This window comes from Candidatus Electrothrix sp. (genome assembly GCF_052785085.1).
Map to the genome: position 1 here is coordinate 1 of NZ_JALAAI010000015.1, position 46993 is coordinate 46993.

Consider the following 46993-nt stretch of genomic DNA (forward strand, 5'->3'; position numbering starts at 1 on the left):
TGTAGGAAGCGCAACGCCTGTCCGTGGAAATATCTCGCTGAGGTTATCACGGCTCGGCGCCAGGGGCTGGATGTGCCTCCTCTGCCTCTTGCTGCGTAAAAAAAATGAGAGGGGTCTGAACGGTTACACTTGATCAGGTTTGCCATAATCTCCTCTTTGCATTTTTTTTGCAGAGAGTATTGACCCAAAACGTTTGATATGTCAAACACGAATAAAAAATGTTTACGAAAATATTTTTGTTCAACTATGCTATTTCAGCATTTGAGAGGGGTTCGGGAATTGCTGAAACATTTTTTCTGACATTTTTTTGCAGGATAGCGATCATCACACTTGCACATGTGCATGCATTGCCCCGTACCGTCGCAGCGTTCACTAAAGAGGAACTTTTTTTCACCACTCAGGTAGAAACCACCACATCCCCCACTGCATTGGCACTTTGTGTTTTCCTGTATAAAATCAACAGTCATAGTGCCGCAGGATGTGAGTAGATCACGGTTTACAACAAAACGTAAATCCATGAAATCGACGATATGATCATCCTCTTGTACCTGATCCATGCAGATTTTCAGGTGTGAGCCTGCGCAACAACCGTCTTGCACAAATATTCGGATAACAGTGTCAATGTTGCGGTTTGGTACCTGTTCTCTAAGGGCTTCAAGAGCTTGCTCTGTTACACTCAACATATATTTCACTTTTTTTCAAATAGAAGAATAACACATTCCATTTTGTTACATCCTAAAGAGATTGTGCATGTACCACAATTCTTCAAGATTACAAATTTGTGGAATGTTTTGTTAAGAATATCTCTTTTTATAATATAGAATAAACTTTTAGTAAAGCACCTCAATGCCATTCGTGATATTTTTTGTAGAGTAATAAGATAATTTATGATGTAGCAGAGAAAATATTTCAAAGAAATAAAAAAAAGTCTTGTATTTAATAGTATTATTTTTAATAAATATCGTATTATTGCAAGGGTTGTTAGTCTGTTATTGTAGTTTTCTTCTCTTCTGAATGAGTTCGTGCTGTATCCGGCCTTAACTCTACCCTGTTTGGCCCGAATCCGATGAGCCGGGAAAATTTTTCATTGCTTTTCAAGAGACCAGAGTTAGAATGCAGCCTATGCTGGATTGATATAACTACTATATTTCAGGAAGGTTGTCTGCCCTCTGGGGCGGACTTCATATAACGCAACATCTATCTAAATGGAGGATATAATGAGTTCATGTGGTTCATGTGAGAGTGAAGATCATTCAAGTTGTCACTCGGCAGATGCGCAGGTTGCCCAACAGGATATTGCCATCACCCGATCACTGGGGAAGATCAGGCAGAAGATTCTCGTGATGAGCGGGAAAGGGGGAGTAGGGAAATCCACTGTTGCTGTGAATCTTGCGTTAGGGCTGGCTAAAAAGGGATACAAGGTTGGGCTGATGGACGTGGATCTGCATGGGCCGGATATCTGTCGAATGCTTGATCTCACAGATTCTTTGGAACCGCACCAGACTGAAAATTCCTTGGTTCCTCCCTTAATTTATAATGAAAATGTAAAAGTTGTTTCCCTGGAATATATGATGAAAGACAGGGATGAAGCCATTATTTGGCGTGGCCCCTTGAAAATTCAGGCTATTCGTCAGTTTATTGCTGATATGGACTGGGGAGAGCTGGATTATCTTGTTGTTGATGCTCCTCCGGGAACAGGTGATGAACCGTTATCTGTGGCGCAAATTATTGCCAATGTGCAGGCTGTGGTTGTGACAACCCCACAGGCCGTGTCTTTGGCAGATGTTCGTAAGTCCATCAATTTTTGCAAAACAGTTGAAATGCCCATTACCGGTATTGTTGAAAATATGTCTGGTTTTATCTGTCCTCATTGTGAAGAAACCGTTGATATTTTCAGTTCAGGAGGTGGAGAAAAGACAGCGCGTGATTTTGAGCTGCCCTTTCTTGGCAGAGTGCCTATGGATCCACGGGTTGTTGTTGGCGGTGACAGTGGACAGCCTTATCTTTCCTCGGATGAGAATAGTCCGGCAGTCAAAGCATTTACTGCTGTGGTGGAAGCGGTTGAACAACGTTTACCGATTACAGTAAAGCCTACAGCTCAACCGGCACAGGGCCTGAAAATGGCAACAGGTTTGCAAATGGCCTCTGGAACAGCTGGTGGTTGCGGCTGCGGAGATGATGGATGTAATCCTGATAAATGCGATTGCTGATACACGACATTTTTTTTATGTTGAAGTCCTCTTTGCAGGTTGAAGGACGGCTTTTTTGATAGAACAGAACAAAGAGAGTACCCGGTTATCATGAAAATACAACAGCTGACAGTCGGTATGATGAGCGTGTGTTGCTATATTATTTCCTGTAAAAAAACAGGCAAAGCAGCCATTATTGATCCAGGAGGAGATGAAGAGAAAATACTCGCCGCCTGCAAAGACAATAAGCTTGATGTGGTGTATATCCTCAATACTCACGGCCATCCTGATCATGTTTGCGGTAACGGGCCTGTTCAGAAGGCCACTGGTGCGCAGATTATTATGCATCGGTCAGATGCTGAGTTTTTTAGCACGGCAGATGCAAAAAGCTATTTTTCCATGCTTGGATTACCCGATTCACCACCTGCGGATATTGTGGTTGAAGATGGAGAAAAAATAATTATTGGTGAAGAGGTCTTGACCGTGATTCATACCCCCGGACATACGCCAGGCGGGGTCTGCTTTTATAATGCCCCTGATTGTTTTACCGGGGACACCCTTTTTGTCGGTGGTCTTGGACGCACGGATTTCCCAGGTGGATCTATGCCCGAGCTTTCAAAGTCTATTCAGGAGCGTTTGATGACTTTACCACCTGAGACAATTGTTTGGCCTGGACACGGCTATGGTGGTTTTCAATCGACCATTGGTGATGAGGCGGAAGGAAACCCGTATTTTTGAAAATTTGAAAAGGGCCTTGTTATTATGAATTGGCTGGAAGTATGTGAACATCCCAGGCTGCAAGATTTACCTTTTAAAATTGAGCTTGATGAAGACGGGAAAATACTCATGACTCCGGTGAAAGTTTCTCATTCGGCCTTTCAGGGGGAACTGGAATTTCTTCTGCGATCTTTGTTGCAAACAGGAAAAACGTTGCCAGAATGCGCCATTGCCACTCAGAAAGGAACAAAGGTTGTTGATGTTGCCTGGGCCTCAGATGCGGTTTTTGCAATAATAAAAAATGAAATAGAGTGTTCTGTGTGCCCTGAGATTTGCGTTGAGGTCTTTTCAGCAAGCAATACCTCTCAGGAGATGGAAGACAAGAAAAAGCTCTATTTTGAACAGGGAGCGTTGGAATTTTGGCTATGTACAGAGCAGGGAGATATGAGTTTTTTTAACCGCAAAGGAGAGCTGCAACGATCCGGGTTGGTGCCTGATTTTCCCTTATCTATTCAGTTGTAAATTGGATATTGCATTGCTCTTTTCACCTTTTTTTCATACAAGACAGGGGTATTGAAGCCAAGCTCAGAAAAAAGAATCGTATGAATCCGATAATAACCTCGCTTTCCGGCTTGATCGCCACGCTGACCGGGGCCATTGCTCTGCTCCTGATGTTGGAACTGCGGGGTAACCCTGGAAAAGACAGTACGACGAATCAGCGTCTGGTCATGGCGCATAAGGTAACAGGGTACATCTTTATTGTCTTTTTTCTGGTTATCCTGGCAATCATGCTTTCCAAAGTTGAAGCCTCTCAGGATGAGTTTTCTCCCAGAACCATTTTGCATATTTCCCTGGCACTCCTGATTGTTCCGCTTTTAGCTTTTAAAATCCTTATTATCCGACGTTTTAGACGTTTTGAGCACTATGTTCCAGGGATTGGTATAGCTGTTTTTTTAGCGTTTTTTCTACTCAACACCATGACAGCTGGATATTATTTTATTCATGGATCACCTACGTTGTATCCGTTAGGTTTAACAGAAGGAGATGCAATCGTGTTGGATGAGCAAAAGGGGCAAAAATTAGTAGCGCAGAAATGCGGGAAATGCCATACTCTGGAGCGGATTTTTAAGTCGTTAAAAACTGATCAGGGGTGGACAGAGACTGTCAACCGTATGGTTGCCTTTGATGCACCCAATATCACGGAAGGGCAGGGGAAACATATCCTTCACTATCTTATCAATCAGCAGAAACGACGGGAGCAATTAGTTGCTACGGCTTCTGGAGCCAAGGAAAAGGCCGGGCAGAAATTGATTGAGCAGAAATGTTCGTATTGCCACGGCCTGGATCGGATCTTTCTGGCCCGGAAAACACCCAATGAGTGGGCAGAGCTTGTTGACAATATGGCGGGATATTCTGAGCAGGAAGACTTTCTGCGTCCTTTGGAAAAAGAGGCTGTGCTTGAATTTCTATCTAACCGAACTGTTCCCCAGGCTGAGGGTGAAAAATAAGTCGGTTAACGGAACATGTGGAGGATGTTATGAAGCAACAAAAAACGTTTTCTTGTTGGTCTGGTTGCATTGTATTCGGGTTTGCTTTGATAGTGGCGGTCTCTTCATTTGCTGAAAATAAGAAAGAGGCAGCAAAAGCCCTGATTGAGAAAAAATGCACTGTCTGTCACAGCATTGATCGGGTGTACGAAGCAAATAAGAATCATGTTGAATGGGAACAGACTGTGAAAAAGATGGTTGGCTATTCTGATCAGATGAACTTTCTCAATCAGAAAGAAAAAGAGACCATAATTGAATTTTTGGCCCAGCGGAAGGCTCCGCAGGTTGACACAGAATAATTCATTATCCCATCCCTTGGGGTGGGATAATGAATGTGATATAAGCAGAAATATTTATGCGTGAAATAATCCTCGGCACTGCCGGTCATGTTGACCACGGCAAGACAAGTCTGATCCGTGCCTTGACCGGTATTGAAACCGACCGGTTACAGGAAGAAAAAAAACGGGGCATCACCATTGAGTTGGGTTTTGCCTATATAGATCTTGCCTGCGGTCATCGTCTGGGCATTGTTGATGTACCGGGTCATGAAAAGTTTGTTCGTAATATGGTGGCCGGAGCCGCTGGTATGGACATGGTGGCCTTTATCGTGGCAGCGGACGAGGGAATTATGCCACAAACCAAGGAGCATTTTGACATCTGCAAGCTGCTCGGGGTCAAAGACGGCCTGATCATCCTGACCAAAAAAGATATGGTGGAGGAAGAATGGCTGGAAATGGTGGAAGAAGAGGTCTCGGATTTCTTTGCAGACAGCTTTCTGGAAGAGGCCCCGATTCTTGCTGTTTCATCCACCACTGGCGAAGGGATTGAAGAGGTCAAAAAAGTCCTGGATGAAAAGGTTCATAAGATCAACTTTCAGGAGGAATTCGGCCCCTTTCGTTTGGCTGTTGACCGGGTGTTCTCCATGAAGGGTTTTGGCACCGTGATCACTGGCTCTTCCCTGTCCGGGCGGATCGCTGTGGGTGATGACCTGATGTTTTATCCTGAAGGGATCACAGCCAGGATACGGGGCATCCAGGTGCATGGCAAAGAGCAGGAGATTGTTGAGGCTGGACATCGCACAGCTATTAATTTGCAAGGCATTGAAAAAGAGCAGATTCATCGGGGTGATCTTGCAGCCACCCCAGGCACCATGCAGCCTTCAACCCTGCTGGATGCAGATTTTCATTATTTGGCTCATAATACAAGAAAATTAAAGAACAGAACCCAGGTACGTCTCCATGTAGGAACCCGTGAAATCCTTGCCTATGTGGTGTTGATGGACAGGGACCGGGTGGAGCCTGGACAAGACGCTGATATTCAGCTCATTACCCAGGAACCTGTGGCTGTCTGGCCCGGAGATCGTTTTGTTCTGCGCAGTTATTCTCCTATTGCCACGCTGGGTGGTGGGGTTATTCTGAATAATGCTCCACCCAAGCGAAAGCGGGCTACTGATCAGGACAGGGAACGTAATCAGGCGGTTTTTTCTGTGTATAAGGCTGATACTGAGGGAGACGGCCTGGTCGAAAAGATGCTGCTCTTTCTTGAGGAGAGTGGGGTACAGGGCATCACAGCGGATCAGCTTTCCACCCGTTTGGGGCTGTTTGGTAAAAAACTCAAGAAACAGCTCCAGGCCCCTATTTCAGCAAAAAAAGTTTTGGTGGTGGAGTCTGACAGCCAACGTTTGGTTGCAACCCAAGTGATTGAGCGACTCAGCCAGTTCGTGCTCAACATGCTCGAACAATATCACCAGGAGAATCCCTTAAAAAGCGGCCTGGCACGGGAAGAGATACGGTCCCGGCTCCGGCCCCCAGTGGATCAGAAGCTGTTTCAGTATCTGATGAACAGCCTTGCAAAAAATGGTGCCCTTGTTCAGGAAGAAGCAGAGGTTCGCTTGAGTAGTCATGAGGTGAAACTGCAGGTTGATGAGCAGGAGATGCAGGAGAAAATTGGTAACCTGTACAAAGAAGCTGGCCTGCGTCCGCCGAATTTAAAAGACGTGCTGGCTCAGTTTGGGCAGTTTCCTGAAAAACAGCTCCGCCAGGTGATTGCCTTGCTCCTGCAAAAGGGCACCCTGGTCAAAATAAATGAGGCTCTGTTCTTTCATAGCGAGCAGCTGGACCAATTGGCGGCTGACTTGCAGGAGTATCTGAGCAGGAAAGAGGAGATTGATGCCCCTGGCTTTAAAGACCTGACCGGCCTGACCCGTAAATTTTCCATTCCTTTATTAGAATACTTTGATAAGATCAAACTGACGCTTCGGGTCGGTGATAAGCGAATTCTGCGAAAGCAATAGTATGAGTACATTGACAGGGCAAGCAGGTTTATGGTGCTTTGTGTTGTTGTGCACTGCTCTGTTGGTGAGTTTTTTTGTACTGACCAGGCATTGGGATACGTTTAAGAAGAAATGGCAAAAAAGCGAGAAGTCTGAAAAGGAACAATGTGCAGCTCAGAGAGAATTAGAATACCAACTGCAATTAGATCAGATTATACTGGAAAATACCAAAGAAGCAGTTGTTATCACTGATGCTGATGCCAGTATTTTATATATCAATCAAGCCTATACCCAGATTACAGGCTATGAACCCAGAGAGATAATAGGGGAAAACCCAAGGGTTTGTAAGTCCGGACATCATGATCAGGCCTTTTATGAATCCATGTGGAACAGTTTGTTGCAGAAAGGCAAGTGGTCAGGAGAGATTTTGGATCGCCGCAAGAACGGGGAGGTGTATCCTAAATCGCTCACCATCCATGCCGTTTATAGTAAAAGCGGTGAGATCAGAAATTATATCGGTATATTTACTGATATTACGGAAAAGAGAAAGGTTGAAAAACAGCTCAAGGACCTGCTTTTTTATGACCCTCTGACAAACCTGCCCAACAGGACGTTATTTGAAAAGCTTCTTGACCAATCATTGCTGAACAGCCAGTTTCATGATAAACCTTTAGGTCTCCTTTGTGTTGATTTAGCGAGCTTTACAGACATCAATAATACTCTTGGCTATAAGGCAGGTGATGATCTGCTGATACAGGTTTCCAAAAGAATACGCAGTGGTGTGCGTGAAACTGATACTGTTTCAAGGTCGTATAGTGACCAGTTCATGGTGTTGCTTTCTGAGGTGAAACTCAAGGATTGCCCTGTTCTTTTGTCCCGCCGTTTGCTGCGTGCTCTCCAACAGCCCTTTCACATTGCTGGCGAAAAAATCTTCGTTGATGCCTGTATAGGTATTTCTCTGTATCCCGAGGATGGTATAGATACCCAGAGCCTGGTGAAACATGCGCATACGGCTTTGAATGTTGCCCGGAAACGGGGGCCAGGAAATTATCAGTATTTTCATACGCAAATGCGTGAAGACCTGGTTCATCGGGTGACAATAGAGCGGGAAATGCACCACGCCTTGGAACATAAGGAGTTTATTCTCTATTATCAGCCCAAATATGCCCTTGCCACAGGGCAAATGGCTGGAGTAGAGGCATTAATGCGTTGGCAGCATCCCCAAAAAGGAATTATTTCTCCGGCTGAGTTCATCCCCATTGCAGAAGAAAGCAGTCTTATTCGTGCCATTGGGGAATGGGGGCTGAAGCAGGCCTGTTACCAGGTCAAGGTCTGGCAGGACCAGGGAATGGATGTCTTACCCATGGCGGTCAATCTTTCTGCAAAACAATTTCAGGATAAAGGCTTATTACCTCTTGTGCTTGAAAGCCTTGAGGCCAACAAGCTCAAACCAGAGTGGTTAGAAATTGAGATAACAGAAAGTATTCTTATGGAAAACCCTGAAGATGCAGTCCGGTCTCTCAGAGAGCTCAGAAAGGTTGGTGTGCAGATAGCTGTTGATGATTTTGGTACAGGGTATTCTTCCCTTGCCTATCTGAAAAAGTTTCCTGTCAATACCTTAAAGATTGATCAGGCATTTATTACAGATATTGTTTGTGATGCTCATGACAAGGCCATTGTCAGTTCTATTCTTACAATGGGGCAAAGCCTGAATCTGAAAGTCGTTGCTGAAGGGGTTGAAACCAAGGAACAGATGGACTTGCTCAAGGCCATGGGCTGTGAAGAGGTGCAAGGGTATTATTTGAGTAAGCCCTTACCGCCAGAGGGGATTGCTGAGCTGCTCAAGAAGAGCAATTGAGAAATAGCTCCGTTCTGGCTTATACTACTGATGCCTGTGCAGCAGTTTGATGTTCTCATATAACTTTTTGGAATTATTCTGCGCATAGAGCTGTAGAATAGTCAACTTTTAGAAACTTGATAGTCGAGTATCAGCAGAGGATTTTGCAAATCAAATAGAGGAGAACTTATATGGCAATTATTACTATTAGTCGAGGTACCTATGCAGGGGGTAAAGATGTTGCCTCTCAACTTGCCAAGGACCTTGACTACCCAGTTCTCAGCCGGGAAAAAGTGCTCCACGAAATAGACAGGGACTACGGCATTCCGGCTAGAACTATTAATAAAACAATGAATGGTGCTCCACCATTCTGGCAGCAGGTTCCCGGCAAGCGCCTGGCATACGTAAAGTGTATAACAGCTGCAATCCTGGCACATGCGAAGGAAGGAAACCTTGTCTACCATGGGGTCAACGGTCATCTGCTTCTCTCACATCTCCCCCAGATACTTCGGGTCAGGGTAATTGCAAACATGGAGTACCGCGTAGAAGCTCTTATGAAAAGAGAAACGCTCAGCAAAGAAAAAGCCATTGCTCATATCCAACGGGTAAGCAAGGATCGAAGCCGGTGGACCAAACTGCTCTACAATGTTGACTGGAAGGACCCCGGTCTCTATGATGTGATTTTAAATTTGGATAAAGTCAGTACAGAGACTGCCTGTACAGCTATTGCCAGCATGGTGGAACAAAAGGAGTTTATGCCTTCCCCTGAAAACCAGAAAGTTTTTGAAGACTTCAATCTGAGTTGCAGAGTTTGGGCGGCATTGGCCAGTAATCCTGCAACCAACTCTGCTGTTATTGAGGTAAAAGCCAATGATGGAGAGGTGATAATTGGTGGTACTGTTGATTCCGTAAAAGCATTGGAGTTGATTCCTCAAATAGCAAGAAGCGTAGAAGGGGTAAGCAGTGTCCTGTGTGACATTGGAGTTGGAACGGGTTGGTACTGGTAAAGAATGTGCATGGATAGAACACATCACTGACTTCAGGTACAGGCTGAATTACCTGTTGGCACAAACAAGGATCAAGCTCTGCCTATGAGCAGCATGATACTTCTGCGAGGGAAAGAACTAAATGTCTGAAAAAATATCCAAGGTATCCTTATCGTCAAGTACTGTAAAAAACAGAGGATGGGTAGTTGTCTTTGCCGGTCTTGGCATCAATCTCGCTCTCGGTGTATTGTACACCTGGAGTGTGGTGAGTAAAGGAATTCCAGACGTATGGGGATGGTCAGAGGCAGCTAAATCTCTCCCTTACTCAGTCGCCTGTTTGGTTTTCTCACTGGTTATGGTGCCCGCCGGAAGGATGCAGGATCGAATTGGCCCTCGAACAGTAGCGAGTATTGGTGGATTACTGGTGGGCATTGGTTTGCTTACAGCCAGCCAGACAACAACGACACTTGGTTTTATCTTCGGCTTTGGACTCTTGGCCGGAGCCGGTATTGGCTTTGGTTATGCTTCGGCTACACCGCCTGCTGTCAAGTGGTTTTCTTCGGCTCGAACCGGCCTGATTGCCGGTATTGTTGTCTCAGGATTTGGACTGGCAAGTGTTTATGTAGCCCCACTGGTTAAAGCATTAATTCGAGCCTACGGCCTCTCTGCAACTATGATGATTTTGGGTGTTGGCTTTCTTATTATTGTTATTGGGTTTGCCCAGTTTCTTCAGCCTCCTCCAAGGGGGTATATACCTGCTGGAACCCCACCTGTGCCAACGCACAAGAATGCTGCCAAGATGGAGTATACCCCAAAGGAAATGCTTAAAACCTGGCAATTTTATGCTCTCTGGTTCATGTATGCCTGCGGAGCAGGGGCTGGTTTGATGATTATTTCCAAGCTTGCAAAAATAGCAGAGATTCAATCGGGCGTAAGCCTGGGCTTTGTTCTTGTTGCCATTCTGGCTGTTGGCAATGGTGCTGGAAGGATAGTCGCTGGCATACTCTCTGACAGGATTGGTCGGAAAACGACGCTCTTCATCTGTTTCGTCCTGCAAGCGCTGATAATTTTCCTCCTGTCACAGGCGGAAGCTGGTAATATTCTCGGGTCAAGCCTTGTTCTTGGAATCTTTTCAGCCTTGATCGGGGCAAACTACGGCGCTAACCTTGCTCTGTTTCCGTCGATCACCAAGGATTACTATGGCATGAGGAACTTTGGTGTAAATTATGGACTGGTCTTCACTTCCTGGGGCTTGGGAGGCTTTACCCTGTCACTGTTTGCCGGGCAAGTTTATGATAAGACGCAGACGTTTACCTTTGCGTATTACTGTTCAGTTGTTCTTCTTATAGCAGCTGCACTGATGGCTCTGTATATCAAGCCGGTACAGCAGAAGCTGTAAGGAAGTGGGGGGGCTCAAAAGGAAGTGCTAAAAGGGGTTCCCAAGCTGGAGCTTTGGGAACCAGATAAAATAAGGGATTGGAGAGAATTGGGAAAAGTCAGGATAAAAACAGATAAATAAAGCCCGACGTGATAAACGCCGGGCTTTTTTCATGTGCGTTATCCCGCACCAGAGAGGAACGGGATAGAGAAATTTACTACTCAGCTATTTGATGCAACTCCACTCGCCGATTCATGGCCCGTCCTTCTGGTGTTGCATTATCAGCAACAGGATTCTCCTGACCATAGCCCTTGCTCACTAAATGATCTGCGGCAATTCCTTGTTCAATGAGAAAATTCCGTACAGATCTTGCCCGTTGTTCAGAGAGCTGCTGATTTCTTCCAGGGCTGCCCATGCTATCAGTATAACCAGCCACTTCAAAGCGTTGATCAGCAGCATGTTTTTGCAGGAGACCTGTAATTGTTCGCAGGCTGGTTTTTGCCTCTTGGGTGAGGTCGGCTGTGCCCACTGTAAAGTTAACTCCTGAAAGAATAATAGTTGCGTCAACATTACCATCATTGTCATGATCCAGGCTGGCGAGTTCCTGAATTTCCTGCTGCACAGGAGAATCAGTTTCTACTGAAGCGTTTTCTTCAGGCTCTTCCTGTACCGGGCTGTCTGTAGATGCTGCTGCCTCAGCAGGTACTTCTTCCTGCTGTACCGGGGCCTGCTGTGATGCTTCTTGCTGCTCTTGTTGCTTGAGTTGCTCTTTCAGACGCGCTATTTCCTGCTCCAATTCTGTAATATTTGCCTGTAAAGCAGTTAATTTTTCGTTTGAGGTTGTCAACGCAGCGGTCAGCTGTTCAGCTTTTTTTGCTGCTTCTTCTGCCTCAGCTGTTGTTGCGGCCTGTTGTTCCAAGGTAGCCTTGACCTGAGTAAGAACTTCATTTTTTGCAACCAATGCCTGCTCTTTTTCCTCCAGATTTGCTTTTAAGGTCTTAATCTCCTCTTCAAGGGCTGTGGTTGTGTTGCCAGTAGCCTCCTGCGCTGCTGTCAACTCAGTGAGTTTTTCCTGCGTTGCGGCAAGCTCAGCTGCTAATTTTTCTTTTTCTTCTTTGGCAGCAGTGAGTTCTGCTATCTGCGCCTTGGCTTTTTCCAACTCTTGTGTCAAGGCGGTTATTTGTTCTTCTGTAGCTGCTGATTGCTGTTCAATCGCCTGAAGCTCAGTGATTTTGGCTTCCAGAGCATCGGTTTTTTGCTGTTCCGAGGCCAGCTGTTCAGCCTGTGCAGCCGCCTGGGCAAGTTCCTGCTCCATCTTTGCGATCTTCTCTTGAGCCACAGTAAATTTTTCAGTTTCTTGCTGGAGTTCAGTAATCTGTGCTTCCAGTGCTGTTACTTTTTCCTGTTCAGCAGTCAACAGCTTTGCCTGGGTTTGTGCCTCAGCCAGTTGTGTTTCCAGGTCGGCCACCTTTTCCTGGGTAGCATTGAATTCCTCAGCCGTTGTGGGTAATGCAGCAAGTTGGTTTTCCAAAGCAGTAATCTTTTCCTGGCTGGCTGTGAGTTGCGTTTGCAACCCCTGAGCATTTGCCAGTTCAGCCTCTAAGGTAGCAATCTGCTCCTGGGTAGTACGCAGTTGCTCTTGTAAGGGGAGAAGATCAGCAACCTGCGCTTCCAGTGCTGCTGCCTTTTCCTGAAGAAGATCATGAGCAGCTTCTTTTTCGTCCACCTGTGCTTCTAAGGCAGTGACCTTTTCCTGAGCCGTGGCAATATCAGTCTTTGCCTGATCAACAGCTGCTGTTGCTGCAGTTAATGCCTCGATCTTTGCAGCCAGTTGTTTGCTAAGTTCTGCCTCTTTGGCCTGTGCTGCTTCAAGTTCAGCTGCCAGACTTTCCTGCTGTTGCTTCAGCTCATCATTTGTCTTTTTCTGGTCAGCAAGTTCAGCTGTTAAGCGTGCCACCTCAGCTTTAATGACAGTCAGCTCTTCATGCTTTCCAGCAATACGTTGTTGCAGTGCCTGTTCTTTTTCCTGAGCCGCAGCAAGATTTTCTTGAGCTGTTTGTAAAGATGCCTTGGTTTGCGTCAGTTCATTGGTCAGCTTTTCAATGGATGCCTGTGCATCGTTAAGCTCCTGGGTCAATCGCTCCGTTTCCTGGTTCCGAACCAGTGCTGACTCTGTCAGGCTGGCAACCTGATTAACCAGCTCTGTTCCCTGGGCTGCACGTTCTTCTATGTCTTTTTGGAGGGCTTCCACCTCCTGTTGTTTTGCCTGGAGTTGTTTTTCCAGAGCAGCAATCCGCTCCTGAGAAGGAGCCAGCTGTATCTCTTTTTCTTTGCCGTATTGCAGTAAGGCCTCATTTTTAAGCTGGAGTTTTTTCTCAGCTTGTTGCAATTCAGTGATCCGGGCTACTGCTTCGCTTAACAGTTTTTGCTGTTTTTTCTGTTGCTGCTCTTTTTCTGCAACTAACTGGTTAAGTTTAGAAATCTTTTCGGCGAGATCCTGTTTTTCTTTTTCATGATCTGCCAGTTTTGCTTCAAGAGCCTTTGATGCTTCAAGGGCCTTATTCATTTCTTCAATCTTGCCAGCAAGATTGTCTCGTTCTTCAGTTATTTTTTTAAGCTCAGCCTGGGTGTTGGTCAGGGCATCATTTTGGGACTTAAAGGAGATTTGTTTTTCCCGCAGTTCACGACCGATTTTTTGTAGCTGTTCTTTCAAAGTAGCAACTACTTTCTGTTGGTCCTTTTCAGAATTTTTTAATGCAGTGGCTTGCTTTGTTAATTGCTGATTCTCTTTCGTGGCTGTTGCAATTTTTTTGCGGGCAGCTTCAAGTTCAGCAGAAAGTAGCTTTATTTGAGCCTGCTGCTCAAGAAGCTGTTGTTCTAAAATGGCTGCTTTCTGCTCAGACGGGGCCAGCATCCGGTCTTTTTCTTTCCCATAATGGAGCATGGCCTCTGCTTTGAGTTCAGCTTTTTGTACTGCATTATTGGCAACAGAAAGTTTGGTCGTGGCATCAGCAAGCCGGGCCTTGGATTGAGCAAGCTGGCTTTGCATTTCAGCAACCAGTTGCTCTTTTTCCTTGAGCTTTCTCTGAAGCTGGTCAGCCTGTTGTTGTTGCTTTTTTTCCAGTTGAACAACTTCAGCAAGCCGAGTCTTGGATTGGACAAGCCGCTCTTGTATTTCAGCAACCAGTTGTTCTTTTTCCCTGAGTTTTTTCTGAAGTTGCTCAGCCTGTTGCTGTTGCTTTTTTTCCAGTTGAGCAATTTTTTGCAGGTCAGATCGACGCCGTTCCTGCATCTCAGCAAGAAGGTTCTTTCGATGTTGCAGCTCCTGTTCGCTTGTGGTGAGTTTTTGGAGAAGTCTCTTGCTCGCATTGTTTTCTTTTTGCGTTACAGCATGGAGTTTTTTCCGGGTGCTGTCCAGCTGTTCCTGTAATTGGTTGATGTGGGACTCAGCCTTTGCCAGCTGCTCAGCAGTCTCAGTATTTATAGGAGCAGCCTGTTCCATAGGAGTATTTACTGCTTCAGCTGCCTTGGCTTCAGCTTCATGAGCTTTTTGCTGTACTCGTTTTAACTCTGAACGTAACCGCTCGCTTTTGGCCTGTGCATCGACCAAATTATCTTTGTATTCCTGTGCTTGGCTTTTTAGGTGGAGAATTTTTTCCTGACGCTGGCCTTCAGCGATTTGCTCTTGATGGTGTTTTTTGCTCTGAGCATGGTACACTGCAAGACCAATATACAGCAGGATACCGAGTGAGATGAAAAGCGCTAAACGCGGTGTTATTTTTTGCATGAGTTTCATAGCAGAGCCTATACGTTCATTGGTTGAAGATAAGAAAAAAAGTCTGGTTACGCGTTATACCGGTTTTACAATTAGAGTTGCCAGAGGAGGTAAAGTAAGCATAAGGGAGTGTTCCATACCATAGGATCGCTCGGAAACTGTGTGCAGCTCGCTGTTGCACACACCGCTCCCTTGATAAACTGTCAGATCGCTGTTGATAATTTTTCGGTATCGACCGCTCTGGGGCACGCCGATACAGTATTTTTCACGTACTACCGGCGTAAAATTACAGATTATAACAAGAAAGTCATCAGTTTTTTTTGCCTTGCGAATAAATGAAAAGACAGAATTATCTGAGTCATTGGCATTTATCCATGAAAAACCAGACCATTCATAGTCGTTTTCATAAAGAGCAGGTTCGTTCTTGTAAACCTTGTTTAGATCAGCAACATACCGTTGTGCTCCCTTATGAAATTTTGTTGTCAGTGCCTCCCATTCCAGTCCTTTATCGTGATTCCATTCCTGCCATTGTCCGAATTCGCAGCCCATAAAGAGCAATTTTTTGCCGGAATATCCCCACATAAAGCCAAGGTAGGCACGAAGATTGGCGAATTTCTGCCATTCATCGCCAGACATTTTATTGATCAAGGAACCTTTCCCATGCACTACTTCATCATGGGAGATGGGCAGAGTAAAGTTTTCCTGAAAGGCGTAGATCATACCAAAGGTCATCTCATTATGATGAAAGCGACGATGGATGGGATCATGTGTCATGTAATTCAGAGTGTCGTGCATCCAACCCATGTTCCATTTCAGGCTAAACCCTAAACCACCCAGCCATGTTGGTCGGGAAACCATGGGCCAGGAGGTAGATTCTTCAGCTATAGTCAGAACACCTGGATAAACGCCGTGGAGCACCTCGTTGGTCTTCTGGAGAAAGCTGATAGCATCCAGGTTTTCCCGCCCCCCGTATTTATTGGGCAGCCATTGTCCTTCTTCCCGGGAATAGTCCAGGTACAGCATAGAGGCGACTGCATCGACTCTGAGTCCGTCAATATGATACTTATCAATCCAGAACAGGGCATTGGAGATAAGAAAAGAGCGGACCTCGTTACGACCATAGTTGAAGATCATGGTGCCCCAGTCCTGATGCTCGCCTTGGCGGGGGTCTTCATGGGCATAAAGGTGGGTGCCGTCAAAATAATTCAGGCCAGATCCGTCCTTGGGAAAATGGGCTGGTACCCAGTCCAGGATGACGCCGATATTATGCTGATGGCATTGATCAATAAAATACATAAAATCTTGGGGCGTGCCATAACGACTGGTTGGTGCAAAAAAGCCCAGAACCTGGTACCCCCAGGAGGCATCAAAGGGATATTCCGCAATGGGGAGCAACTCAATATGGGTGTAGCCCATCTCCAGTACATAAGGGATCAACTTATCAGCCAGCTCACGATAAGTCAGGTAACGACTCCCCCATTTTTCATCCGGCTCCCGCTGCCAGGAACCAATGTGGACCTCGTAGATAGAAATGGGGCCATCCAGGGATTGGCGTTGAGAACGATTATTGACCCAATCCTTATCCTGCCACTGGTAGTTGTTCAGGTTGGCCACAACCGATCCCGTGTTGGGGCGAAGTTCCATAGCAAAACCATAGGGGTCTGACTTGTCAAATTGTTCGTTGTTTTGGGTGGTGATCCTGTACTTATAAACAGTATGCTCTCCCAGTCCTGGGATAAAGATTGTCCAGATTCCAGAGTTACTGGGATGCATGGGGCAAGCTTCATTGTTCCATTCATTAAAATCTCCGACTATGGAAACCTGCTGTGCATTGGGTGCCCAGACCGAGAATACCACGCCCTCCTGCCCCTCAAAGGTGACAAGATGGGCACCGAGTTTTTCATAGGAACGCTCATGGGTGCCTTCACCGAACAAGTATTTGTCCAGATCTCCGAGCCAGCTTTCAGGGGCAATGATTCCGTTATAATGATTTGCTTTCATAGAGTTCTGTGTAGTGGTTACCATATAGAGGACGAAGAGTAAGCAGGGTATGTCCAGGAAAAAAATTATGAGACGACTTTACCTATAATAAATACTACACTATATGTATCTTTTCTTTTTTTTCAAAGTTTTTTTTTATGGAGCGGGTTTTCAGACCTTTTTTGTAAGATTTTTTTGGGAGATTAATGCTTGAATTTCTGGTAAAGTAAGAAGTATTCAGGGTGTTACTCAGAGTTGATGAGATATAGCCCCCCCCATTCCTGCCGAAGTCGATTGACATGAAGGGTGGTTATGTTAGAATTTTCTAGTTCAGACTTGATGTTTTGCAAGATCGCTGAACTTGTAAATTCTGGGTGCCTTGACGCATGTTCCCATAGAATATATTGCTGTTCCTTGCTTATTTTCCGACTATTTTACTGTATAGGAAATTATAAAATTTCCCTTTCAACATGCTGTAATTGTGAATAGAGTATTAGTATTGTCGGGAACAAATCTCACTGCACTTACGAGAGCCACTTTTTTATCAGATTGGTACAAGAAAAATTTCAAATGCCTATTTTCATGCTGTAAAATTAAACTATTAATTCTTTGGCCGGGAAATTATGTCAAGGGGCTGTGTTATCAGAAAATTTTCGTTTTTCAATTTTCTATACAATTGAGCCGAATGAGTTCGTGGTGCATTCTACCTAGACACTTACGCACCTCCTTAGTTGATTACCTGGGAATCATATACGATGAGGTACTGGTAACAGCAGTGCTTGACTGTCGGAGGAATCCAAGCTGGATAAGAAAAAAGCTTACGGAGAACTAATTTTTTCACCAAAAGAATTCAGAATATTCATGACTACCCTGAAACAAGTGACAATTTATACTGACGGTGGTTGCCAGGGCAATCCCGGTCCCGGAGGATATGGTGCTGTTCTTTTATGCGGTAACCATCGTAAGGAACTGTCTGGCGGTTACAAACTGACGACAAATAACAGAATGGAACTGTTAGCCTGTATTGCGGCTTTGGAGGCGTTGAAATACAAATGCGATGTAACTGTTTACAGCGATTCAAAATACGTTGTGGACAGCTTTGAAAAGGGTTGGGCGAAGAGATGGAGAACAAACGGTTGGAAAAGAAATAAAAAAGATAAAGCCGAGAATCCGGATTTATGGGAAAGACTTCTTGATCTCTCCGAACAACATGAGGTGAAATTTAGATGGGTAAAAGGACATGCAGGAAACATTGAAAACGAAAGATGTGACAGGATGGCTGCTGAAGCGGCAAAACAAGACAATCTGCAGGAAGATAAAAAATATGAAGAAACGGCAAGATTAACTGTTCAAAATTCCACCAATTCCTTATTCTGAACATTATGTCATACAGTGACTTTAAAACGCTTGGTCAAGTCCACAAAGAATTAGGCATCAGCGTAAAGGATGCAAACAAGCTGTATACACTATTGATCTTGTAGAAACTGCCAACAAGAGGGAAAACAATGACGGAAACAGTTGCCATTATCGGCGCAACAGATAAACCGGATCGATACGCCAATAAGGCCATGCATGCACTACGAAAACACCGCCATGAAGTTGTCTTGGTCAATCCCTTTAAGCAAGAGGTTGAGGGGCAAGAATGCCTTGACTCTGTTGCTGACCATGATGGAAGCATTGACACGGTGACCCTCTATGTTAACCCAATGCGATTTCAGGATCATATTGATGACGTGATCAAAATGCATCCCAAGCGGGTGATCATGAATCCGGGCACAGAAGATGATGGGCATCAGCGTACCTTGGAAAATGCCGGAATAGAGGTTATCCGGGCCTGTACCTTGGTGTTGCTGTCGACAAATCAGTATTAACGATTTCGATTTTATCCTCATGACGATACAAAAAGCAGGAGCAGGGGATGCCATACGGTACGTTTGAATCAGTTGCAGAGGTTGCCCGGAAATTTGATATTACAGTCAGTGGTAGCGTATCTTTTGTGGAGCGATCAGCAATTGCAATCCCTGCGTATGATTTCAGCAGGATCGAGAAAAAGCTTATTGACGAGCTAAATTTTATCAATGAAGTAACCATTTGCGAAAGGATCATCAGCCCGATCCTGGAGCTGGTATCAGAGCAATATCCCTTGTTGAAGATTTGGTCACATGTTCCCTATAACGTGGATCAGGCAAAGGGATTGGTTGGCGAGCCCGATTATCTGGTTGCACCAAGAACAAAGTACGGCGACATGGGCGTTCCGCCGCTCTGTATTGTAGAGGCCAAGAAAGATAATTTTGAAGAAGGCTGGACCCAGGCCTTAGCAGAAATGGTTGCCGCTTCCCTGCAAGGTGCTGATGTATGTTATGGCGTTGTGACAACAGGTAACACCTGGGCATTTGGTAAGCTGGAACAGCACCAGTTCATCAGAGATCCCAAGAAACTCTCAGCTACGGTTGATTTACAGGAAATATTCGAGGTATTGAATTGGGTATTTCATCAAGCGGAATCGCTTCTCAGAGAAGAATGAATTTTTTATTTAATACGATAAACAGGAGGATACACCATGAAGAAAGCAATAATTACAACCACTATCACCGCCTGCAGCCTGTTCGCTCTGCTGGTCACCAGCCCGGTTATGGCAGCGGAACCCGATGTGGAGGAAATCGTCAGCAAAGCCAACTTGGCGGCCTACTATGCCGGTGATGACGGCAAGGCCGAGGTCAACATGACCATCACGGACAGCCAGGGCCGTGAACGCAACCGCGAGTTTATCATTCTTCGTAAGGATAAAGAAGACGGAGGACAGCAGTTTTTTTATGTATATTTCAAGAGACCCAGTGATGTAAGCAAGATGGTCTATATGGTTCATAAGCATATGAACAAGGACGATGACCGTTGGATGTATCTGCCCGCCCTGGATTTGGTCAAGCGCATTGCTGCCTCGGATAAGCGGACCTCTTTTGTGGGCAGTGATTTTCTGTACGAAGATGTCTCCGGTCGGAACCTGTCCGAAGATAATCATAAGCTGGTGGAAAGTAACGATACCCATTATGTGGTCAAAAATATCCCCAAGAAGCCGGAGGATGTGGAATTCTCATCCTATACTGTGCAGATCGATAAAAAGACCTTCCTGCCAGTCAAGGCAGTGTATCTGGATAAAAATGGCAAGGAGTATCGCATTGTCGAGGCCATCAAAGTGGAAGAGGTTGACGGCTTCCCCACTGTGACCGAATCTAAGGTGACAGACTTGGAAAAAGGAGGTCATACCGTATCCAAGTTCAGTAATATTAAATATAATATCGGGCTCAAGGAAGATATCTTTACCGAGCGCTATCTGCGCCGTCCGCCTCGTGAGGCCCGTCGCTAGGAGGAACCATGAAGAAAACAGCATTACTTGCATTATCCGCCCTGTTGGCCTGTCATGCTGGATCAGGTGTCGGGTCAGCTATGGCTGAAGAAGAGGTCTCATTGACCGACCGTCTCTACGATGATTACGGCATTGAAATGCTCGGTTTTGCGGAAACCCGCTTGGGCAGCCGACTGGTGGATGATGAAAATGAGGATACTCTGAGCATCGGCGAGGCCCGGGCGCAAGTGGAATTGACTCGCTTCTTTGATTCGTTCACGCTCCTGTTTAAAGGTGACCTGCTGGCTGATGCCATAACCGAAGAAGTGGACGCGGATATCCGGGGTCTGAACGTGGCCTTTCGGCCCAGCGATGTGCTGGATGTTAAGATCGGGCGCATGGTTTCTACCTGGGGAACCGGTGATCTGGTCTTTATTAATGATATGTTTCCCAAAGACTGGCAGTCCTTTTTTATCGGTCGGGATGACGAGTACCTGAAGCAGGCATCCAATGCCTTCCGAACAGGAATCTTTCTTGGCGATTATATTATTGATTTGGTCTACACCCCGCGTTTTCAGGGATCCGAGTTTGTCAAAGGCGAACGTTTGTCCTATTTCAATCCCGGTGCGGGTCAGATTGTGGGCCAGAATATGGTCATGGCGGATAATGCCCCGGATGACTATTTCGAGGATGATGAGACCTCAATTCGTCTGTCCCGCCGCTTTGGCGGCGTAGAGACCGCCCTGTACGGATACATGGGCTTCTGGCAGGAACCGGAGGGCATGGATGCCGCCATAGGCAAGGCCATATATCCCCGGCTCAATGTCTGGGGGGCTTCGGCCCGTTCCCCTGTACTGGGCGGTATCGGCAATATCGAAGCAGGCTATTACGATTCCTTTGATGACGATGATGGCAGGAATCCGTACATCCGGCCTTCGGAATACCGTTTCCTGGTCGGGTTTGAACGTGAGCTGGCTCACGAACTTACTGGCGGCTTTCAGTATTATCTGGAGGTGATTGACGAGTACGAAAACTACGAGCAGACCGTTGCGCCGGGCATGGAGGCCAGAGATGAGTACCGGCAGATGCTCACCATGCGCCTGACCAAGTTGCTCATGCAGCAAACCCTGACCCTGTCGCTCTTTGTCTACTATTCACCCACGGATCAGGACGGTTATGCCCGGCCCAAATTTCAATATAAGGTAACGGATAACTGGTTGGTGGACGGTGGTTTCAACCTGTTCTGGGGAGAGGATGAACATACCTTCTGGGGCAGGTTTCAGGATAACAGCAACGCTTTTGTCGGGGTGCGCTATAGTTTTTAATAATCCGGGGATACAGCAGGTACTGTAGGGGCACGAATTCCTGTGTTCGCCCTTATTATGCTCCCCTCACACGGTAAGCAGCTAAACACGGTTGCATTACAAATATAATGGAGATTTATCATGATTGTAACAGATTGGATTCACAGTATAGCAGGTTTTTTTATTATCGTCGGGCTGGCCTTGGGCTTTGATTGCGGCGGCAATCCGATCTTTGTTCACCAGTACTTTCTCTTCCTCCCACTCTTTGTCGGCCTGAACCTGTTTCAGTTCGGGTTCACCAAATTCTGCCCGTTGGGGATCATCCTGAAAAAGCTGGGTGTGCCGGAAACCAGAGAAGGCGGAAAAAGTTGTTGCGGGAAGTAAAAAAGTGAAAAACTTTGTTGTCCCGGCCCGCTCGGGTCGGGACAGGCTTTGTCTTCTTTTGCCCGCATCAATCATTTTTTTACGGAGGAAAAATCATGCAGGCTGCTGAACAGGAACTGTTTATTACCGAAGAAGAGTATCTGGCAGCGGAAAGGGAAGGTGAGGAAAGGCATGAATGGTACAAGGGAGAGTGTTTTGCTATGGCAGGAGGTACTCGCTGGCATAATATCCTGTCCAGTCGAATTGTCGCGGCCTTAGTAGATTGCCTTGAGGATACCCCCTGCACACCCTACATGGCGGATTTCCGCCTGTCCATTGAAGCGCATCAGCATTATGTTTATCCGGATATCATGGTCGTCTGCGAGGAATCCTCATATATTGCTGACGATATGGTTAATAATGCTGAAATTGTCCTTGAGGTGCTGTCCAAAGGAACGGAATCCTATGACAGGGGACAGAAATTTCTTCATTATCAAAGTGTCCCTTTGCTTCGCGAATATATTCTGGTCAGCCAAGAGGCTATGCAGGTTGAGGTGTATCGACGACGTGAGAACGGCAGGTGGGAATATCAGCGTTTGACCCGTCCATCCGAAATTCTGTTTTTCGAGACAGTCGATTGCTCGATATCCTTGGATAAACTCTATCGTTCCATCCCATTATAAAACTCCCCCCCTCTATCCCTGTTTATTCATCAATGAACACAGAGGTCAACTCTATCTGAAGCAGACCGAATTGTTTAGAGGTCAGAACATCTTCTCCGTTGATCGGCTCACAACGTTCCTGATCATCCCATGAAAAGGTCTCCGGGTTGATTTTGCTGGGTTATCCCGGATTGCTTGCCAAATCCGGGCGGGCAAGGTAATATTGCCGTTTTATCGTAGATAGAAATGTTACCTGTTTTTATTAAGAAAGACAATGAGGTCTGATCTCATTTTTCCTTTTTCAGTTTGCACGGGGTGTTACCCCATGCTGAAACTATGTAACCCTTTCAGGGTATGGATCCGGCCCATTGTCCTGAAGGGACAATATACATCAGCTCAGGGTAGCACCCTGAGTTTATGAGGATATAGAAATTCCACAGGTTATGCCAAAGGATTCAACAGAAAAAAAGACAGCGGCCTATGTTTTTCCTGTTCCGCAGCCTGGAAAAACCACGAAACAGGAGAGCAAAACCAGAAAGGAGCGGTGCAAAACGGCAAATCAGCCCGGCAAAACCACAGAGCAGCACGGAAAAATGACCGAGGAGCAGAGAAAAATCGTTCAGGAGCATGGAAAAACCATCAAGGAGTACTGCTTTGTTATTTTTCCACCCAGCGCAGCCGCATCGCAGGCCTGCTTTCTTGGTTTTCCCCATTGCTGCCCCATTGCGACATGCTCCTCTGCCTCTGCAACCGTCTTCTTTGTGGCTGCTCGGAAGATCCGGGAAAGAGATCGACATCCCCTGCGATAATGACGGCATTATCAATGCCCCAACGTGGCTTTATAGAGCTAGCTCAGGGTAACACCCTGAGCATACTCCCTCTTACAAATAAACCTATGAGTAAACAACGCATAAAAAAAATTCAGAAGAGTTTGCAGGGACGCAAACTTGATGCCGTCCTTATCACTGAGCCGCATAATCGGCACTACCTGAGCGGCTACACAGCTGCTGACCACGGCATTCAGGAGAGTTCCGGGGTGTTGTTAATCCCGAAAAAAGGTAAACCCTGGCTCCTGACAGACTCCCGGTTTTCCTTGCAGGCAGAGGAAGAGGCCCAAGGCTTTACAGTAGAGGTCTACCGTAAGGGATTGTTTGCTCTACTTAAGAAATTGCTGCCTGCCCTGAAGGTACAACGCTTGGGCTTTGAAAGCCATTATTTCCTCCATTCATCGGTGAATAAGCTGGAGAAAATAACAGGAAAGATCAAGATTAAACTGGTTCCCCTGCTTGATTTGGTGGAACGGATGCGGGTGATCAAGACCGAAGAAGAGATTCAGCTTATCAAACAATCTGTACACTTAAACGAACAGGTGTTTCAGGCCATTTATAAAATCATTGCTCCGGGTATGACTGAAATTGAAATAGCCTTGGCCTTAGAACAGACCATGCGAAAAATGGGGGCCGAGAGACCAAGCTTTGAGACCATTGTTGCCTTTGGCAGCAATGCGGCAAAACCCCATGCCATACCTACTGATCGGATTCTCAAAGACGGAGAGGTCGTGCTGATTGACATGGGCCTGCTCTTACAAGGCTATTGCTCCGACATGACCCGTACCTTTATGATTGGTAAACCAAAGAAGAAATTTCAACAAATTTTGCGAATAGTACGTAAGGCCCAGCTGATCGGTATCAAGGCTATCCGGGCCGGGGCAGTATGCCGTGAGGTGGATAAAGCGGCCCGTAAGGTTATTGACGACGCTGGATATGGTGATTTTTTCGGGCACAGTCTGGGGCACGGAGTTGGGCTGGCTGTTCACGAAGCACCTGGATTAGGACCAAGGAACAGGAAAAAACTCCAGGCTGGTATGATCGTTACTATTGAGCCGGGAATCTATATTCCAGAATGGGGAGGCATCCGCCTGGAAAATATGGCTGTGGTCCGGAAGGACGGTTGTGAGGTGCTAAATCAGGATACTACCGGGTTAGACCTCTAGTTCAGTATAAAAACGAAAAAAAAGTGCAAATACGTGTTGTTGCCGGAAACCATTTTAAACGGATAGGGCAAAACCTTCATTATATTAATAATATAGCTTACTAAGGAGAATCTGATTATGAAGTATCTTTCCCTGTTGCTGTTCAGCTGCTCAGTGCTCTACTGTGCCACTACGGGCTACAGCCATGAACTTCCTGAAGGAGCTGTCCCTTTAGCAAGATCTGAGGAATGCGCATCTTGTCATCCCACCATCTACAAAGAGTGGATGGAGTCATTTCATGCCAAGTCATCAGCCCTTGAAAATCCGGCCCACGGAGCAGTACATCAGGCCTTTGTTCAGGCTATGGAAGAAAAAGGTAAAAAGGGCAATTATCATTGCGCCAATTGTCATACCCCTATGGCTGATAATATCAAGGAGTTGATGGCAGGTACGGCAGAGCTGGACAGTAAAAACTGGACCCACACCGAAGGAACCGGCTGTACTTTTTGTCACCGCATAGAATCAATTATCGAAAAAGACAAATTCAACCAATATAAGCTTAATAAGGATGGGGCAATTCACACCAGCAGACCAGCAAAAAAAGGGTTACCCCATGCAACAAGACAATCTGATCTTTTTGCGGAAGGCAAGGTCTGTATGGGCTGCCATAGCCATAAAATAAATAGCAATGATGTGGCAATCTGCCAAATGAAGGATGAAGTCCAGGGTAACTGCCTGGAATGCCATATGCCTAAGATTGCAGGCCGCTCCACCGTTGGCACAGACGGCAAAACCCATCGTTCCCATAAGATGCCGGGTGGTCATGATAAAGAAATGCTGAAAAAGGCAGCAAGCCTTGATGCAACAATCAGCTCTGAAGGCGAAGAAAGAAGCCTTGTGGTAACGGTACAAAATATGATCAAACACACCTTTCCCTCAACCAATCCCATGCGTATCGCCTTTGTTAAGGTGGTTGCCAAGGATAAAGAGGGCAAAAAGATTTGGGAGAACTTTAAAGAGAGCCCGCTGGAAGATAAACAGGCCCTGTTCTTTCAGGCCTTTCGGGCTGGTGAGAAAAAAGGTGTGCCTTCCTGGGCAGCAGAAGGTATTGCTTTTGATACCCGGCTAAAAGCTGAAGAAACGCGGACAATGACCTATCCCCTTGCGGATCCAACAATTGCTCAGGTGGATGTCATGCTGATTTACCGACTTTTTCCGCCTAAAGCGATCAAGGGTTTTGCAATCCCTGAAGATGGGGTGAATGAGAAGGCGCATATCATTGCCATAAAGAGCCTGACGCTGTAATGCACCGTCTTCATATATGAACTCTTATGAATTTCTATAGATGTGGAGGGGGCCGTAGGGGCAGAACTATGTGTCTGCCCTTTATTTTTCAGTTGACTGCTATCTTTTTTCTTCCCCCTTTGCTCCCTTTAGCAGCATTCTTCTTATGACTCTTCGGCGGATTATCCCTGGCAATCACAAAGGCGTGTTCATAGCCTTGTTTTTTGAGTTTCTCTTTATGCTGTTTTGCCTTTTTTAACGAGGTACTGCTGAAAACCAGAACTCGGAAGAAGTGGGTTCCAGCAGCAGCAAATTCCTGAATAACCACATTACGCCCTTGAACAGCAAAAATCCGGGCCAATTTTCGCGCCCGTGTTTTCTCTTCAAAGCTTCCTACCTGAATATAAAAATTTCCCGTATCAAAATCCTGACGTATACGCTTTTTTTTGCCATTTGGAAGGATAACAGTACATTGGGTACCACTGATAGCTGAGGAGGAGATCATCTTCTTCTTTTTATTGTGTGCAGCAAGAAGAGGCAGTTCCCTCCTGTCCCCACTCTCTTCCAGTTCTAACGCCTGATAGTCTTCCGGGTCTTCCTCAGCTAGTGCGCCGATGATCTCCTCATATTCTTCTCTGTCCTGCTGTCCATTCTTCTGCTTATTTCGACGAACTCTCTTCAGTTTTTCCTTATCTTCTCCTGCTGCACAGAGTGCAACGATCTGAACCTTACCTGTTCCACGACGATAAATCCCAAGTTCCCTGGCTGTGGTATAGCTCAAATCAATAATCCGGCCATCAACAAAAGGTCCTCTGTCATTAATGCGAACCGTGGCAGTCTTACCATTGGCCAGGTTTTTGACCAGCAGCATGGTATTCATCGGCAGGGTTTTATGGGCCGCTGTCACCCCGTGCATATCATAGGTCTCGCCATTAGCAGTCTTGCGACCGTGAAAAGGATCACCGTACCAGGAGGCCAAGCCTGTTTCCTCATACCCTTCAGCTGAAGGAATCGGGTAATATTTTCGCCCTTCAATCACATAGGGACGCTGGGTTGGAGGTGTTTTTCTCCCTTTCTTCTTTCCTCGTTTCTTTTTCCCAGATTCTTTTTTTTTCTGTTCTTCCTCTTTCTTGTCTTCCTTTTTTTTGTCTTTCTCTTGGTCATCTTCTGTTATAGAAGCTGGCATAGAAGCTGGATCGTTGGCAGGTGTAATATTTTTTTTCCGGGCACAACCGTTCAACAGCAGCAGGCAGAGCAACAAAAGGGGCACGAAAATAGTACTTTTCCTGCAAAATGTATTGATAAAGCTCATCATTCTTCTTTACTCTTTTTGATCTTTCTTTACTGATTTTCTGCGGATTCTCCATCCTGGCCAGACAGCAGGTGGAGAAAACGTTGTTCATAAAAAAGGCCAGCCGGACCTGTGGTATGGGGGGTATAGGGGCGTAACCCTGCATCCTTGCCCATCAGATTATCAAAATCCGCAATGATCTCTTCCTCCTCATCAATGGCAGAAAGCCTGAGATCCAGAAGAGGTCGGAAGACCTTGATGATCCCATCTGTATCTTTATCAATCAGGATATCTTCCCAGCGACGCTGAGTAAAGCCCTTATACCAGATCCCTGCTTTCCGTTTGCCAGTGATCTGATCAGGCAAGGAAGGAGCAAGCTCCTCCTCTTCAGTGTACAGATTATATTCAACAAAACGCTCCACCGCAGAGCTGGACTGGACAGCAAGGCGATCCCAGGGGTACACATCTTCAGAATAGCTGAGCAGTAAATGGGTTGTCCCGTCATTATAGGACCATTGGGCATGACAAACCTGACAGGAAACCTGAGCCTTATATCTAATATGGGCAGGATGTTGCAAACGTGGGACCAAACGTTCTTCTTCGCTCTTGTAGAGCTGGAGAATACGTTCATTCCCCTGAACCCGAAGCTTGCTAACAGCAGGAGATACATCAGATCCATGACAATCCAGACATTGCACAGAAGGCTTTTCACCAGCAAGCTCAGCACCACTATGACAATCCAGGCAGGTCATGCCGCGCTGTTGATGAATATCCGGGACAAGATTATGAAGTTCTATGCCATAAGGCCGGAGAAAAGGATCCCTGGTGATAAAGGGTGTGCGGTAGGACCAATTATGATCCTGCTCATAACCACCATCAAAGTCACTGCCCACATGATTACCATAATGGCAGCTCAGGCATTGCTGTTTTGCAGGCCTGATAAAGGCATGGTTTGCCTTGCCCTCCTCTTTTCCTGTCAGTTTGCCATCAATATACTGCATATGGCAAGCTGCGCAGCCTTTGCCGCGCCGGACATAAGGGTAGTCATCCCCCTTACTATATACATGGCAGCGCAGGCATTGCCGACGGAGCAAGTCATTGACCAGCTCTTTCTTATTCTGGGGAATGCCCTCATTTTCCGGGATTTCAGTAAGGTCCTTCAGCGGCGAAAGCTCAAAATGTTCCCGAACCTGATTAACAGCATTACTCATGGTAAAATGGCCGGACTGAGCGCAACGCTCCAGCTGCTCAGCATGGCATTTACCACAGTTCTTTTCCATAGCTATCGGGCTTGCGGCCTGGCTGATTAAGCCTTGGTGGGCTACTTTTTTCTCATTGACTGTATTATTGCCCTGATGGCAGCTTGCACAGGCAAGATTATGATTACTATCCAGCTGTATTTCAGTATGACAGGATTGGCAGCCCGGTGCTGGAGGCGGGGGGGGCAATGTTTTTTTCACCGCTACAGGGCTTGGTTGTCCTTCTGGCGTTGAAGCTGGGGCAGAATTGCGTTTTTGTTCTTCTTGCTGGCATCCAAGCAGCGAAATCAGAAAAAAAAGGGCTAATAATGTAAAATGGTGCTTCATAATCTTGACAGTATAGCCTAACCATGCTACATGGATAGAGCTTCATTGAATGAGCAGGGAAATAACTCACTGATTCGTCTCGTCCACAAAAAAAATATGCCGATATAGCTCAGCTTGGTAGAGCGGCTGATTCGTAATCAGTAGGTCACCGGTTCAAGTCCGGTTATCGGCTCCATAATTTCAAATGGTTACGCCTTGCTGAGACGTAACCATTTTTTATTGGTACACCTTTGTACCAGTCCTGTACCAGTTTTTTCAATACGTACATAGTAAAAAAAGTTTTTTTTATAAAAAGGTTTAGTGTTTTTTTGAAAACTATACCATTTGAAGCACAACTTTGTAATCATAAAACCACTCATGTTAGCCGGGTGGATTCTTCCGTCTGATAATCAGGCAAGCATCCAACAACACTACGTCCTAACTTACGAGTCATCTGAGCGACTTTTATATTTTGTTGTCCCTTCCTCAGAGAGGATATGATGGAAAGTACTGCTGAAAACCACTCCCTGTTCGGGGGCTTTCTTCTTTGAAGATAACCTGCTATGTCTACATCAATATCAGAACAGAAAATAACCCTTGGCACCCTTGGTCCTGAGCATTCCCATGCCTGGCAGGCTGCCACCCAATATGCTCCTCAGGCTGAGATTAAACTGTACCCCCATTCCGGTGGCCTTGTGGATGCCTTTATCACCCAGCACGTTGATCAGATCGTCATCCCGATATTTAATACCCGGCAAGGAGAGAATAAGCAGTATTTTCGTTTGTTCGAGCAGGTAAAAAAAGGGTATTGGCTGGATAATATTGTTTTGCCTGCTGACCTTTCGCTTGGTGTGTTTTTTCCGGATGTTCAGAAAGAAGAACTTGAGGTACTGCTGGGCAAGCGGGCCGTGTTTCGCCAATGCGATGAATATCTCTGTGAAGCTTTTCCTCATGCAACCCTGACCAGTATTCAGGATATGAAACAGGCTGTTCACCGTCTTCAGGAGCAAGGGGAAAGGAGCCACGGTGTTATTGCCACTGCTCAACTCCTGGATGCCTTGGGTCTGCACATCATTGAGCGGGAGGTTGCCCCACATAACCGGACCCGCTATGCTGTTCTGGGCCGTGAAATTGCCCAAACAACCGGGTATGATGCCACTGCCTTTATTACAGGTCCGCTGGATGATCGAGTTGGCTTACTTGTTGATATTCTAGGTGAATTTTCCAGGCATGGTATCAATATTCTGGACATGAGTTCCGAAAATGATGTGAAGTCTCAGAAATTACAGATCTATATCGAAGCAGAAGGCCATATTGAAGACCGGGCCATGCAGGAGGCGGTAGTCGCAATAGAGGAGCGAATTATCGGTCAAGGCAACCGTATGCGTCTGCTTGGCTGTTTCCCCCGGGTGGATATGCGCTCCAAAATAATAAAGTCATTTGGATTTATTGGGACTGGGGCCATGAGTGACTGGTTTGCTGATCGTTTAGAAAATGAGGGCTATCGTACTGTTATGACCGGGCGCAGTACAGAACTCCGACCGGAAGAGATGATTCCACAGGTCGATGTGGTGGTGATCTGTGTGCCAATTTCATTTACAGCAGACACCATACGCCAATATGCACCCCTTCTTGAGGATGGTAAGGCCTTAATCCTGTTGGCTGGTGAATCAGAAAACACTCTTGAAACCGCCCTGAAGGTCACAAGCGCCGGGGTTGAGATTATGTTGGTCCATAATCTCTGGGGGCCCCAGGCCGCAACCATGAAGGATAAAAATGCCATTGTGGTTCGCACTGGCCGCAGTGGTACCTTTTGTTCTGAGTTTGAGGCCTTTTTATACAAGCACGGAGCAAATATTTATCAGGATTCAGCAGCAAAACATGATTTGCTTATGGGAATTGGCCAGAAGCTGCCCACTGTGATATCTGTGGCTCTGGCTATGACGCTGGAGGAGAACGGGATTACTGCTGAGGATTTATCCTCCCATTGCACTCTGACCTCCCTTTACCCTATTTTGGCTATGGCACGAGTACATTCTCAAAACCCGAGAACTTATGCTGAGATTATGTCCACCTCTGGGGAGAGTCGCAAAATTGTCCATGACTTTGTAGCAAATCTGGAGCGGGTAAAAACAGTGGCTGATCAAGGGGACCAGGAGGGAATCCAGGAGCTGTGCAGACAGATGGAACAAAACAGTGAGCATCTTACTGAATCCTTTCTCCGTAACCGTATGGAGCAGGCCAAGGCTGTGGACGAGGTACTGGGTGCTATTATTTAAAGGAAACAGGGCGTTCTGGAGGAACCCTTGTCTGGAAGAAGTCGCTGTTGACGGAGATCATGTTCATGCTTAACGTATCGGCCTGTGAAAAGTGATTCGTTTTTCATGGGACATGGCGTATACTATTTATAATAGACTATCCCGTTGCTCAGGGAAAAGAGTTATGAAAAAAAATCTGGATACTTTTTTACGTATTGTTTTAGTAGGGATTGCCTCTTTTGTTCTTTTGCGTACATTTAACAGCACCGGGCTGCCCTGACATAAGCAGCAGAACCCGCAGTTCAGCGGGGCACAACAAAAGCGATCTGTTGCATCGACCGAAAGTGGGCGATGATATCGGTTGCAACACTATAGTATCTTACTACCTAATATCTTACTATCTGTTGGAGTTTACATATGCTGGAAAGAGCACTTGCCTATCTTGAAGAAAAACATACCTGCCCTCATTGCGATATAGAGCTGACCCTGTGCCATGCCCCACCCGTGCATGTGGGGGACGGTCTTGGCTGGGGGTCAGAGTTTTTGTTTATTTGCCTGAATAATGAATGTTCCCTTTTTAGCAAGGGCTGGGAATACATTGAAAATCAATACGGACATGTGGGTTCGTATCGCTACATGGAGATTCCCAATAGTAAAGAAAGTTATAATATGATGGTTGCTGGTGCATCAGCATTTACTGGAAATATTGTTGATATAGAGGCTTTAAAACGACAAAATGCCCGCTATAAATCAGAAAAAGAGGCTGTTGCCAAACTGGATACCTGTGTAGAGGCTAGTGATTTAGGACCAGTGCTTTTTCTGCTTACTGATAATGCCGCTAAAATTGATGATCGGAAGCGGGCAGCCTCTTTGCTTGCTGAAATTAATGATCTCTCCTGTGTTGAAGTGCTGCGGAACCATGATTTTTCCGATACCCAACTGGAGCAGGATATTAATTTGGCCATCAATAAACTTTTGGCAAACCATTTTTTACGGGAATGCCCATACTGTGCCGAATTAATTAAGGCACGGGCCAAAATTTGTAAACATTGCCAGAAAGAACTTGATTAAAAGTTGAATTTCTGCTTGCCAAAAGGATTGTAAGAGAGTATATAACCTCGCACAACAGATTTGATTGTGGTGAGCGTAGCTCAGTTGGTGGTAGCACCGGGTTGTGGCCTCGGAGGTCGTGGGTTCAAGTCCCATCGTTCACCCCATGAACGATCAGGCGTTTCAGAAATTTTTTCTGAAACGCCTTTTTTGTTTCCAAGTTCTGTTTCCCAAATTGTGTTTGGCTTTCTCTTTGTCGTTATTCATCTCTAACGGTTATATCGTTGCCCTGTATCACGCTATTATTCTGCTGTTACTGGAAGAAATGTGATTCCTGTTGAATTTTTTCTTACTTTTGATTTATATGCAGAGGTTCGCAGGAAAGTTTGAGAGACTCTTTTGCGTTATGCTTTCCATTGAGGACTAAAATGGCTTTGCCTGGGAAAAGATGAATTCCTTCCGCTTTCCCTGTTGATTTTCTCACCCTTCTTGCTGTACTATTATATGGATAACTATAAATATTTTCTTTTGAACCCTTAAACCTATCCCTTATATTATGAAAGCTGCTGTTGTTTACGGAGCCGAAGATATTCGTATCGAAGATTATCCTGATCCGGTTGCTGGTCCAGGCGAAGTTGTTGTTGCAACAAAAGTTGCAGGAATTTGCGGAAAAGATGTTAAAACAATGCTGGGCCAAGGCTTAACAGAAGATCTTCCCACTGTTCTTGGGCACGATATATCGGGTGAAATCAGTCAGGTCGGAGAAGGAGTGCAAGGGTTTTCAGTGGGCGATCCCGTTGCAGTCTATCCAATGGCGGTGTGTGAGCAATGTCATTATTGCCTTCAGAAACGGTATAACCTTTGTGAAAATGCCTTGGGGCTTGGGCATGGCCTGGATGGAGCCTTTGCCGAATACGTACGTGTGCCAAAAGAAATAATTAATGTTGGTGGTCTCGTTAAACTGGATGACGAGATTTCGTTTGAAGATGCTGTGATGGCTGAACCCCTTTCCTGTACCTTTGCCGCAGCCCGGTCGAATAACATGAAAGAGGGGCAGACCGTGCTGATTATTGGTGGCGGATCCATGGGATTGATGCATGTGAAGACAGCAAAATGGACCGGTTGCGAGGTGATTGTTGCTGATATTGTTGACATACGCTTGGCTATGGCTGGTCAGATGGGGGCAGATCATCAGGTTAACTCGGCAACAGATAATCTTCAGGACGAGGTGATGCGTATCACTGAAGGTCGAGGAGCGGATGTGGTTATTATTTCCATTGACATCCCTGACGTTATTGAGGATTGTTTGAGTTTGGTTGCCATGGGCGGCGTGTGCAATATATTTGGTGCAGCTCCTGATATTGAGGTAAAGGTCGACCCGGGCTGGCTCCATCAGCAGGAAATCACCTTGACCGGCACCTACGCATCTACACCGGCTGATTTTAAAAAATGTCTGCAATTGATTAATGAGGAGGCGATTATTGTTTCTGATATGATTTCCCATCGTTTTACGTTAGACAGTTTTGACGAGGCGGTTGAGAGTGCCAAAAGTTTGGAAATGGTTCGTGGGGTTATTACGTTTGGTGAAATGGTTTCGGTTTCTTTCTAGAGGTGTCTTGTTTGTTGCTGATAAGAATGGTGAATTCGTATTCGCTGACTAAGTATGTAGTTTAAAGTACTGTCATTTTAAAATTATTATCTCGTTATATCTCTTATTCAGTCTTTCTGTATTATCATTGGATACCCTTCCGGTGCAGTTAACCAGCAGGTAACTATTAAACATGTATAAACGAGTTGTTCTGGATGGTCACGGTTCTGTTTGTTTTTGTTGCTGGTAGTTTGGCTTCCTTGGTGTTGACCCCTGTTATTCGCCAGCTGGCCTTGTATTTTGATCTGACAGATAAAACATCTGCTCGCAAGATGCATACAGGAAAGATACCTCGAATCGGTGGAGTGGCCCTTTTTACCAGTTTTTTCCTTCCCTTTCTTTTGCTGCTTGTGTTAAGAGAGTACAGTCCTACAGTTCAGGAGCTTTTTGCAGATAACCGTATTTTCTGCTTTGTTACCGGAGCGGTTCTTATCTTTTTACTGGGACTTCTTGATGATCTCCGAGAACTCTCTTTTTTTGTCAAAATATTTGGTCAGCTACTGGTTGCTGTTTTTGTCTATTATTGCGGGTTTCGGATTACAGTCGTCACCACACCCTTTGGAGCAGATTTTTCTATCGGCTTTCTATCTCTGCCGTTCACTGTATTTTGGTTTTTACTTGTTATTAACGCTATTAATCTGATTGATGGCTTAGACGGACTTGCCGCAGGTATCTGTCTTTTTGTTTCACTTTCCATGCTCTTTGTCTGTGTTGTGAGCGCTCGCCTCACAACCGCCTTAGCCTTTGCCGCCTTAGCAGGTTCTCTGATCGGTTTTTTACGTTATAATTTTTATCCAGCCACTATCTTTATGGGAGACAGTGGCAGTTATTTTCTTGGGTATAGTCTGGCTGCTTTGAGTATTGGTGGGACAATTAAGGGGCAGGTTGCAACGGTCTTGTTGATCCCGGTTATTGCCCTTGGTGTGCCTTTGATGGATACTCTTTGGGCTCCTGTCAGACGTTTTATCAATGGTAAGAGTATGTTTCAACCAGATAACAAGCATATTCATCATCGCTTGGTTAAACTTGGCCTGACTCATCGGCGGGCAGTCTTGGCACTGTATTTTTTAACCGTCCTGCTTGGAATTTCATCTATGCTGCTTGTTCATGCTCAGAATGAGAGTTCAGCACTGATTATTTTTGTTCTCGGAATCGGCTTGATTGGGTTGATGCATTATTTGAGTGATTTAAAGATATTGAAATTTCATAATGTAGCTTCTTGGGCCCGTGATCTGACTGATGAAACTGGAATCAGTCTTCAACGGCGGCTTTTTCTTCAGCACCAGCGAAGAATTTCCTCAGCTGCTCATCCTGAAGCACTCTGGCAGGCGGTTTGCGTCTCTTTGAAGGAATTACACTTTGATTATGCAGAGTTTCATTATATTGAGCAAAGAACGAGCGCTGAACAATCACGGCGAAGCTTTCGCTGGGCAGCCGTTGAACAGGATAGGCTCTCTTCTGTCCCTCATGAATCCTGTCTACGGATTGAGCTTCCTCTACACAGGCTGGTCAGTAAGAAGGATAAAATGAGCAGAAAGGAAAATTTTGGTATGCTGTTGCTCATGAAGGATATGAGGAATACAACAACAGAACCCTATCTCCTGAAAAGGGTTGAGCAGCTCCGGAGGAGTATGATGGTAGCGTTGGAAGAATTTGATACAATCAGCTCGGAATCAACTGAAGGGTTTTGGCATAAAAAACAGCGATAAAAGGGAGTTGACGTCGTAACCAGCAGTTGCGACGTCAACAGGAAGAGCTTTACAAAAAATGGTTACTCCTCATAGAGATGGTCAATATTACTCAATCGTTGAACGACCCGTTCTTGACCTAAGGCCATAAGAATATCAAACATCCCCGGCCCAGCCAACTGCCCGGTGAGCACGGTGCGCATCCCGTTGATCAGGATACCCGGTTTAATATCCAGCTCAGTTGCCAAGGCCCGGACGGTTTCTTCACTGGTCTCCTTGTTAAAATCATCTAATCCGTCAAAGCGTTCAGACAGCATGGGCATCCAGGTTGTGAGATCTGGATATTTGAGCACATTCTTTTTGAGCGGCTTATCTTCCACGGCATAATCATCAGCAAAATATGCCCGGCCCAAGGTTGCAAAATCCCGTACTGTATGAAAACGATCCCGAATCAAATCTAAGGTGGAAAGGAACCATTCCTTTTGCTCACCTTCATAAGCGTCATCCCAGATGCCTTGCTCAATGAAATCCTGTTTGACCAGTTCTGCCAAAACGGAGATATCCATTGATCGCAGGTACTGCTCATTGATGGAGATGAGCTTGGGATCAGTAAAAAATTTTGGGTTTCCTTTTTGGTGATTAAAGACCGAGTTCACCTTACTGATCCGATCCAGAGTAAAGACCTCAATCAACTCTTCCCGACTGAAGATTTCCTGTTCTGTACCTGGATTCCAGCCCAGTAGGGCCAGGAAGTTGCAGAGAGCCCAAGGGATAAAACCTTTTTCACGGTAAAATTGGACTGAAACCAGCTCACCGTGGCTCCGCTTAGAGATCTTGCGCTTTTGCAGATCCAAAGTCAACGGCATATGGGCAAAGACCGGTAAAGGTGCATCCAGTGCCTGATAGAGGAGAACCTGACGGGTGGTATTGCTCATATGGTCCTGGCCCCGGATAATATGGGTGATCCGATCACGGATATCATCCACTACATTACAGAGCATGTAGAGCGGTTTGCCGTTGGAGCGGACAATGACAAAATCCTCAATATCGTCATAGGCCCGTTTAATGGTTCCCAAGACCTCATCATGATAGACTAAGGATCCTTCCAGTTCAGGAACTTTGAAGCGGATAACTGAGGCCAGTCCTGCAGCCTCTTTTTCAGCGGCTTCTTCCGAGCTCAGATTACGGCAGGTACCATCATAACCGAACTCTTTTTTTGCAGCCTTGGCTGCTTCCCGCTTTTTTTCCAGTTCTTCCTTGGTACAAAAGCATTTATAGGCGTGGCCGGATTCCAGGAGCTGATCTGCTGCCTTGCAATGATTTTCAGCAAATTCCGTCTGGAAATAGGGGCCTTCATCCCAATCCAGACCCAGCCATTGCAGGCCATCAATAATACCTTCAATGGATTTCTGGGTGGAACGCTCGGCATCGGTATCTTCAATACGTAAGATGAGTTTACCGTTATTTTTTTTTGCCCAGAGCCAATTGAGCAAGGCAGTACGGGCACTGCCAATATGGAGATAGCCTGTGGGGCTGGGTGGGAAACGGACGCGAACATCTGTCATTACTGTTCTTCCTTATTTATATTATTTATTGTGCGAACACGATATTTCGTTTTTTGCACTAGGTAATCGTTTTGTTATCAGCTGTCAAAGAGAAATTTTCCTGACTGTTATCAGGAGTAGAAGCGGTTTATCGCATACAGCTCCGTACGTTGGACACAGAAATGATGTCGTAATCCACAGGGGCGTATGAATGAAAATGTCGCATATTGTTAATCAGCTGCTTTCTCTTATTTTTTATGGCGAGGCTGCTCTGCGTTGTTCATACGGAAAAACCGCCTTTGCGATTTTAATATTGTCGGTCTGTATAAATCTCGTTATAGTGCAAGCTTTGTACTTAAAAATCAACATTTTTTGTTTTTAAATATATTAATTTAAACTAAGGAACGGAGTATTAAGGGGAAAAATATGAAAGTGCTTATCAGTGATAATCTCGCGCCCATCGGTGAAAAAATTCTCAAAGAGGCTGGGTTGGAGGTGGATGTAAACACCGGTCTGCCACCAGAGGAACTCAAAGCGATTATCCCGGATTATGATGGATTGATTATCCGGAGTGCTACTAAGGTACGGGAGGATATCATTGAGGCTGCAACAAAGTTGAAGGTTGTGGGGCGGGCTGGTATTGGTTTGGATAATGTGGATATTCCGGCAGCCAGTGAAAATGGTATTGTGGTAATGAATGCTCCGGACGGTAATGCTACCACTGCGGCTGAGCATGCCATTTCCATGATGATGTCTCTGTCCAGAAATATTCCCCAGGCGACTGCTTCCATGAAGGCGGGCAAATGGGACAAGAAAAGTTTTATGGGCCGCGAGGTTACTGGTAAGACCCTGGGTATTGTGGGAATTGGACGAATCGGCTCCATAGTGGCCAACCGGGCCCAGGGTCTGAAAATGAAGGTTATAGCCTATGATCCTTTTATGCCTGATGAGTTGGTGAAAAAGCTTGGCATAGAGCGGGTTGATTTACTGGAGCTGGCTGAGCGGGCTGATTATGTCTCTGTCCATACCCCCCTGACCAAGGACACCCATCATCTCCTTTCCACAGATTTTTTTGCAGCCATGAAAAAAAGGGCTATGTTCATTGACTGTGCCCGTGGCGGTGTTCTTGATGAAGAGGCACTGTACGCAGCCTTGAAGGAAGGACGTATTGCTGGGGCAGCCCTGGATGTTTTTGAAAAAGAGCCAACCACTTTAGAGGATACTCCTTTGCTGGGACTGGATAATTTTATCTGCACCCCGCATCTGGGTGCTTCCACTGCTGAGGCCCAGGAAAATGTGGCTGTGGCCATTGCTGAGCAAATGGCTGATTACCTGCTCAAGGGCACTGTCCGTAATGCCGTTAATGTACCTTCGGTGAGCGATGAGGTTTTGGCACAGGTTGGACCATATATTACCCTCGGCGAAATGCTGGGCTGTCTCCATATGCAGATCTCTCAGGGCGGGGTTCAGGAGGTGAATCTGGAATACAGTGGTGATCTTGCAGACCAGGATACTAACCCGGTGACCGTAGCTTTCCTGAAAGGTTTGTTTACCCCGATTCTTCAGGATGCTGTCAACTATGTTAATGCACCTATTATTGCAGAAGAACGAGGGATTAAGGTGATTGAATCCAAGACCAGCCAACGCGCTGATTTTACCAATATGCTCCGGATAACGGTCAAAACCAGTAAAGGAGAAAATATGCTGGCTGGCACGGTGTTTGATATCAAAGAGCCGCGTCTGGTTCGCTTTAATTCCTTCCGCCTTGAGGCCATGCCAGCTGGACCTATGTTGCTGGTTCATAATAGGGACGTACCTGGTGTGATTGGTGCATTGGCAAGTATCATTGGTGCAGCTGGTGTGAACATTTCCAACATGGTTGTTGGTCAGGAAGCGACTGCCAGACGAAATGTTATTCTTCTCAACACAAATCAGCTGGTAAATAAGGAACTCCTTGCTAAAGTTAAGGAGTTGGAGCATATTGATGATGCTATGGCTCTGGAGCTGCCAGCGTATACCTCTTGATTTTTTGATCAAGCGAGATGGGGCAGGGAAGAGGAACATACCTGCTCCTTTGATTAATCTTAATTCTGCATAAGGCAATGAGTGAACAGGAAAAAGATAGTGGCTCAAACCAGGAGAGCCAACTTCAAGCTTCCACTGACGGCACGAGAGACTCTGAAGCAACGGATATGAGCTACCGCCAGAAAAAAGATTGTGAATGTCCTGAAGGAAGGGTGAAAGATAGAAACGGAAACTGTGTTATGCCGGTTGTTTCCTTTATCTCCTTTATCCTGTCGCTGAACACGACGGCTCTCTTCCATCTCGGTGAGCTGGCCCATCCTGAGACAGGACAAAAGAGCAGGGATCTTGAGCTTGCCCGGCACAGTATTGATACCTTGATTATGCTCGAAGAGAAAACCAAAGGGAATCTGGAAAAGGATGAACAGGAATTGCTGGATAAGGTGGTTTATGAGCTGAAGATGCGGTTTATTCGGGCCAAGGATGGGCAATAGAAGAGAGCAATTTTTCTAAACCTATAAGCAAACTGAGGTGATCTTATGCCTGATAATAAAGGGAATCTGTTTTTATTTGAGGCGATAGAATTAAGGGATGAATATGATCGTCAGATCAAGATTATAGAAAATTTGCTCGGTATCCGCGATTCGGAACGTTCAGGGATGAGATTTTACTCTGATAACGACATTGAAGGAAAAGAGCCTGTGGAAGGGTTTTGTCCAAAGGACTTTACGGAAAAACTGAAAAAAATGCAGTCCAAACGGATAAAACTGAATCATGCGATACAAATGGCCAATTTTGAAACCGAAATTGATTATAACGGTGAAAAGATAAGCATTGCTGAGGCATTGGAGGTCAGAAAGAATCTTCTTGCGAATAATAAGACTGTAGCTGGCAGGGTTGTCGATTCAGCGTATAAACGTATTACTCATAAAGAAGAAAGAGACATTGTTCACGAACCAAAGCATTCGTTTTCAAAGAGTTACGAGAACTTTCAAGACAATTTAAAAGAGTTGCGAGGGTTGATAAATCAAATACATATGGCAAATCATCAGAGTGTCGTCAAGTTCAAAGATGAATAAAAGGTGATTGCTGAATTAGTGAGACAGGGGGGCAAGTGCAAAACTGCTGCGAGGCAGGTTAGCCCGAAGCCCGATTGCGTAAATCGGGGGTGATGACAGCTGTTTATTCACCTAAAAAAAGAACAGCACTAGTCTGGTAAACTAGCATATTTTTACACGTTACCAATAAGTTATTTACGGCTTACAAACTTATGCTTTACCGCTTACACGACGGCCCCGCGTCTCTTTTTTTCAATCGACTCTGATCTGATGGCGTTCTTGTCCCACGCACCATGAAGTTTTCATACTCATTTCAATTCTGCTGGACAAATCACATCTGTGAGTATGCTTTCAGCTGCAATCTCCGCATGATCCCAGACGACACAACGAGCCAGTCTTGCACCTTCACCGATCACTGCCCCAGATCCAATAACTCCCCAGTCTTCCAACTCTACATTTTTCCCGATTATTGCACTTTCATGAACCTGCCAAGACGGTGTCCGGGCTGAGAGCAGATGTTGATGAAGATCCAGGTAATCTTGTGGTGTTCCCATATCCTTCCAAAAGCTGCCATCAGTTCTTGTGAAGCCTACCTTTTCATCTCTTGCCAGCTCTTTATACAGATCAATGATATGAAAAAAGCCCTGTGCTGGAATCTGCTCAATGACCTCCCGGTTCACAACATGAATACCGGTGAAGGCCAGCAGCATTTCTTCTTTGTCTTTCTTTTGAGCAGCCTCTTTACGTGTTAGGAAATTCCGAACCCATCCCCGACGTACAGCAACGGAATTAAATCGGGGATAATCATGCAAGGCCATAGTGACTGAGGAGCTTGCAGAAACATGAGCCTCCAACAGTTGTTTGAGGTTAATATCATGAAAGATATCTCCGTTCATGACCAGAACAGGCCCATCATGGAAATACTCCAGAGCCTTGCGTAGGCCGCCGCCGGTTCCGAGTACTTCCTCTTCATACTGGAGAATCACCTCTGGTCTCCCCGCTACAGCTTCCTTAATTTGATCAGCAAGATAATGGCAGTTAACCACGATGCGGTCACAGCCTGCATCAACCAATTTATCCAGCAGGATATGGAGCAGAGGCGTATTGCAGATCGGGAAAAGTGGTTTGGGACGAATAAGGGTGTAGGGTCGTAAGCGGGTGCCGAATCCGGCAGCCAGAAGCATTGCCTGCATGATTATTTCTTTTTTGCGTAATAAAAACGTGCCAGCTGTTGCGGAGAGAGACCAAAAGCATTACCGAGCAGCATGAGCTGGTTGATTAGTGTTGTTTTAAATAAACCATGTTGTTGCCAGCGTCGGGCTGAGGTGGTGACATGGGCCGGGGCAAGGGCGATTCTGCCCAGTTTTTTCAGCTGACGAACCAAGGCCAGATCTTCCATGATCGGTTTTTTTGGAAAACCACCAGCAGCAAAATAGGTCTTTCTGCGCATGAACAGGGCCTGATCGCCATAGGGCAAGCTGAAGATGGTTGAACGGAAGAGCACTCCAGTCTCAATAAGGCGAAAGCCCAACCCTCGCCCGTTGATTTTTAACCGAAAGGCACCAGCAGCAACATCCTTGTTGTGCAGGATCGAATAAATATGCCCGGAAAAATTATTTGGCAAGCCTGTGTCGCAATGAAGAAAGAGCAGGATATCGCCAGAAGCCGACTGTGCCCCGGTGTGTTGCTGAGTACCCCGGCTTGGTGGCGAGGAAACCTGGGTGATTCCTCGGGCAACAACTTCATTGATAGTCTGGTCTGTACTGCCTCCGTCAACGACGATAATTTCTCTCTGAATGTCGTGCTGTCGCATTTGTCGGAGCAGGCGATCAAGACAGGAGCCGATATTGTCCTGCTCATTCAGCGTCGGTATAATAATTGAGATGGACAAGGTCTTCAGGTCGGTCGATGTCGTAGAGTTCCGGCAGAAGGGCGAATGAAAAACCTGCCTTTTGTGCCTGGTTCAGGGTTTGTTGTAACACCTGTCCAGTGCCCCAGTCAATATCTTGAAAGAGTATTCTGTATTGCCCTTGTACGCTGTTCCGAAGGCCGATCAGATAATAGCCGCCGTCTGCTGCCGGGCCCAGCACCAGATCGTGGGTTTCCAGGTATTTAAAACCGCTTTCAATAATGGACGGATTGATTCCGGGGCAGTCAGAGCCAATAAGTACCACTCGTTCAGCACCCTGTTGCCAGGCTCGAACAAAGGCATCAGCCATACGCTCACCTAAGTCGTTTCCCTCCTGTACCTGGAGCAAAATATCGCTACCGAGCCAGCTTCGCATTTCTTCTGCCGAGCCTCCGCAATAGGCGACTCGTAGCTGGACCTGCCTTGCTTGCAATACTGGCTGTATAGTATTGATGACCTGACGAGTCAGCTGATCATGGAGGGTTGCTGCTCCCTGCGGACCGAGCCGGTCAATCAATCTGGTTTTTACTTTTCCCGCTCGGGGATATCGGGTAAAAAGGATGATTGTCTGTTGAGAGGTTCTGTTTTGTTGAAACTGCATTGTATTCCAGATAACTCCTGAAAAAGCAAGAGGCCGTATGGCTCGTTCTGAAAAAAAATCCCCGCTCTCCTATCAAGAGAGAGAATATCGCCTGACTGAAAATTCCGGGCTTGTTTCTTCCATAGTCAAAATCGCTGAAACAGATCTGCATATCCTGGCCTCACAACCTGTGGAGGATCATGCCTTACTGGCAGTCTCTCAGGTGCGTAGTGTTATTGAAGGGTATATCAGAATATACCCGGATTTTCTTCAAAGCCTTGTTCCTCTGCCTCAAAATAATCAGGCCCCGGATATCATACAGGAAATGCTGGCCGCAGGAGAGGTTGCCGGGGTCGGGCCAATGGCTGCGGTTGCCGGTATTGTGGCGGAGCAAGTGGGCAAGAACCTGCTTTCCTCTCTGAACCTTGAGGAAGTGATTGTCGAAAACGGCGGTGATCTCTTTGTCGCCAGAACCCAGGAAAGTACCATTGCCATTTATGCAGGCGAGTCACCACTGAGCGGCAAACTGGGTATCCGCCTCCTGCCAGAACAGATGCCCTGCGGGGTCTGTTGTTCCTCCGGGATGATTGGTCATTCCCTCAGCCTTGGTCAGGCTGATGCGGTTGTGGTTACTGCAGCTTCCACGGCCCTGGCTGATACTGCTGCCACCCGCTTGGGTAATGAAGTGGGCCGGAAAAAGAAAAGTATTCAGCATGCCCTGGAAGTTGCCAAGGGGATTGCGGGTCTTGCCGGAGTTGTTATTATTTCTGGTGAACATCTTGGGGCCTGGGGAGATGTTGAGTTGGTTCGGATTTAAACTGTGTACTCAGAGGTTTTCTCTTGCCGTCGTTCATCTTTTATTCCAAATCACTGTATAGTCTGATATCAATCGCCTTTGCGATTATAACAACTTCCTCTGCTGTTGGCTCGAAAAAATCACAATATGCTCGAATACTCCCGTTGACTTTTAGTATGCCGGGTCGTATTATAGGGGCATAAGATGCGACCCTGTTTGAGTGCATTAAGGAGGTGTTCTATGTTGCAGGCAAAATTTACCGTTGAAGAGGCGCAAGCGCAATTTCTGAGTAATTTTAAAGAGTACGGGTTCAAAGATAAAAGTTCCATGCTGCGTGCGGCAGTAGAGTATTTTAAAAAAGCAGTGGAACTGAAGGAGCTAAAAAAATCCGCAGACCTGTACGCTGAAGTCTATTCCGAAGATGAAGACTTGCAGGAGCTGACCGAGGTGGCCCTGCCCGGATGGCCGAAATGACCGCCCTGAAAAGAGGGATGGTTATCGATGTACGGCTTGATCCGACAAAGGGGGCTGAAAAAGGCAAAACCAGACCCTGCGTCATTGTGACCAATAATGTCTATAATGAGCGGGTTCCGGTGATTCAAGTGGTCCCGGTTACTGCATGGAGTGCGAAAAAAGCCCGTATACGAACCAATATCGTTATTCATCCTTCAGCGGAGAGCGGGCTGTCAAAAAAATCCGTGGCGGATTGTTTGCAGACACGCCCGATAGATCATCGGTACAGGCTGGTTAAAATCCGGGGGCGGCTCTCTTCATCGGATCTTCAGGAAATAGATCAAGCGTTGAAGGTCATCTTTGCGCTTGAGTGATCCGGTGTAAGAGGTTCGGCTGGGTAGGGCTGGTTAAATATAGCCCCTTTGAGGCATTGTTATTTGTAATACCCCCTGTACCACTCCACGAATTTCCCGATCCCTTCCTCAATGGTGGTTTGCGGCTTAAAATCAATCTCCCGCACCAGATCGTCCACATTGGCATAGGTAGCTGGCACATCTCCAGCCTGCATGGGCATGAAATTCTTTTGTGCTGTTTTACCCAGGCATTCTTCCAGCACCTCAATATAGCGCATTAGCTTTTGTTTGGAATTATTGCCAATATTGTACAGTCGCCACGGACAATAGCTGGTTGCTGAGTCCGGTGCATCACCACTCCAATTTGGGTCAGGCTGCGGCAGATGATCAACCAGCCGGAAGACACCCTCGACAATATCATCAATATAGGTAAAATCACGTTCCATTTCACCATTATTAAAAATATCAATGGGCCGACCTTCCATAATAGCCTTGGTAAAAAGGAACAGGGCCATATCTGGACGTCCCCAGGGGCCGTAGACCGTGAAAAAACGCAGGCCAGTACAAGGAAGATGGTAAAGGTGGCTATAACTATGGGCCATGAGTTCGTTGGCCTTTTTGGAGGCAGCGTACAACGAAACCGGATGATCCACATTATCATGCACAGAAAAAGGCATGGAGGTATTAGCGCCATACACTGAGCTGGACGAGGCATAGAGCAAGTGTTTAACCTGATTATGACGACATCCTTCCAGAATATTGAGGAACCCGACCAGGTTGGTGTCCACATAGGAATGGGGATTAATCAGGGAGTAACGAACCCCTGCCTGGGCAGCCAGATTGACCACTGCGTCAAACTGTTCATCAGCAAAGAGTTTTGCTGTCAGCTCCCGATCCGCCATGTCAAAATTCGCATGGCTGAATCGCTCAAATCCAAGGAGCTGGGCAAGCCGGGCCTTTTTCAGCTCAGGATCATAATAGTCATTGAGATTATCCAGACCAACCACGGTGCGGCCGTTTTCTAACAGGCGTTTGGAGAGATTATGACCAATAAAACCGGCAGCACCGGTAACAAGTATTTTTTGCATGAGTGTTTTCTGAAGTTGTTTTGATTCTTACGATACAGCAAGTGGAGAGAATCTGGCCTGCAAAGACATGATCAGGACATGGGACGGGCAGATGCGGGAGCGGGGCACTGCAGAATGACTTTTTCTTACTACAGAACCATTTTTTCCTGCTACAGAATGGTTTTCTCCCGCTACAGTGTCACTTTCTCCCCTTACAAGGTCGTTTTTTCCTGCTCCAGTGCCATTTCTTCCTGTCCCAAAGGGATTTTCACCTGCAACATCGGCTGTTTTTCCTGTCCCAGCTCCTGATCTGCCCACAGCAGGGATAGATTGCCTCCTCTGCGCAAGAGTTTTTAATCATCAAAATCGCCTTCCGGGCCTTTATCCGTATCCAGTTCAGCAGCACGAGCATGAATTTTTTCTTCTGTCCACTCATCTGGTGATTCAATACGACCGGTTTTGGGGCCGAGATCATAGGAGCCTGCATCCAGAATTGTATCCACAGCATAACGTGCTGTGCCACCTGCATTAAAGACCTCAGTGAGCATGGTATAAACAAAGTTATCCACCCGGCGGGCCATACGCTCCCGGATTTCCTTAGGTTGCCCCATAATCCGATTTTCAAAGGCAGCATTGAGCTTTTTATAATTGCCTTTTTCCCAACCTTGGTCCTTGGCATAGTCCTTCATTTCCTGCCATAGTTCTTCGGTCATGCCTTGGCCGGGCACTTTGACAAATTCTCCATCTCCATCCAGAATAGCGTTGCCATAGTCATTCACCTCAACACCCCAGGAAATCATCTGAAGGGCTGTAGCCACATTGGCCTTGGTGGTTGTGGTCTGGTTGGCAATAGCCCGCAACCGGTCTGAGCTGTTGCCAGAGGTGCCGTGTTGTGCCCCTGAAACCCCGTAATCTTTTAATGCCTCATGAATTCCTGCGGTCAATTCAACCTGAATACCTTGACCGGAAGCCTCAAGTCCGTGGCTGGTGCCGTTGTTCAGGGCAATCCAGTCCGGGAAAATATCATGAGCATTAAGTCCTTTAATAAGGAACAGAGCCTCATCCGCAGAAGACAGACCTTGACTGCCCTTGATCTCGCCAACCTCGGTTTCATAGCCAGCCCAGGAGGGAATATAGCTATTCAGATCAATACTGACGAGCAGGTTAGCATCATCCAGCATATGAGAGGCATCAACAGCAATGGAGGTGATGCCTGCATCAAAGAGCGAGGGGATCTCGGTACGGGCAAAAGGCAGATCATCAGTAGATTTGATTCCATAATGATCCGCATGAATGGCAACAGGCACAGTAATAGCCAGTTCATTGCACAGTGCATCTACCTGACGTGCCATGTTCCAGTAATTGGTTGGGCAATAGGATGAGGCCCCGCCTTCAGAACGGGCAATCTCTATAATCAGGGCAGCCTGAGCCCGTTGGGCAGCCATCAAGGCACCGCGTATAACCAAGTGGTTTCGACCATTGGCCGCCATGGTCATGGCCTTGCCTTTTGCCAGCATGGCACGGTCAATCACCTTGCCACTGACCAACAGGGCCTTGGAGTTGGGAAACAGGGCCTTGATGTTGGGTGGACGGCCAATTTCAAGGGCCTTTTCAAAATCTGCTATGTAGGACATTGGTTCCTCCTTTTATCATATGGTCGGACATCGTTATATGTGCCAGCTATATTGAATGATTTGGAAACGTTTGTAGAGCGTGCATCACATAGTGAATCTTTCCGCACCAGCATACCCTATTCCTGAAATACTGTAAACATATCCCTTCAGCGATTCCCGGTTTGAATGAACTTAACAAGCTGAAATAATGAAAACAAGACTGGAAAAAGTTTACGAAAGACATTTCTGTCATACTGATTTTAAGAAATTAGCCGTTTTCGATCTTTTCTTACGAGATCAGTATTTTGCAAAAAGCTTTCGCAATCTATTTTTTACCGTTTTTAACCATTACAAGATGTTAAGTAACCGTTCAGACCCCTCTCATTTTTTTTACGCAGCAAGAGGCAGAGGAGGCACATCCAGCCCCTGGCGCCGAGCCGTGATAACCTCAGCGAGATATTTCCACGGACAGGCGTTGCGCTTCCTACA

41 protein-coding genes and 2 tRNA genes are annotated in these 46993 nt (G+C 46.1%); 31 read left to right on the forward strand and 12 right to left on the reverse strand.

All coding sequences use genetic code 11. The features are described from left to right. Positions 1-254 precede the first annotated feature (254 nt). On the reverse strand, positions 255-683 hold the full coding sequence (locus L2082_RS04155; RefSeq protein ID WP_446011469.1) for an iron-sulfur cluster biosynthesis family protein: 429 nt from the start codon (positions 681-683) through the stop codon (positions 255-257). Between the two features lie 534 nt (positions 684-1217). Between L2082_RS04155 and L2082_RS04160 the strand changes: the two genes are divergently transcribed. From L2082_RS04160 to L2082_RS04200, 9 genes are all read left to right on the forward strand, one after another. Then, positions 1218-2210 (forward strand): P-loop NTPase, encoded by a 993-nt coding sequence (locus L2082_RS04160; protein WP_446010007.1) that lies wholly within the window; start codon positions 1218-1220, stop codon positions 2208-2210. A 90-nt stretch (positions 2211-2300) separates the two neighbouring features. Beyond that, on the forward strand, positions 2301-2927 hold the full coding sequence (locus L2082_RS04165) for an MBL fold metallo-hydrolase (RefSeq protein ID WP_446010006.1): 627 nt from the start codon (positions 2301-2303) through the stop codon (positions 2925-2927). 24 nt (positions 2928-2951) lie between these two features. Further along, positions 2952-3428: a Uma2 family endonuclease gene (locus L2082_RS04170; protein WP_446010005.1), complete on the forward strand. Its 477-nt coding sequence runs from the start codon at positions 2952-2954 to the stop codon at positions 3426-3428. 80 nt (positions 3429-3508) lie between these two features. Further along, a complete protein-coding gene (locus L2082_RS04175) occupies positions 3509-4414 on the forward strand; it encodes a photosystem P840 reaction-center cytochrome c-551 (protein WP_446010004.1) in 906 nt (301 codons plus the stop codon). Positions 4415-4443: 29 nt separating this feature from the next. Next, the gene (locus tag L2082_RS04180; protein WP_446010003.1) at positions 4444-4752 is read left to right on the forward strand and encodes a hypothetical protein; all 309 of its coding nucleotides are present in this window, start codon (positions 4444-4446) and stop codon (positions 4750-4752) included. Positions 4753-4808: 56 nt separating this feature from the next. After that, the gene (gene selB, locus L2082_RS04185; RefSeq protein WP_446010002.1) at positions 4809-6746 is read left to right on the forward strand and encodes a selenocysteine-specific translation elongation factor; all 1938 of its coding nucleotides are present in this window, start codon (positions 4809-4811) and stop codon (positions 6744-6746) included. Positions 6747-6810: 64 nt separating this feature from the next. Then, the gene (locus L2082_RS04190) at positions 6811-8583 is read left to right on the forward strand and encodes a putative bifunctional diguanylate cyclase/phosphodiesterase (protein WP_446011470.1); all 1773 of its coding nucleotides are present in this window, start codon (positions 6811-6813) and stop codon (positions 8581-8583) included. Positions 8584-8753: 170 nt separating this feature from the next. Next, entirely contained in the window at positions 8754-9569 is an 816-nt protein-coding gene (locus L2082_RS04195) for a cytidylate kinase family protein (RefSeq protein ID WP_446011471.1), read from the forward strand. 121 nt (positions 9570-9690) lie between these two features. After that, positions 9691-10947, forward strand: a complete 1257-nt coding sequence (locus L2082_RS04200) for an L-lactate MFS transporter (RefSeq protein ID WP_446011472.1) — start codon at positions 9691-9693, stop codon at positions 10945-10947. A 196-nt stretch (positions 10948-11143) separates the two neighbouring features. Here the strand turns inward: L2082_RS04200 and L2082_RS04205 are convergent, their stop codons facing one another. Further along, positions 11144-14713 (reverse strand): OmpA family protein, encoded by a 3570-nt coding sequence (locus L2082_RS04205; RefSeq protein WP_446011473.1) that lies wholly within the window; start codon positions 14711-14713, stop codon positions 11144-11146. 63 nt (positions 14714-14776) lie between these two features. Further along, a complete protein-coding gene (glgB, locus tag L2082_RS04210) occupies positions 14777-16702 on the reverse strand; it encodes a 1,4-alpha-glucan branching protein GlgB (RefSeq protein WP_446011474.1) in 1926 nt (641 codons plus the stop codon). A gap of 840 nt (positions 16703-17542) precedes the next feature. On the opposite strand from glgB, the gene rnhA reads away from it, so the two are divergent. The 10 genes from rnhA (at position 17543) to L2082_RS04260 (ending at position 25630) form a co-directional block, all read left to right on the forward strand. Further along, entirely contained in the window at positions 17543-18058 is a 516-nt protein-coding gene (rnhA, locus tag L2082_RS04215) for a ribonuclease HI (RefSeq protein WP_446007925.1), read from the forward strand. Between the two features lie 128 nt (positions 18059-18186). Next, positions 18187-18552, forward strand: a complete 366-nt coding sequence (locus L2082_RS04220) for a CoA-binding protein (protein ID WP_446007924.1) — start codon at positions 18187-18189, stop codon at positions 18550-18552. A gap of 47 nt (positions 18553-18599) precedes the next feature. Beyond that, positions 18600-19205, forward strand: coding sequence for a hypothetical protein (locus L2082_RS04225; protein ID WP_446007923.1), 606 nt, complete (start codon positions 18600-18602; stop codon positions 19203-19205). 36 nt (positions 19206-19241) lie between these two features. Beyond that, on the forward strand, positions 19242-20045 hold the full coding sequence (locus L2082_RS04230; protein WP_446007922.1) for an outer membrane lipoprotein-sorting protein: 804 nt from the start codon (positions 19242-19244) through the stop codon (positions 20043-20045). A gap of 8 nt (positions 20046-20053) precedes the next feature. Further along, the gene (locus L2082_RS04235; protein WP_446007921.1) at positions 20054-21349 is read left to right on the forward strand and encodes a hypothetical protein; all 1296 of its coding nucleotides are present in this window, start codon (positions 20054-20056) and stop codon (positions 21347-21349) included. Between the two features lie 120 nt (positions 21350-21469). After that, complete coding sequence (locus L2082_RS04240) at positions 21470-21712, forward strand: DUF2892 domain-containing protein (protein ID WP_446007920.1); 243 nt, start codon at positions 21470-21472, stop codon at positions 21710-21712. A gap of 95 nt (positions 21713-21807) precedes the next feature. Beyond that, entirely contained in the window at positions 21808-22374 is a 567-nt protein-coding gene (locus tag L2082_RS04245; protein ID WP_446007919.1) for a Uma2 family endonuclease, read from the forward strand. 422 nt (positions 22375-22796) lie between these two features. Then, complete coding sequence (locus tag L2082_RS04250; protein ID WP_446007918.1) at positions 22797-23162, forward strand: hypothetical protein; 366 nt, start codon at positions 22797-22799, stop codon at positions 23160-23162. An 86-nt stretch (positions 23163-23248) separates the two neighbouring features. Next, on the forward strand, positions 23249-24346 hold the full coding sequence (locus tag L2082_RS04255; RefSeq protein WP_446007917.1) for a M24 family metallopeptidase: 1098 nt from the start codon (positions 23249-23251) through the stop codon (positions 24344-24346). 117 nt (positions 24347-24463) lie between these two features. Next, the gene (locus tag L2082_RS04260) at positions 24464-25630 is read left to right on the forward strand and encodes a multiheme c-type cytochrome (RefSeq protein ID WP_446007916.1); all 1167 of its coding nucleotides are present in this window, start codon (positions 24464-24466) and stop codon (positions 25628-25630) included. An 88-nt stretch (positions 25631-25718) separates the two neighbouring features. Here the strand turns inward: L2082_RS04260 and L2082_RS04265 are convergent, their stop codons facing one another. Together L2082_RS04265 and L2082_RS04270 are read right to left on the reverse strand one after the other, a co-directional pair. Then, positions 25719-26879: a septal ring lytic transglycosylase RlpA family protein gene (locus L2082_RS04265; RefSeq protein ID WP_446011475.1), complete on the reverse strand. Its 1161-nt coding sequence runs from the start codon at positions 26877-26879 to the stop codon at positions 25719-25721. Between the two features lie 71 nt (positions 26880-26950). Then, a complete protein-coding gene (locus L2082_RS04270; RefSeq protein ID WP_446007914.1) occupies positions 26951-28486 on the reverse strand; it encodes a hypothetical protein in 1536 nt (511 codons plus the stop codon). 98 nt (positions 28487-28584) lie between these two features. On the opposite strand from L2082_RS04270, the gene L2082_RS04275 reads away from it, so the two are divergent. The 6 genes from L2082_RS04275 (at position 28585) to L2082_RS04300 (ending at position 35130) form a co-directional block, all read left to right on the forward strand. Further along, positions 28585-28661, forward strand: a tRNA-Thr gene (locus L2082_RS04275). A gap of 367 nt (positions 28662-29028) precedes the next feature. Continuing rightward, positions 29029-30744 carry a prephenate dehydratase domain-containing protein gene (locus tag L2082_RS04280; RefSeq protein WP_446007913.1) on the forward strand — a complete coding sequence of 572 codons (1716 nt, stop codon included), beginning with the start codon at positions 29029-29031 and terminating at the stop codon, positions 30742-30744. A gap of 396 nt (positions 30745-31140) precedes the next feature. Next, positions 31141-31794 (forward strand): zinc ribbon domain-containing protein, encoded by a 654-nt coding sequence (locus L2082_RS04285; protein WP_446007912.1) that lies wholly within the window; start codon positions 31141-31143, stop codon positions 31792-31794. A gap of 69 nt (positions 31795-31863) precedes the next feature. Then, positions 31864-31940, forward strand: a tRNA-His gene (locus tag L2082_RS04290). A 389-nt stretch (positions 31941-32329) separates the two neighbouring features. After that, positions 32330-33382 carry an alcohol dehydrogenase catalytic domain-containing protein gene (locus L2082_RS04295; protein WP_446007911.1) on the forward strand — a complete coding sequence of 351 codons (1053 nt, stop codon included), beginning with the start codon at positions 32330-32332 and terminating at the stop codon, positions 33380-33382. Positions 33383-33576: 194 nt separating this feature from the next. Then, positions 33577-35130 (forward strand): MraY family glycosyltransferase, encoded by a 1554-nt coding sequence (locus L2082_RS04300; RefSeq protein WP_446007910.1) that lies wholly within the window; start codon positions 33577-33579, stop codon positions 35128-35130. A gap of 62 nt (positions 35131-35192) precedes the next feature. On the opposite strand, the gene gltX is transcribed toward L2082_RS04300, so the two are convergent. Next, complete coding sequence (gene gltX / locus L2082_RS04305; protein WP_446007909.1) at positions 35193-36674, reverse strand: glutamate--tRNA ligase; 1482 nt, start codon at positions 36672-36674, stop codon at positions 35193-35195. 405 nt (positions 36675-37079) lie between these two features. On the opposite strand from gltX, the gene serA reads away from it, so the two are divergent. From serA to L2082_RS04320, 3 genes are all read left to right on the forward strand, one after another. Further along, positions 37080-38678, forward strand: coding sequence for a phosphoglycerate dehydrogenase (gene serA, locus L2082_RS04310; protein ID WP_446007908.1), 1599 nt, complete (start codon positions 37080-37082; stop codon positions 38676-38678). A 77-nt stretch (positions 38679-38755) separates the two neighbouring features. Continuing rightward, positions 38756-39169, forward strand: a complete 414-nt coding sequence (locus L2082_RS04315; protein ID WP_446007907.1) for a DUF1844 domain-containing protein — start codon at positions 38756-38758, stop codon at positions 39167-39169. A 45-nt stretch (positions 39170-39214) separates the two neighbouring features. Beyond that, on the forward strand, positions 39215-39754 hold the full coding sequence (locus L2082_RS04320; protein ID WP_446007906.1) for a hypothetical protein: 540 nt from the start codon (positions 39215-39217) through the stop codon (positions 39752-39754). Positions 39755-40041: 287 nt separating this feature from the next. On the opposite strand, the gene L2082_RS04325 is transcribed toward L2082_RS04320, so the two are convergent. From L2082_RS04325 to L2082_RS04335, 3 genes are read right to left on the reverse strand one after another with little or no spacing between them, the layout of a single operon-like run. Continuing rightward, a complete protein-coding gene (locus L2082_RS04325; protein ID WP_446007905.1) occupies positions 40042-40926 on the reverse strand; it encodes a sugar phosphate nucleotidyltransferase in 885 nt (294 codons plus the stop codon). Between the two features lie 2 nt (positions 40927-40928). Then, positions 40929-41624, reverse strand: a complete 696-nt coding sequence (locus L2082_RS04330) for a TIGR04283 family arsenosugar biosynthesis glycosyltransferase (protein WP_446007904.1) — start codon at positions 41622-41624, stop codon at positions 40929-40931. Beyond that, positions 41590-42243: a TIGR04282 family arsenosugar biosynthesis glycosyltransferase gene (locus L2082_RS04335; protein WP_446007903.1), complete on the reverse strand. Its 654-nt coding sequence runs from the start codon at positions 42241-42243 to the stop codon at positions 41590-41592. Before L2082_RS04335 ends, L2082_RS04330 begins: the two co-directional genes overlap by 35 nt. Positions 42244-42280: 37 nt before the next feature. Here L2082_RS04335 and L2082_RS04340 point away from each other — a divergent pair, with 37 nt between their 5' ends. From L2082_RS04340 to L2082_RS04350, 3 genes are all read left to right on the forward strand, one after another. Then, entirely contained in the window at positions 42281-43039 is a 759-nt protein-coding gene (locus tag L2082_RS04340; protein ID WP_446007902.1) for a UPF0280 family protein, read from the forward strand. 219 nt (positions 43040-43258) lie between these two features. Continuing rightward, a complete protein-coding gene (locus L2082_RS04345; protein WP_446007901.1) occupies positions 43259-43492 on the forward strand; it encodes a hypothetical protein in 234 nt (77 codons plus the stop codon). Continuing rightward, the gene (locus L2082_RS04350) at positions 43489-43845 is read left to right on the forward strand and encodes a type II toxin-antitoxin system PemK/MazF family toxin (protein ID WP_446007926.1); all 357 of its coding nucleotides are present in this window, start codon (positions 43489-43491) and stop codon (positions 43843-43845) included. Before L2082_RS04345 ends, L2082_RS04350 begins: the two co-directional genes overlap by 4 nt. Positions 43846-43904: 59 nt before the next feature. Here L2082_RS04350 and L2082_RS04355 read toward each other — a convergent pair whose 3' ends face one another. The 3 genes from L2082_RS04355 to L2082_RS04365 form a co-directional block, all read right to left on the reverse strand. Beyond that, on the reverse strand, positions 43905-44912 hold the full coding sequence (locus L2082_RS04355) for an NAD-dependent epimerase (RefSeq protein ID WP_446007900.1): 1008 nt from the start codon (positions 44910-44912) through the stop codon (positions 43905-43907). Positions 44913-45103: 191 nt separating this feature from the next. After that, positions 45104-45238: a hypothetical protein gene (locus L2082_RS04360; RefSeq protein ID WP_446007899.1), complete on the reverse strand. Its 135-nt coding sequence runs from the start codon at positions 45236-45238 to the stop codon at positions 45104-45106. Positions 45239-45244: 6 nt separating this feature from the next. Next, positions 45245-46525, reverse strand: a complete 1281-nt coding sequence (locus tag L2082_RS04365) for a class II fructose-bisphosphate aldolase (protein ID WP_446007898.1) — start codon at positions 46523-46525, stop codon at positions 45245-45247. Positions 46526-46993 lie beyond the last annotated feature (468 nt).

Excerpts from the sequence above, each read along its gene's own strand:
- L2082_RS04155 (WP_446011469.1), bottom strand. The coding sequence starts at position 683 with ATGTTGAGTGTAACAGAGCAAGCTCTTGAAGCCCTTAGAGAACAGGTA.
- L2082_RS04160 (WP_446010007.1), top strand. The coding sequence starts at position 1,218 with ATGAGTTCATGTGGTTCATGTGAGAGTGAAGATCATTCAAGTTGTCAC.
- L2082_RS04165 (WP_446010006.1), top strand. The coding sequence starts at position 2,301 with ATGAAAATACAACAGCTGACAGTCGGTATGATGAGCGTGTGTTGCTAT.
- L2082_RS04170 (WP_446010005.1), top strand. The coding sequence starts at position 2,952 with ATGAATTGGCTGGAAGTATGTGAACATCCCAGGCTGCAAGATTTACCT.
- L2082_RS04175 (WP_446010004.1), top strand. The coding sequence starts at position 3,509 with ATGAATCCGATAATAACCTCGCTTTCCGGCTTGATCGCCACGCTGACC.
- L2082_RS04180 (WP_446010003.1), top strand. The coding sequence starts at position 4,444 with ATGAAGCAACAAAAAACGTTTTCTTGTTGGTCTGGTTGCATTGTATTC.
- selB (WP_446010002.1), top strand. The coding sequence starts at position 4,809 with ATGCGTGAAATAATCCTCGGCACTGCCGGTCATGTTGACCACGGCAAG.
- L2082_RS04195 (WP_446011471.1), top strand. The coding sequence starts at position 8,754 with ATGGCAATTATTACTATTAGTCGAGGTACCTATGCAGGGGGTAAAGAT.
- L2082_RS04200 (WP_446011472.1), top strand. The coding sequence starts at position 9,691 with ATGTCTGAAAAAATATCCAAGGTATCCTTATCGTCAAGTACTGTAAAA.
- L2082_RS04205 (WP_446011473.1), bottom strand. The coding sequence starts at position 14,713 with ATGCAAAAAATAACACCGCGTTTAGCGCTTTTCATCTCACTCGGTATC.
- glgB (WP_446011474.1), bottom strand. The coding sequence starts at position 16,702 with ATGAAAGCAAATCATTATAACGGAATCATTGCCCCTGAAAGCTGGCTC.
- rnhA (WP_446007925.1), top strand. The coding sequence starts at position 17,543 with ATGACTACCCTGAAACAAGTGACAATTTATACTGACGGTGGTTGCCAG.
- L2082_RS04220 (WP_446007924.1), top strand. The coding sequence starts at position 18,187 with ATGACGGAAACAGTTGCCATTATCGGCGCAACAGATAAACCGGATCGA.
- L2082_RS04225 (WP_446007923.1), top strand. The coding sequence starts at position 18,600 with ATGCCATACGGTACGTTTGAATCAGTTGCAGAGGTTGCCCGGAAATTT.
- L2082_RS04230 (WP_446007922.1), top strand. The coding sequence starts at position 19,242 with ATGAAGAAAGCAATAATTACAACCACTATCACCGCCTGCAGCCTGTTC.
- L2082_RS04235 (WP_446007921.1), top strand. The coding sequence starts at position 20,054 with ATGAAGAAAACAGCATTACTTGCATTATCCGCCCTGTTGGCCTGTCAT.
- L2082_RS04240 (WP_446007920.1), top strand. The coding sequence starts at position 21,470 with ATGATTGTAACAGATTGGATTCACAGTATAGCAGGTTTTTTTATTATC.
- L2082_RS04245 (WP_446007919.1), top strand. The coding sequence starts at position 21,808 with ATGCAGGCTGCTGAACAGGAACTGTTTATTACCGAAGAAGAGTATCTG.
- L2082_RS04250 (WP_446007918.1), top strand. The coding sequence starts at position 22,797 with ATGCCAAAGGATTCAACAGAAAAAAAGACAGCGGCCTATGTTTTTCCT.
- L2082_RS04255 (WP_446007917.1), top strand. The coding sequence starts at position 23,249 with ATGAGTAAACAACGCATAAAAAAAATTCAGAAGAGTTTGCAGGGACGC.
- L2082_RS04260 (WP_446007916.1), top strand. The coding sequence starts at position 24,464 with ATGAAGTATCTTTCCCTGTTGCTGTTCAGCTGCTCAGTGCTCTACTGT.
- L2082_RS04270 (WP_446007914.1), bottom strand. The coding sequence starts at position 28,486 with ATGAAGCACCATTTTACATTATTAGCCCTTTTTTTTCTGATTTCGCTG.
- L2082_RS04280 (WP_446007913.1), top strand. The coding sequence starts at position 29,029 with ATGTCTACATCAATATCAGAACAGAAAATAACCCTTGGCACCCTTGGT.
- L2082_RS04285 (WP_446007912.1), top strand. The coding sequence starts at position 31,141 with ATGCTGGAAAGAGCACTTGCCTATCTTGAAGAAAAACATACCTGCCCT.
- L2082_RS04295 (WP_446007911.1), top strand. The coding sequence starts at position 32,330 with ATGAAAGCTGCTGTTGTTTACGGAGCCGAAGATATTCGTATCGAAGAT.
- L2082_RS04300 (WP_446007910.1), top strand. The coding sequence starts at position 33,577 with ATGGTCACGGTTCTGTTTGTTTTTGTTGCTGGTAGTTTGGCTTCCTTG.
- gltX (WP_446007909.1), bottom strand. The coding sequence starts at position 36,674 with ATGACAGATGTTCGCGTCCGTTTCCCACCCAGCCCCACAGGCTATCTC.
- serA (WP_446007908.1), top strand. The coding sequence starts at position 37,080 with ATGAAAGTGCTTATCAGTGATAATCTCGCGCCCATCGGTGAAAAAATT.
- L2082_RS04315 (WP_446007907.1), top strand. The coding sequence starts at position 38,756 with ATGAGTGAACAGGAAAAAGATAGTGGCTCAAACCAGGAGAGCCAACTT.
- L2082_RS04320 (WP_446007906.1), top strand. The coding sequence starts at position 39,215 with ATGCCTGATAATAAAGGGAATCTGTTTTTATTTGAGGCGATAGAATTA.
- L2082_RS04325 (WP_446007905.1), bottom strand. The coding sequence starts at position 40,926 with ATGCAGGCAATGCTTCTGGCTGCCGGATTCGGCACCCGCTTACGACCC.
- L2082_RS04335 (WP_446007903.1), bottom strand. The coding sequence starts at position 42,243 with ATGCAGTTTCAACAAAACAGAACCTCTCAACAGACAATCATCCTTTTT.
- L2082_RS04340 (WP_446007902.1), top strand. The coding sequence starts at position 42,281 with ATGGCTCGTTCTGAAAAAAAATCCCCGCTCTCCTATCAAGAGAGAGAA.
- L2082_RS04345 (WP_446007901.1), top strand. The coding sequence starts at position 43,259 with ATGTTGCAGGCAAAATTTACCGTTGAAGAGGCGCAAGCGCAATTTCTG.
- L2082_RS04350 (WP_446007926.1), top strand. The coding sequence starts at position 43,489 with ATGACCGCCCTGAAAAGAGGGATGGTTATCGATGTACGGCTTGATCCG.
- L2082_RS04355 (WP_446007900.1), bottom strand. The coding sequence starts at position 44,912 with ATGCAAAAAATACTTGTTACCGGTGCTGCCGGTTTTATTGGTCATAAT.
- L2082_RS04365 (WP_446007898.1), bottom strand. The coding sequence starts at position 46,525 with ATGTCCTACATAGCAGATTTTGAAAAGGCCCTTGAAATTGGCCGTCCA.